The following is a 57,671-nucleotide window of genomic DNA, read 5'->3' as shown; positions in this document are numbered from 1 at the left end:
CCACTTCCTCGAGCGTCAGGCCCGTTTCGGCTGGCATCGCGGGATGCTGATCGACAACGCCACCATGCAGGTCTCCTTCCTCAAGGACCTGGCGACGATGCGGAACCCGACGAGTTCGTTCAGCTTCCTGTCGTATCTGCACAGCAAGGACCGGCTGGTCGATTTCATCAACCACAAGAACCTGTTCCCGTTGCGGATCGAGTTCCACGACTACTTCGAATGGGCGGCGGAAAAGGTCGACGACCTGGTTTCCTATGGCACGGAAGTACTTTCCGTGACGCCGGTCTTCGACGGCGACGAGATCGTGTTCTTCGACGTCCACGCCCGCGCCGACGGGGAACTGGTGAACCTGCGCGCCCGCAACCTGGTGATGAGCACCGGGTTGCGGCCGAACCTCCCCGAAGGTGTGACGCCGGGCACGCGGATCTGGCACAACAGCGAACTGCTTCACCGTGTCGAGGGCATGGTCGCCGAGGAGCCGCGCCGGTTCGTCGTCGTCGGCGCCGGCCAGAGCGCGGCCGAGGTCAGCGCGCTGCTGCACGACCGCTTCCCCCAAGCCGAGGTGTGCGCGGTGTTCGCGCGCTACGGCTACAGCCCGGCCGACGACAGCGCGTTCGCCAACCGGATCTTCGACCCCGAGGCGGTCGGGCGGTTCTACGAGGCGCCGGAAGCGGTCAAGGAGCGCCTGATGCGCTACCACGGCGCGACCAACTATTCGGCCGTGGACATCGACCTGATCGACGAGTTGTACCGCCGTGTCTACCGCGAGAAGGTGCAGGGGATCGAGCGGCTGAAGCTGATCAACGTCTCCCGTCCCACCGAAGTCGTCGACACCGGCTCCGAAGTACGGGTCACCCTCGAGGCGTTGGAGACAGGTGAGAAGACCCGGCTCGACGCCGACTTCGTCGTGTACGCCACCGGGTACAGCCCGGCGGACCCGACGCCGTTGCTCGGTGAACTCGCCTCCGCGTGCCTGCGTGACGACGAGGGCAGGCTGCGCGTCGAACGCGACTACCGGATCGTCACCGCGCCGCCGCTGGACGGCGGGATCTACCTCCAGGGCGGCACGGAGCACACCCACGGCATCACGTCGTCGCTGCTGTCCAACACCGCCGTCCGGGTCGGCGAGATCCTGCAGTCCATTGTGGACCGACGGAGTGTCGACGCGACCCGGCCCGAGTACGCGGTGAGCGGCACCGGATCGGCCTGACCCGCAGACGACGCTCTTGAACGGTGGAGGCAGAACCCGATGAACCGCGGCTTTCCCCTGACCCCGGCGCAGCAGGGGATCTGGCTCGCTCAGCAGCTCGACCCGGCCGATCCGGTCTACACGATCGGCTGGGTCGCGGAGCTTCACGGCGACATCGACATCGCCCGCCTGGGTGCGGCCGTCCGGCGGGCGGTCGCGGAGGCCGAGTGCCTGCACGTCACGGTCGAACTGGACGGCAGTACGCCGGTCCAGCGCCCTGTGACCCCTGGTGAGGTCGCCGTCCTCGACTTCACCGCCGAGCCGGATCCGGAGCGGGCGGCCGACGAGTGGGCGCGGGCGGAACTGGCCGTGGCCGCCGATCTCGGCCGCGGTCCGCTCACCGGGCATACGCTGCTGATCCTGGGCGAAGACCGGGTCCGCTGGTTCCAGCGCTACCACCATCTGGTGATGGACGCGCACGGGCAAGCCGTCTTGACCCGCCGCGCGGCCGCCCTCTATTCGGGCACCGCCGACGAGGTCGCCTGGCCGCTCGCGGGTCTGGTCGAGGACGCCTATGACGACAAGGCCGACCACGCCTACTGGCTCCGCGAACTCGCGGGCAGGCCGAATCCGGTGCGGCTGCTCGAACGCGCGTCGTCCGGCCCGGTCCGGCTGCGGCGGCACTCGTGGGAGCTGCCCGCGGCGAAGACCGACCGCCTCCGGAAGTTCGCGCTCGACGAGGGAACGAGGCTGTCGCGTGTCGCGATCGCCGCCGTGGCGGCCTATGCCCACCGTGTGACCGGCGCCGAAGACCTCGTCCTCGGCCTGCCGGTCACCGCGCGCACCACCCGCACGCTGCGCGAGCAGCCGGGCATGATGTCCAACGTCCTGCCGTTGCGGCTTTCCGTGCGGCCGGAGACGACTCCGGCGCGGCTGGTCGCCCAGGTCGCGGAGAAGGTCTCCGCGCTGCTGGAGCACAGCCGGTACCGCGGCGAGGACCTCGCCCGTGAACTCGGCGCGAGCGGCGGGGTCCACGAACTCGTCGGGCTGAGCGTGAACTTCATGGCCGTGGACGGCGAACTCGCGTTCGGTGACGCGAGTGCCACGGTGCACAACCTCGAACTCGGGCCGGTCAGCGACGTCGCCATCGCCGTCTACGACGCCGGTGAAGGCCGGGGCCTCCGCTTCGACTTCGACGCCGACGCGGCCGTCTCTTCGGACGACGAACTCGCCGAGCACCGTCGCCGGTTCGCTGTGGTGCTGGACGCGCTGGTGGAGCGGCCCGAGTTGCCGCTGGCCGCGATCGACCTGCTCTCGGCCGAAGAACGGGCCCAGGTGCTGGAGTTCGGGACCGCCGTGGCTGATTCGCCGGAGGTGTCCTGGCCCGAAGCGTTCGGCCGAGTGGTGGCGCGGCGGCCGGATGCCGAGGCCGTCATCTGCGAGGATGTCCGGCTGACCTACGCCGAGGTCGACGCCGCCGCCAACCGCCTCGCCCGCCTGCTGCGGAATCGCGGTGTCGGCGACGAGGACGTCGTCGCCGTGGCGATGCCGCGTTCGGCCTATCTCGTCGTCGCGCTCCTCGCCGTAATGAAAGCCGGTGCGGCGTATCTCCCGCTCGACCTCGACCACCCCGAGGACCGCGTCGCGTACATGCTGTCGCACGCCGGTGCGAGGATCGTGGTGTCCACAAAGGACGAGGCCGCCCAGCTGCCGTCCAGTGTGGACGCCGTCCTTCTCGACGATCCGGCGATCGCCGCCGAGCTCTCGGCGCTTGACGCGTCCACTGTGGACGTGAGCGGGATCGCCCTGAGCCAGGCCGCATACGTCATCTACACCTCGGGTTCGACCGGGAAGCCGAAGGGCGTGGTCCTGTCCCACGACGGGATCGGCAGCCTGATCAGCACGGCGACCGAACGGATCGGCATCGGCGAGGACAGCCGGGTCGTGCAGTTCGCCTCGACCGGCTTCGACGTGACGGTCTGGGATCTGGTCATGTCCCTGTGCGTCGGCGGGACGCTGATCGTGGTGCCGTCGCATCGCCGGGTCGCGGGTGTCGAGCTGACCGGCTACATCGCCGCCAACGCGGCGACGCATATGATCCTGCCGCCGTCGCTGGTCGCGGCCCTGCCCTCGGACTGCGAGCTGCCGAAGGGCGCGGTGCTGATCGTCGGCACCGAGACCGTCCCGCCGGAACTGATCGCGCGCTGGGCCGAGGACCTCAAGGTCGTCGCCGCGTACGGGCTGACCGAGGCGACGGTGAACTCGACGTTGTGGCCTGCTGAGCCGGGCTGGACCGGTCCCATCCCGATCGGCGGACCGGATCCGAACACCCGCTGCTACGTCCTCGACACCGCCCTGCGGCCGGTCCCGGTCGGCGTCGAGGGGGAGCTGTACGTCGGCGGCCGCGGGCTCGCGCGGGGCTACGCCGGACGTCCGGGGCTGTCGGCGGAACGCTTCGTCGCCGATCCTTTCGCGGGTGGCGGAGAGCGTATGTACCGCACCGGCGACCGGGTCCGCTGGCGCGCGGACGGGAACCTCGACTTCCTCGGCCGCACCGATCACCAGGTCAAGATCCGCGGGTTCCGGATCGAACCAGGGGAGATCGAATCCGCGCTCGCCGGGTATGCCGGGGTCGAGCGGATCGCCGTCGTGCCGCGCGACCGGCGCCTGGTGGCCTACGTCGTTCCGCGAGTGGGCGGCTCACCGTCACTGCTGAAGGAGCTGCGCGCCCACGCCGAGTCGGTGCTGCCGCACTACATGGTGCCGTCGGCATTCGTGGAACTCGACCGGCTCCCGATCATGCCGAACGGCAAACTGGACCGCACTTCACTGCCCCTGCCCGATTTCGGTGCCTCGGCCACCGGCCGTGCGCCACGTACCGAGCGGGAACGGATCCTGTGCGACGTCGTCGCGCGGGTCCTCGGGCTGGCTTCGGCCGGCGCGGACGACGACTTCTTCTCCCTCGGCGGAGACAGCATCCTGTCCATCCGGCTGGTGCTGGGCGCGGCGGAACACGGTCTCGCGATCACGCCGCGTCAGGTGTTCCAGCACCGGACTCCCGAGGCGCTCGCCGCCTGCGCGGAAGCCGTGTCCGTCGAGTCCACTGTGGACGAGCGGCCGCTGCTGGAGCTGACCGATGCCGAACGCGCGGCGCTCGCCGAGTACGCCGACGTCCTGCCCGTGACGCCGTTGCAGGAAGGGTTCTTCTTCCACGCGGAGTTCGAAGGCGGCCCGGCAGCTGACATCTACACGGTCCAGGAGGTGCTCGACCTCGAAGGAGATGTCGACGCCGACACGCTGCGCCGGTCGGCGCAGGCGCTGCTGGACCGGTATTCTTCGCTGCGGTCCGGTTTTCGACAGCTCGACGGCGGCCAGGTCGTCCAGCTGGTGACCCGGCACGCCGAACTTCCCTGGCGTGAGGTGACCGCCGATGAGGCCGCGGAAGCCTTCGAAGCCGACCGTGCACGCCGGTTCGACTTCGCACGGCCGCCTTTGATGCGAGCGACCTTCGCCAGGACCGGCGAAGACCGGGCCAAGCTGGCGCTGACGTTCCATCACATCATCGCCGACGGCTGGTCGGTCGTGGTGCTGCTCCGCGAACTGCTGGCGGGTCACGCGGGCACTCCGCTCCCGGAACCCGGCACCCGCACGGACCACCTGCGACGGCTCGCGGCGCGTGATCACGAGGCTTCGAGGGAAGCCTGGCGGACGGCGTTGTCCGAAGTGGACGAACCCACCCGGCTGGTCGAAGGGCGACCTGGAGCCGAGCGGCGGCCGTCACGGGTACATCTGAACCTCGGCGAGCAGGCGACGGCGGGACTGTCGGCCATGGCACGCGAGCACGGCCTCACCCTCGGCACCGTCCTGCACGGTGCGTGGGGGCTCCTGCTCGGCGGGCTCACCGGCCGGGACGACGTGCTGTTCGGCAGCACGGTCTCCGGTCGTGAGACCGGCGCCGCCGGCCTCGAATCGGCGGTCGGCCTGTACATCAACACGGTGCCGGTGCGGTTGCGCTGGTCCGGGTCCGACACCGTCGTCGCCGTGCTGCGGCGGTTGCAGGACGAGCAGTCGGCGTTGCTGGACCACCAGCATCTCGGCCTAGGCGAACTGCAACGGATCGCCGGAGCGGGACAGGAAGAACTGTTCGACACCCTTGTCGTCGTCGAGAACTTCCCGCGTGACGACGAGCGCGCGTCCGGAACCGTGCGCCTCATCGGCGTCGAGGTCACCGACGCGGTGCACTTCCCGGTCGCGGTGATCGTGACTCCGGGCGAAGACCTGGGCTTCAGCCTCAAATTCGACGCCGCCCGGATCGACGCGGTCGCGGCCGGGCAGCTCGCGGAACGGTTCGCCAGGCTGCTGGAGACGCTGACCGCGAACCCCGGCCTGCCGGTCGCCGCGCTGGACCTGCTGTCGCCCGCCGAACGCGGCCGCCTCGCCGAACTCAACGCGACCTCGCATCCGGTGCCGGAGCGCACGCTGGCCGAGGCCATCGCCGAGCAGGTCGCCAAGACGCCGTCCGCGACGGCCGTGGTGTTCAAGGACACCGAACTGTCCTATGCGGACCTTGACGCCCGCGCGGAGGAATTGGCCCGCAGGCTGCGTTCGCTGGGCACCGGTCCCGACGAGGTCGTGGCCGTCGCCGTGCCGAGGTCGGCCGAGCTGATGGTCGCACTCCTGGGCGTCCTCAAGGCCGGAGCCGCCTACCTGCCGATCGACCTCGACTACCCGGCCGACCGGTTGGAGTACATGCTGGCCGATTCCGGCGCTCGGCTCGTGGTCTCCGAACCCGGGACGGCCTCGCGGATCCCCGTCGTCACCGGACTGACGCCGGTCTCCGTGATCGGCGAGCCTGCCGACGACGTCCCGGGCGTCGCCGCCGGACCGGACAACGTCGCGTACCTGATCTACACCTCCGGCTCGACGGGGCGGCCGAAGGGTGTGGCCGTCACGCATCGCGCGATCGTCAACCGGCTCGCGTGGATGCAGCACGAGTACCGGCTCACGGCCTCGGACCGGGTGCTGCAGAAGACCCCGTCGAGTTTCGACGTCTCCGTATGGGAGTTCTTCTGGGCGCTCTGCGAAGGCGCCGCGGTGGTGCTGGCCGAACCGGACGGCCACCGCGACCCGGCGTATCTCGCGCGGGTGATCCGGGAGCGGGAGATCACCACCCTGCACTTCGTCCCGTCCATGCTCACCGCTTTCCTGGCCAGCGACGAGGTCACCCGCGACCTGGGCTCCTTGCGTCAAGTGTTCTCCAGTGGCGAGGCGCTGACCGGCGAAATCGCCACCCGCTGGCGCTCGCTTACCGGTGTCCCGCTGCACAACCTCTACGGCCCGACCGAGGCCGCCGTGGACGTGACCTTCTTCGACACCCGCGGTTCCGAAGGCGCGTCCGTCCCCATCGGACGTCCGGTGTGGAACACGCGGCTGCACGTCCTCGACGGATGCCTTCGCCCGGTGCCCGACGGCGTCGCGGGTGAGCTGTATCTCGCCGGTGTCCAGCTGGCCCGCGGCTATCACGGACGGCCCGGCCTGACCGCCGAACGGTTCGTCGCCGACCAGTTCGGCGAACCGGGCCAGCGGCTGTACCGGACCGGGGACCTGGTCCGCCGCCGTGCCGACGGCGAACTCGAGTACCTCGGCCGCACCGACCGGCAGGTGAAGATCCGCGGCAACCGGATCGAACTCGGCGAGATCGAGGCCGTTCTCGCCGCGCAGCCGGACGTCACGGCCGCCACGGTCGTGGCGAAGGACGGCGCGCTCGTCGGCTATGTCGCCGGTGGCGCGGATCCGGAGCGCCTGCGTGCCGCGGTGAGCGAGGCGCTGCCCGCCCCGATGGTCCCGAACTCGTTTGTGGTCCTCGACGAGTTCCCGTTGACCCCCAGCGGAAAGCTCGACGTCCGCGCGTTGCCCGCGCCCGAGATCGGCCTGCCCGCGACCGCACCCGAGAACGACCGGGAACGCGCCCTGGCGCGGATCTTCGCCGACGTCCTCGGCCTGGACACCGTCGGCGCCGACGGGGACTTCTTCCTGCTGGGCGGCGACAGCATCTCGTCGATCGCCGTGTCGAGCCGCGCCCGGCGGGCAGGGTTCGACTTGAGCCCCAAGGACGTTTTCGAACTCCGGACCCCGGCCGCGCTCGCCGCTTCCGCCACGCCGGTCGAGCCGGTGGCCGACACCGACGGCATCGGCGCACTCCCACTCCTGCCCGAAATGCTTCGGCTGCGGGAGCTGGGTGACGCGGTCCAGCCGGAGTCCGTGCTACTGACCCTTCCGACCGGGGCCGACGTCGAGACACTCGCCGCGGCCCTGCAGCTCGTGCTCGACCACCACGACGGTCTGCGGCTCGAACTGTCGAGGGTCGCTTCGGTGCTGTGGTCGCTCGAAATCCGTCCACAAGGGACAGCTCAGGCGGCCGATCTGCTTCGTCATGGGACCGGGTCCGTCGAGGCCGAGTATCGGGACGCCGTGGACAGGCTCACGGACAACCTGCTGCAGGCCGTCTGGTTCGACGAGCCGGGCAGGTTGCTCCTGGTGGCGCATCCCGCGCTGCTGGACGCCCGGAGCTGGACAACGCTGGCAGCCGATCTCGCGATCGCCTGGCAAGCCGTGACCGGCGGTCATCCACCGGTGTTCACACCGGTGAGGAATTCGCTGCGGACCATCGCCCGCCGGATCACCGAGAGCGCACAGGCCCCCGCGCTCCTCGACGAAATCGAGCACTGGGCCGAGACCTTGGCGTCCGGCTCCGTCGAGATTCCCGGCGACGCCGCCGAACGTCGCGTCACCCTGTCCATCGAGGACACGCGGACGCTCGTCGACTCGCTGCCGTCCACGGGGCACGGCGACGTGACCGACGTTCTCCTGACCGCGCTGAAGGCCGCCGTTGACGGCGATCTCCTCGTCGATCTTCACGGACCCGTGGACGCGGCGGACACCGTCGGCGCGTTGACGTCGGTCCGTCCGGTCCGGATCACCGCGTCCGGCGAACCGCTCGCGATGCTCAAGGCCGTCAAGGAAACCGTTCGGAAGACGCCCGAAGGCTACGGTCCGCTGCGCTATCTCAACGCCCAGACCGGGCCGCTGGTCGCCGGGCTCGCGAAGCCGCGGATCGCCCTGCGTTACGACGGCCGAATCCCGGCCGGATCGGGGGAGTGGCAGGTCGCCGGGTACGCGGCGGTGCCTCCGGCGGGCGACCACGTCCTGCGGATCGGCGTCGCGTGCGAGGAGACCGAGGACGGGCCGAGGTTGACGGCGACGTTCGCCGGCCCGGCCGGAACGCTCGCGGACCGCTGGGTCGCCGCTTTGCGCGACCTCGCGGCGGCGGACCTCGACGTGCCCGTGGGGCTCACGCCGTCCGACCTCGAACTGGTGTCGCTGACCCAGGAGGAGATCGTCCGCGTCGAGCGGTTCAGCCCGGTCCCGGTCGCCGACGTCTGGCCGTTGTCCCCGCTCCAGGAAGGCCTGTTCTTCCACTCCAGCTACAACTCCGACCGGGTCGACATCTACACGATCCAGGAGGCGATCGACTTCGATCACCGCCTGGACGCCGGACGGTTGCGGTCGGCGGTGTCCGCGCTGCTCCGCCGGATCCCGAGTCTCGGAGCCGGTTTCACCAGCGAGGGGCTGCGAGGTCCGGTTCAGTTCGTGGCGGCCGCCGTCGAACCACCGGTGTCCGAAGTGGACCTTTCGGCACTGTCCGAAGAGGACCGGCGGGCACGGCTCGACGAACTGATGGCGGAGGACCGCGCGACACGGTTCGACCTCGGTGCCCCGCCGCTGTTCCGCTTGAAACTGGTGCGGCTCGGGGGCGGGCGTGACCGGGTGGTGCTGAACCGGCACCTGCTGCTCTGGGACGGCTGGTCCGCCTGGCTGTTCATCGAGCAGCTGTTCGCGCTGTACGACCTCGGCGGCGACGACCGGACGCTCCCCGCCGCCGGGTCCTATGTGGACTTCCTGCGCTGGCTGGACCGGCAGGACATCGAGACCGCCACGAGCGCGTGGCGCGAGGCCCTGTCCGGGCTCGCGGAGCCGACCGTCATCGGGCCGGAAGGCCGGGACCTGGCCCCCGCCACGCCGGTCAACCTGGACACCGTCCTGCCCGGCGACCTGGGCCGCAGGCTCCGGGAACAGGCCCGGCGGCACGGCCTGACCGTCAACTCCGTACTCAACGCAGCCTGGGGACTTGTCCTCTCGACCATGACCGGGCGGCACGACGTCGTATTCGGTGCCGCCGTCGCGGGCAGGCCCGCCGCCGTGCCCGAGATCGAGAACACCATCGGCCTGTTCCTCAACACCGTGCCCACCCGGGTGCGGCTCGACGCCGGCGAATCCGTGCTGGACCTGGTGCGGCGCTTGCAGTCCGAGCGGATGGACCTGACTCCCTACGAGTTCATGAGTCTCGGCGTCCTGCAACGGGAGGCCGGGCACCGCGTCCTGTTCGACACGCTCTTCGTACTCCGCAACGCCGATGGTGAGGAACGGCGCGACGGCCTCCGCCACCGGCACGGCATCACCGACCTGCTCAACATCGACGCGACGCACTACCCGCTGACGCTGGTGGTGACGCCGGGCGAGGAAATCCGGGTCACGCTGTCCTACCGGGACGACGTGATCGACTCGGCCGAGGCCGCGTCGGTCTTGGGCCGGTTCACCTCACTGGTCGAGCAGATCGTCGAAGACCCGGCGAAACCCGTCGCCGCACTCGTGGCGGTGTCCACTGAGGACCGCGCCGCGCTGGAAGCCGGCTGGGCCGAGGCCGAGCACCCGGTGATCGAGGACACGATCGCGGACCTGCTGGCCGTCCAGGCCGAGCGGACACCCGACGCGATCGCTTTGGTGTTCGGTGAAGAACAACTGACCTACGCGGAGCTCGACGCGCGGATCAACCGGATGGCCAGGCTGCTACTGGCGAAGGGCGCCGCGCCGGAACAGGTGATCGCACTCGGCCTGCCGCGGTCGATCGACATGGTCGTCGCGCTGTTCGCCGTGCTGCGGACCGGCGCGGCCTACCTGCCGCTGGAACTCGACTACCCGGCCGACCGGCTCGCGGTGATGCTGGAGGACGCCGGACCACTGTGTCTCGTGTCCACAAAGGACGTTTCGGCGACCCTTCCCGACACCACGCCGCGGGTGCTCGTCGACGACCACGAGGACAGGGCGTTCGGCGAAGGCCCGATCTCCGACGTCGAACGCCCGCTGTTCGCGCGCGGCCGGGCGGATCGCCTGGAGCATCCGGCGTACGTCATCTACACGTCGGGCTCGACGGGCAAACCCAAGGGCGTCGTGACGCCGTACCGCGGCCTGACGAACATGCAGCTCAACCACCAGGGCGCGATTTTCGCCCCGGCCATCGCGTCGGCGGGCGGACGGCGGCTGCGGATCGCGCACACCGTGTCGTTCGCCTTCGACATGTCCTGGGAAGAGCTGCTGTGGCTCGTCGAAGGGCACGAGGTCCACGTCTGTGACGAAGAACTGCGGCGCGACGCGCGGGCGCTCGTGGCGTACTGCGACGAGCACGAGGTCGACGTCGTCAACGTGACGCCGACGTACGCCCACCTGCTGATCGAGGAAGGGCTGCTGGAGGGGCACCGGCCCGCGCTCGTCCTGCTCGGCGGCGAGGCGGTCTCGGAGTCGGTGTGGAACCGGCTGCGTGACACCGACGGGACTTACGGCTACAACCTGTACGGCCCCACCGAGTACACGATCAACACACTCGGCGGCGGCACGACCGACAGCGACACCCCGACCGTCGGCAAGCCGATCTGGAACACCCGCGCCTACATCGTGGACGCCTGGCTCCGGCCTGTCCGGGACGGTGTCGCGGGTGAGCTCTACATCGCCGGAGAGGGTCTGGCCCGTGGCTACCTCGGGCGTCCCGGCCTGACGGCCGAACGGTTCGTCGCCGACCCGTTCGTCACGGGTGGCGGGCGCATGTATCGCACCGGCGACCTGGTGCGCCGCCGCCCGGACGGCAATCTCGACTTCCTCGGCCGGTCCGACGACCAGGTCAAGATCCGCGGCTACCGGGTCGAACTCGGCGAGATCGAGACCGCGCTCAGCCGGTATCCGGAGGTCGCGCAGGCGGCCGTCATCGCGTGGCCCGATCCGTCCGCGCCGGGTTTGCAGCGGCTCATCGGGTACGTCGTCCCGGCCGAACTGAGCGGGGACGCGCGAGCCGAGGCGGAGGCCGACCAGGTCGGCGAATGGCGGCAGATCTACTCCGACGAGTACACCGAGATCCCGACCGCCCTGTTCACCGAGGACTTCGCGGGCTGGGATTCCAGCTACGACGGCGATCCGATCCCGCTGGAACACATGCGGGAATGGCGGCAGGCGACCGTGGACCGGATCGCCGAACTGAAACCGGAGCGGGTGCTGGAGATCGGGGTCGGCACCGGTCTGCTGATGGGGCAGATCGCGCCGCTCGCCCGGGAGTACTGGGGCACCGACCTCGCCGCGCCGGTGATCGCGAAACTGAACCGGGAGCTGGAACAGGACCCGGAGCTGGCGGCCAAGGTGAACCTGCGCGCCCAGCCGGCGCACGTGTTCGACGGCCTGCCCGCCGGACGGTTCGACACGATCGTGATCAACTCCGTCGTCCAGTACTTCCCGAGCATCGACTACTTGACCGACGTCGTCACCCAGGCGATCGGCCTGCTCGCACCCGGCGGCGCGCTGTTCGTCGGCGACGTCCGGAACCTGCGGCTCGCCCGTGCCTTCCACACCGCCATCCAGCTGACCCGCGCCGACGCCACGTCCGACGTCGCCCAGGTGCGGCGGGCGATCGAACGCGGGGCGGCGCTGGAGAAGGAACTGCTGATCGACCCGGACTACTTCACCGCGCTCGCGCGGCGGCTTCCGGGTGTGGCGGCGCAGGTCCGGATCAAACGGGCCCGGCTGCACAACGAACTGAGCCGGTACCGCTACGACGCGGTGCTCGTGAAGGCACCCGCCGAGACCTTGTCGGTGGCGCGGGCGCCGCGGCTGTCCTGGGACGAGGTGGGCTCGCTCACCGCGTTGGAAGAGCGGCTCACCGACGCGGAAACGCTGCGGGTGAGCCGGATCCCGGACGCCCGGCAGGCGCCGGAAGTCGAGGCGACCCGCGCGTTGGACGCCGGTGCGCCGCTCATCGACGTCCTGGAGTTGTTCCGTGCCCGAGGCGGGGTCGAGCCCGAGGACGTGCACGAACTCGGTGACCGGCTCGGCTTCCGGGTGCACTGCACCTGGTCGTCCGACGGTGCCTTCGACGCGGTGTTCGTCCACAAGGGACAGACGAACGCGCTGGTCACCGATGTGCACGTGCCGGTTTCGGCCGGCACCAACCTGGCCAAGTACGCCACGAGCCCGACCGCGGCCCGCGGTGGCGGCGAACTGGTGCAACGCCTGCGGGACAGGCTCAAGACGGAACTGCCGGACTACATGGTCCCGGCGGCGTTCGTCACGCTCGGCGCGTTGCCGCTGACCGACAACGGCAAGCTCAACGTGCGGGCGCTGCCGGAGGCCGATCAGGCGGTGCGGCTCGCCGAGAGCCGCCCGGCCGAGACGGTCGCGGAGGAGACGCTGTGTGCGCTCTTCGCCGAGGTGCTCGGGCTGGACGGGGTCGGCGTCGAGGACAGCTTCTTCGACCTCGGCGGCCATTCGCTGCTCGCCACCCGGCTCATCAGCCGGGCCCGGACCGAACTCCGCGCCGAACTGGCCATCCGTGACCTGTTCGAGGCGCCGACGGTCGCCGAACTGGCCGCTCGCGCGGGCGGTGGCGAACCGGCGCGGCCGGCGGTGGTCCGTGCCGGGCGTCCCGAACGTGTCCCGCTGTCGTCCGCCCAGCGAAGCCTCTGGCTGGTCGACCGGATGGAAGCGAACGCGGTCGCCTACAACTTCCCGCTGACCTTCCGGTTGCGCGGAGGACTCGATTTCGAATCCCTGCGCGCCGCACTGGGCGACGTTCTCGGCAGGCATGAAGTACTGCGGACCGTCTTCGCCGAGCACGATGGAGAGCCCTACCAGCGCGTCCTCGACGCGCCAGAGATCCCGTTCGCTGTCGAGGACTGTGACGAGGCCGGGCTGGACGCCCGCGTCGCCGAGCTTTCGCGGACGCCGTTCGACCTGGCGCGGGAGATCCCGGTCCGGCTGCGGGTGCTGCGGCTCGGCGCCGAAGACCAGGTGATCTCGCTGGTCCTGCACCACAGCGCGACCGACGAATGGTCCGACCGCCCGTTCCTGGCCGACCTGACCTCGGCTTATCGAGCCCGTCTCGACGGCGAGAGTCCGGTGTGGACGGACCTCCCGGTGCAGTACGCCGACTTCGCGTTGTGGCAGCAAGACTTCCTCGACCAGCGCGGCGCCGATCAGGTCGCCTTCTGGACGGAGTCCCTGCGTGGTGCGCCGGACGAGCTGACCCTGCCGCTGGACCGCCCACGTCCGCTGCGGCCGACCGGCCGCGGCGGGAAGGTGAATTCCCGGCTGTCCGAAGAACTGTCGGCCGCCGTGCGCGATCTGGCGGCGAAGGCGGGAGCGAGCCCGTTCATGGTGCTCCAGGCGGCGGTGGCCGCGTTGCTGCACCGGACCGGCGCGGGCGACGACATCCCGCTGGGCGCCCCGATCGCGGGGCGGACCGACGCGGCGCTCGACGATCTCGTCGGGTTCTTCGTGAACACCCTGGTGCTGCGGACCGATCTCTCCGGTGAGCCGACGTTCGCCGCGCTGCTCGACCGGGTACGCGAGGCGGATCTCACCGCGTTCTCCCACGGTGACCTGCCGTTCGAGCGCGTGGTCGAGGAGCTGAACCCGCCCCGGTTGCCGGGACGCAACCCGCTGTTCCAGGTGATGGTGGGCTATCACCGGCAGAGCGGCGCCCACGACGTGCTCGGCCTGCCCGCCGAGTGGTTCGAGATGGACACCGGCATGGCGAAGTTCGACCTGCACTTCACGATGGTCGACGCCGGGAACACCGCCACGCTGATGCTGGAGTACGCGGAAGACCTCGCCGACGAGGCCACAGCCAGGTGGCTGCTCGACCGGCTCGCGTCCCTGCTGGAGCAGGTCACCGCCGAACCGAGCCGTCCGGTCGCCACGCTCGACGTCCTCGTCGGCGACGAACTCGCGCGGATGACCGAGTGGAACCGCACGGCTCATGAGGTCCCGGTCGCGACGCTGCCGGAGTTGTTCGAGGCGCAGGTGGTGCGGACGCCGGATGCGCCCGCTGTGGTGTTCGGGGACGTCGTGGTGTCCTATGTGGAGCTGAATGCTCGGGCGAATCGTCTGGCGCGGTGGTTGGTCGGGCAGGGTGTGGGTGTTGAGTCGGTGGTGGCGGTGTCGCTGCCGCGGTCGATCGATCTGGTGGTCGCGTTGTACGCGGTGCACAAGGCGGGCGGGGCTTACCTGCCGGTCGACCGCGACTACCCGGCGGATCGCATCGCCTTCATGCTCGAAGACGCCGCTCCCGCGGTCGTTCTCGACGGACTGCCCATTTTGGACAGTTATCCCGACGTGAACCTGGGCCGGGTTGTTGACCCGTCGTCTCCGGCGTACGTGATCTACACATCGGGTTCGACTGGGCGCCCGAAGGGTGTTGTGGTGCCTCACCAGGGGATCGTCAACCGTCTACTGTGGATGCAGGGCGAGTACGGTCTCACGGCCGAAGATCGAGTGTTGCAGAAGACGCCGTCGAGTTTCGACGTGTCGGTGTGGGAGTTTTTCTGGCCACTGATCACCGGTGCCACGCTGGTGGTCGCGAAGCCCGAGGGACACAAGGACCCGGCGTACCTCGCGGAGCTGATCCGCACCGCCGGGATCACGACCGTCCACTTCGTCCCGTCGATGCTCGCACTGTTCCTGGAGACGGCGGACTGCACAGGGTTGCGGCGCGTCATCTGCAGTGGTGAGGCGCTGCCGTCGGAACTGGCCGCCCGCGTGGACGTCCCGCTGTACAACCTCTACGGGCCGACCGAAGCTTCGGTCGACGTCACCGCTTGGCCCGCCGGTGCCGAGACGACTCCGTCGGTCCCGATCGGACGTCCGGTGTGGAACACGCGGACGTACGTGCTGGACGCCCGGCTCAACCCGGTCCCGCCGGGTGTCCCCGGTGAGCTTTACCTGGCCGGTGCGCAGCTCGCACGCGGATACCTGGCCCGGCCCGGGCTGACCGCCGAGCGCTTCGTGGCGGACCCGTTCACGGTGGGGGAGCGCATGTATCGCACCGGCGACCTCGCGCGCTGGTCCGCCGACGGTGTCCTGGAGTTCCTGGGCCGGGTTGACGACCAGGTCAAGATCCGCGGCTTCCGGGTCGAACTCGGTGAGGTCGAGGTGGCCCTGACCGCTACTGGGTCTGTCACGCGCGCTATGGTCGTCGCTCGTGAAGACCGGTTGGTGGCCTACGTGGTCGGGTCCGACACCGGATTGCGGGACGCGGTCGCGGCGAAACTGCCCGAGCACATGGTGCCGTCGGCGTTCGTCGTGCTTGACGAGATCCCGCTGACCCCGAACGGCAAACTCGACCGCAAGGCGCTCCCATTACCCGAGTTCGTGACCAACGAAGGCCGCGAACCGCGGAATGTGCGGGAAGAGGCGTTGTGCGCGTTGTTCGCCGACGTGCTCGGCGTCGAGCGGGTCGGGATCGATGACGACTTCTTCACGCTCGGCGGGCATTCGCTGCTGGTGATGCGCCTGGTCAGCCGGATCTCGGCGAGCCTGGACGCGACGGTCTCAGTCCGTGACGTGTTCGACGCCCCCACCGTCTCGGCGCTGGCCGAACGGCTAACGGGACCGTCGGCCCAGCCGGTCTTGAGCGCCGGTACCCGTCCGGACCTCCTACCGCTTTCACCCGCGCAGCAACGGTTGTGGTTCCTCTACCAGCTCGAAGGGGTCACGCCCACCTACAACATCCCACTCGCCTGGCGTCTGCACGGCGAGCTGGACGCGGACGCGTTACAGGCGGCCATCGGCGACGTCGTAGAGCGGCACGAAACGCTCCGGACCGTGTTCGTAGAGGAGGACGGCGCTGTCACGCAGCGGATCCTCACGGACGCGCGACCTGAAGTCGTGTTCACCGAAGCTGGGGATCTGTCCGCTGAGGTCGCTCGCGGATTCGCCCTCGACGAGGAACTCCCGATCCGGGCGACGGTCTTCGCCGTGTCGGAGCGGGAATACGTTCTGCTGCTGGTGCTGCACCACGTGGCGACGGACGAGTGGTCGCAAGGGCCGCTGATGGCCGACCTCGCCACGGCGTACGAGGCCCGGCTCGCCGAGAACGCTCCACAGTGGACGGAACTGCCGGTCCAGTACGCGGACTACGCCTTATGGCAACGGGAATTGCTGGAATCGACGGCCTCCGGGCATCTGGAGTTCTGGCGAGACGAGCTGGCGGGACTGCCGGACGAGCTGGTCCTGCCGTCGGACCGGCCGCGTCCGGCCGAGTCGAGCCACCGCGGTGGCCTCGTCACCTTCCCGATCGGCACCGCCCTCACCGGCCGCCTGCGCGAGGTCGCACGGCGGCACGACGTCAGCATGTTCATGTTGGCGCAGGCCGCGGTCGCGGTGCTGTTGCACCGGCTCGGCGCCGGCGACGACATCCCACTCGGCGCACCGAGTTCCGGCCGTACCGACGAACGGCTGGAGCCGCTGGTCGGTTTCTTCGTGAACTCGCTCGTGCTGCGCACCGACCTGTCCGGCGACCCGGCGTTCGGTGACCTGCTTTCACGGGTGCGTGCGGCGGACCTGGCCGCGTTCGAGCACCAGGATCTGCCGTTCGAGCGTCTGGTCGACGCGGTCAACCCGGAACGCTCGCTGGCCCGCCACCCGTTGTTCCAGGCGATGGTGGTCTACCTGCCCGAATCAGGGGAGGGCCTGCGGCTGTCCGGCCTTCGCGCGGAGCAGGAGGCCTTCGCGCAGGGTGTCGCCAAGTTCGACCTCGAATTCGGCTTCCTGGAGAACCCCGATGGGATCTCGGGCGCGATCGAATACAGCGCCGACCTGTTCGACCACGCCACGGCCGAGGGATTCGCGCGGCGGCTGGTCGCCGTGCTGGAGCAGGTGGCCGCGGATCCCGCGATCCCGGTCGGCGCGCTCGACGTCATCGACCAGGACGAACGCGCTCTGCTCGGGCGTTGGAACCGCACGGCTCATGAGGTCCCGGTGGTGACGTTGCCGGAGTTGTTCGAGGCGCAGGTGGTGCGGACGCCGGATGCCTCCGCTGTGGTGTTCGGGGACGTCGTGGTGTCCTATGTGGAGCTGAATGCTCGGGCGAATCGTCTGGCGCGGTGGTTGGTCGGGCAGGGTGTGGGTGTTGAGTCGGTGGTGGCGGTGTCGCTGCCGCGGTCGATCGATCTGGTGGTCGCGTTGTACGCGGTGCACAAGGCCGGTGCGGCCTACTTGCCGCTCGACACGGAATATCCGGCCGATCGACTGGCCTTCATGCTCGAAGACGCCGGTCCTGCGGTCGTTCTCGACACCTTGCCTGACCTCGACGGCTACTCCGGAGAGAACCTGGGCCGGGTTGTTGACCCGTCGTCTCCGGCGTACGTGATCTACACGTCGGGCTCGACGGGGCGTCCCAAGGGTGTTGTGGTGCCTCATGAAGGCATCGTGAACCGTCTACTGTGGATGCAGGACGAGTACGGTCTCACGGCTGATGATCGGGTGTTGCAGAAGACGCCGTCGAGTTTCGACGTGTCGGTGTGGGAGTTCTTCTGGCCGCTGATCACCGGCGCGACCCTGGTGGTCGCCAAACCGGACGGCCATCGGGATCCGCGGTACCTTCAGGCGCTGATCCGAGACCAGGGGATCACGACGCTGCATTTCGTCCCGTCGATGCTGGAAGCGTTCCTGGCCGAGGATCCTCACTGGCACGGCGTCCGCCGGGTCCTGTGCAGTGGCGAGTCACTACCGCCGGAACTCGCCGCACGAGTGGACGTCCCGCTGCACAACCTCTACGGGCCCACCGAAGCCTCGGTGGACGTGACCTCGTGGGAGATCGTCGACGGCACCGTCCCTATTGGACGTCCGGTGTGGAACACGCAGGTCCACGTTCTAGACGCCCGGCTCCAGCCGGTTCCGCCGCGTGTCCCCGGTGAGCTTTACCTCGCCGGTGCGCAACTCGCCCGCGGTTACCTCGGCCGGGCGGGACTGACCTCGGAACGATTCGTGGCCAACCCCTTTGTGGCGGGCGAGCGGATGTATCGCACGGGTGACCTCGCGCGATGGCGTCCCGATGGCGCGCTCGAGTACCTCGGCCGCATCGACGACCAGGTCAAGCTGCGCGGGTTCCGGATCGAACTGGGCGAGATCGAGTCCGTGTTGTCGCAGCGGGTTCCGGCACGGGTGGTCCTGCGGGACGGCAGGCTCGTCGCCTACCTGGCCGGATCGGCCGACGTCGAAGACACCCTGCGGCTGGCGGAGGCCGCACTGCCGGAGTACATGGTGCCGTCGGCGTTCGTGGTGCTGGACGAGTTCCCGTTGACACCCAACGGGAAGCTCGACCGCAAGGCGCTGCCCGCCCCGGACTTCGCCGAGGCCGTGTCCGACGACACTCCTCGTACTCCACGGGAAGAACTGCTCGCGTCGCTGGTCGCTGGTGTGCTCGGTCTGGAGAAGGTCGGTATCCACGACGACTTCTTCCGTCTCGGCGGCGACAGCATCGTCGCGATGCAACTGGTCGGCCGCGTGCGGAGTGCCGGGCTGCTGCTTAGTCCGCGCGACGTCTTCCGGCAACGGACCGTCGCGGCACTGGCCGAGGTCAGTTCGGTGCGGCTCGACGCCCCCGCCGCGGTGAGCGGGAAGCCGTTGGTGGACCTCGATTCCGCCGAGCGCACCGAGATCCTCGAAGCCGCACCGGACACGGCCGAGGTGTGGCCGCTGACGCCGTTGCAGGCCGGGTTGCTGTTCCACGCGACGATGGATGGCGACGGACCCGACGTCTACACCGTCCAAGTCTCGTTTGACCTCGACGGACCACTTGATCCGGCGCGATTGCGTGACGCCGCGCAGGCACTCGTCGACCGCCACTCCGTCTTACGCACCGGATACCGCTACCTGGCCTCCGGCCGTCCGGTCGCGCTGGTGGCGCGGTCGGTCACGGTTCCCTGGCGTTTCGTGGACTCGGCTGACGCCGTCGAAGCGGAAATGGCCGGTGACCGGCGCCGGTTCGATCCGGCGTCCGCTCCTCTGCTGCGTTTCCTGCTGCTGGCGCTGCCGCAGGGGCGGCACCGGCTGGTGTTTACCCATCAGCACGTGCTGCTCGACGGCTGGTCGGTGCCGCAGTTGTTCGCGGAGCTGTCCCAGCTGTACGCGGGCGCGGACCTGGCACCCGCCCGGCAGTATCGCGACCATCTCGGCTGGCTCGGAGACCAGGATCGCGAGGCTGCTGGAGCCGCTTGGCGGCAGGCGCTCGACGGGCTGGCCGAGCCGACCCACATCGTTCCGCACGACCCTCAGCGGATCCCAGCGCTGCCGGAGCGCCGTTCGCTGGAACTGTCGGAGCAGGCGACCAGCGCGCTGGCCGAACTCGCCCGCTCGCGAGGGCTGACGCTGAACACGCTGGTCCAGACCGCGTGGAGCATCGTGCTCGGCAGGCTGACCGGCCGGTCGGATGTCGTGTTCGGCGCGACGGTCGCCGGGCGTCCGCCCGAACTGGCCGGGGTCGAGCGGATGATCGGCCTGTTCATCAACACGCTCCCGGTCCGGATCGTGTTCGACCCGGCCGAAAAGCTGGGTGCGCTGCTCGGCCGGGTCCAGGACGAGCAGTCCGGCCTGATCGCGCACCAGCACCTCGGTCTCGCCGACATCCAGCGAGATGCCGGGCTGGGGGAGCTGTTCGACACGCTGATGGTGTTCGAGAGCTACCCGGGCGCGGAAGACGACGAGACCGGAATGGGGCTGCGCGGGGAGATCGTGCGGCACGACGACTCCACGCACTATCCGCTCACCTGGGCGGTGGAACCCGGCACCCGGTTGAAACTTACCGCCGAGTACCGCGCCGACCTGTTCGAGGCCGCTTTGCCGGAACGGCTTCCGGTCGCGATGGAGCGGGTCCTCGCCGCGATGGTGTCCGATATGGACGTTCCCGTCGGCAGGGTCGACATCCTGGCCGAGGCCGACCTTCACCGGGTCGTCCGCGAGTGGAACGGTCCGGCGCTCGACGTCGCACCGTCCACTGTGGCCGGTTTGTTCGAGGTGCAGGTCCGGCGTTCGCCCGAAGCGACGGCGGTGGTGTCCGGCGAGGTCGCCTTGACCTTCACCGAGCTGAACGAGCGCGCCAACCGGCTCGCCCGGGCGTTGGTCGCCCACGGGGTGGGTCCCGAAGACTTCGTCGCCTTGGCGCTGCCGCGTTCGGCGGACGTGCTGCTGGCGATCCTCGCAGTCCACAAGGCGGGGGCGGCGTATCTGCCCCTCGACCCGGACTACCCGGCCGAACGGCTCGTCGCGATGCTGACCGACGCGCGGCCCAAGCTGATCCTGACCGAGCCCGAGCTGCTGGAGTCATTGCCCCGGAACGAGATCGAGACGCTGGTGCTGTGCGCGCTCGTCACCGAAGACCGCCTGGCACACGACCTGACCGATCGGGACCGCGTCCGCCCGCTCAGCCCGGACCATCCGGCGTACGTGATCTACACGTCGGGTTCGACAGGGACGCCCAAGGGGGTCGTCGTCCCGCATCGCGGTGTGGTGAACCTGTTCCACAGTCATCGCGCCACCCTGCACCGGCCCGCGGTCGAGGCGACCGGCAAGCCGCATCTGCGGGTGGGGCACGCCTGGTCGTTCTCCTTCGACGCCTCCTGGCAACCGCAGCTGTGGCTGCTCGACGGGCACGCCGTGCACATCGTGGACGAGGAGACCCGTCGCGATCCCGAACTACTGGCCGCGATGATCGAACGGGACAGCTTCGACTTCATCGAGGTCACACCGTCGTTCTTCGCGCAGATGGCGGACGCCGGTCTGCTCGACGGCGACCGGTGCCCGCTGGCCGTGATCGGCGTCGGCGGCGAGGCGGTGCCCGAGAGCCTGTGGCGCCGTCTGGCCACTCTGGACGGAACCGAGGCCTTCAACCTGTACGGGCCGACGGAGTCCACAGTGGACGCACTGGTCGCGCGGATCGGTGACAGCGAAAAACCACTGGTCGGCCGTCCGATCGCGAACACCCGTGCCTACGTGCTGGACGCGGCGCTACGGCCGGTGCCGCCCGGCGTCACCGGTGAGTTGTACCTCGCCGGTTCCGGTCTCGCCCGGGGCTACCTCGGGCGGGCCGCGCTGACGTCGGAACGGTTCGTGGCGGATCCGTTCGGCCCTGCGGGCGCGCGGATGTACCGCACCGGCGACCTCGCCCGGTGGACCGCGGACGGGCGGCTGGACTTCGGCGGGCGCGCCGACGACCAGGCGAAGATCCGCGGCTTCCGAGTCGAACCGGGCGAGGTCGAAGCCGTACTCGAGCGACACGACGAGGTCACACAGGCTGTCGTCCTGGTGCGCGAGGACCGCCCGCGGGTCAAGCAGCTGGTGGCTTACGTGGTGTCCACTGTGGACCTCACGGAACTTCGGCGTTTCGCTGCCGAGACCTTGCCGGACTACCTGGTCCCGGCGGCGTTCGTAGCACTCGACGCGCTTCCGGTGCTGTCCAACGGGAAGCTGGACCGTAAAGCGCTTCCCGCGCCGGACTACACGGAGCTGGCCGGTGGCCGGACGCCTGAGACCGCGCGGGAGAAGACGCTGTGCGCGCTGTTCGCGGAAGTGCTCGGCGTGCCGGAACTCGGTGCCGACGACGATTTCTTCGCCCTCGGCGGGGACAGTATCGTCGCAATGCGGCTGGTCAGCCGGGCGCGTGCGGCCGGACTGAAGATCACGCCGCACGAGGTGTTCGCACGGCGGACGGTCGCGGCGCTGGCCGAGATCGCCGAGAACCTGGAGGTCGACGACTCGGTACCGCTGACGCCGATCATGCACGCATTGCGCGAACTCGGCGGTCCGATCGCCGGATACCACCAGGCGGCCCTGCTGAGGACGCCGTCGGGGATGACCGGCGACCAGTTGGCGACCGTGCTCGGCGCTGTCGTCGCCCGGCACGACATGCTGCGCGCACGGCTCGACCGATCGGTGAACGGCTGGGCACTCCGGGTGTCCGAGTCTGTCGACGTCCTCATCGAGCGTGTCGACGTCGAAGGCGCCGACCTGTTCGCGGTGATCGAGCGGCACGCGGAGCCGACCCGGGCCCGGCTCGACCCGGACTCCGGCGTGATGATGGGCGCGACGTGGTTCGACGCGGGACCGTCCGAGCCCGGACGGTTACTGCTGATGATCCATCACCTGGCCGTCGACGGTGTCTCGTGGCGGATCCTGCTGCCGGACCTCGCTTCCGCGTGGGAGGCGGTCGTTCTCGGCCGGGCGCCTGAGCTGTCCTCTGTGGACACGCCGTTCCGGCGGTGGTCGGAGGCGCTGTCCACCCAGAAGCGCGAAGGCGAGATGGACCGGTGGAAGTCGGTGCTGGGCGGCGGGGATCCGCTCCCGCTGGACCGGCCGCTCGACCCCGCTCGTGACGTGCTGGGAACCGTGAAGAAGGTGTCGCTGACACTGCCCGCCGAACGCACGGCCCCGCTGCTGTCCCACGTGCCGTCGGCGTTCGGCGCGACGGTCAACGACGTCCTGCTCACGGGCCTCGCGCTCGCCGTCGCCCGGTGGCGCCGGGACGAGGGCAGGGCGATCCTGGTCGACGTCGAAGGGCATGGTCGCGAGGAGGAACTGGCCGGTGGCGCGGATCTTTCGCGGACCGTCGGCTGGTTCACCAGCGTCGTCCCGGTGTGCCTCGACCTCGGCGACCTCGACCTGGAGGACGCGTTCGCGGGTGGTGCCGCGGCCGGTGTCGCGCTCGATCGGGTGCGGGCGCACCTCGACGGCCTGCCGGACGCGGGGATCGGGCACGGCGTGCTCCGGTATCTCGACCCGCGCACCGGTCCCGAACTCGCGGAGTTCGCGAAACCGCAGATCGAGTTCAACTACCTCGGCCGCATCGGCGTCCCCGAGGCGACCGACTGGTCGTACGCGGCGGAGGCTGAAGCGGCCGAAGTCGGCGCGGACGACGGGATGCCGGTCTCGCACGCGCTCACGATCAACGCACTGACCGAGGACCGCCCCGGTGGTCCCGAATTGGGCGCACACTGGTCATGGCCGGAGGCCGTGCTGACCGAGGGGTCGGTACGGGCGCTGGCGGAGGACTGGTTCGCCGCACTGGACGCGCTCAGCCGCCGGGCGGATACAGCGGATACACAGAAGGAGAACAAGGCATGACGAACCCGTTCGAGAACCCCGACGGCACGTACCTGGTGCTGGTCAACGACGAGGGACAGCACAGCCTCTGGCCCGAGTTCGTCGAGGTCCCGGCGGGCTGGACCACGAAGTTCGGCCCGGCTTCGCGCCCGGAGTGCCTCGAGTACGTCGAGACCAACTGGACCGACCTGCGGCCCGCTTCGCTCATCAAGGCCATGGAGTCCTGACCACGTACCTCACGTGATCAGACACGTAACTCGCGTGTCTGGACGGACAACTCGCGTGATCAGACGGAGAACACGCGTGATTGAACGGATGACACGACCTCGGCCGAGCCGATCGTCGTGTTCTCCGTCTGATCACGCGAGTTCGCCGTTCAATCACGAGAGTTCGCCGCCCACGCACGGAAACAGGGCCGCGAGCGGAAAGCTCGCGGCCCTGTTCTTCGCTGCGCCCGGTCAGGACGCGGGCTTGACCTCGGTCTTCGGGTCGCCGTCGACCGCGGCGCTGAGCTGCGGGACGATCCGGTCGATCACGTACGGCAGGCTCAGCACGGTCACGAACGAGACCGCGCTGCCATAGGTGCCTTCGTTCTCGATGAAGACCTCACGCTTTTCCTTCGCCACCTTCAGGCCGGTGTAGAGCGCGTCCTTGCCGAGGATCTCCTGCGCCTTGGCCGGGGTGTCGATGAGCCACACGAGCGCGTCGCGGTCGAGCAGGTCGGTCCGTTCGGCGCTGAGGCTCTTGCCGAACTTGTCACCGATGACGGCGTCGAGGTCGGCGGGCAGCTTGAAGCCGAGCGATTCGAGGATGTGCGAGCGCCCGTCCTGGCTGCCGTAGACGAAGTAACCCTCGTAGGTCGACGCCATCAGCGCCGACTTGCCGGCGAACTCCGGGTGGTCCTTGCGGACCTGGGCGAACTTGTCCTCGACGCCCTTGACCAGTTCGTTCGCCTTGGTGGCGCGCCCGACGGCCTGGCCGACCTTCTTTGTCGCCTCGTTCCAGGGGATGCCGTAGTCGTTGTACTCCTTGGGCTGCGCGACGACCGGGACGCCGATCTGGCTCAGTTTGTCGTACTGCTCCTTGGTGAGCCCGGAGTACAGCGCGATGATCAGGTCCGGCTTGAGCGCGGCGATCTTCTCGTATTGCGGCCCGTCGACGTCCTTGAGGACCTCGGGCAGCGCGGCGCCGCCGAGTTTGTCGGTCGCCCACGGGGCGATGGTGCCGGGGAACTTGCCGAGCCAGTCGGTGACCCCGACCGGGACGACGCCGAGGGCGAGCAGCGCGTCCTGTTCGGTCAGCCCGACCGTGACGACGCGTTTGGGCTCCTGGGTGATGGTGGTGCTGCCGTACTTGTGCTCGATCGTCGTCGGGAACGCGTTCGCGTCGACCGGCGAGCCGGCGGAGTTCTGCGCGGCCGGGGTGGCCGACTCACCGCCGCCTCCGCACGCGGTGAGCGAGGCGGCCAGCACCAGGGTGGACGCCAGCAGGCCGGCGGTCTTCAGGCGCCCGCGCACGGCGGAGAGGGTGGGAATTCGGGCCATCATCCGTCCTTCATGATCGGCGGTCCGACAAAATGCCGGATTCAGGTTTGCCTAACCTAAGACGCCGAACGGTCGAATGCAACCGGCGACGCTGCGTCCCGGGTCACGTCCGTGAACGGTTGTCCGACCAGGCCGCCCAAAGCGTTGCGTACCGACCACCGGAGGCCACGAGTTCGTCGTGCGTCCCGCTTTCGACGACCACACCCGCGTCGAGCACGACGACCCGGTCCGAAGCCGCCGCCTGGGTCAACCGGTGCGCGACGACGAGACCGGTCCGGCCCTCGAGAGCGGCCGCGGCGGCGGCTTCGAGGGTCTTCGCACCCGCGCTCCCGGCTTCGGCGGTGGCCTCGTCGAGGATCGCGATCGGCGGGTCCGCGAGGACCAGCCTGGCCAGCGCCAGCTGCTGGGATTGGGTGACCGTCAGCTGGTGACCACCTTCGCCGACCACGGTCGCGAGAGCTTCGCCCAGCGCCTCCGCCCAGCCTCGCGCGCCGACTTTTTCCAGCGCCGCCAGCAGTTCCACGTCGGACGCGCCGGGCCGCGCGAGCCGGAGATCGTCCGCCAGCGAACCGGCGAAGACGTGCACCTCCTGGCTGATCAGCGCGACAGCCTGCCGGGTGGCGGATGGCCCGAGTTCGCCGAGCGGCACCCCGCCGACGGAGACCGCGCCGGAGCCCGGGGTGTGGATCCCGGCGATCAGCTTGGCCAGCGTCGTCTTCCCGGCGCCGCTCGCCCCGACCAGCGCGACCCGCTCGCCGGGGGAGAGGCTCAGGTCGACGTCGCGCAGTACCGGGTGTCCGTCCACATAGGAGTGCGAAATCCCGGCCGCCTTCACCGAGGCGTCAACGGGTTTCGCGGGCCGCTGGGGTTCCTGCGGCGCGGGCAGATCGGCGACACCGACGAGCCGGGCCAGGCTCGCCGCGGCCGCCTGCGCGTCGTCGACCAGCGCCAGCGCGGTGTTGATCGGACCGAACAGGCTGTGGAAGTACAGTGCCGCCGCGGTCGCCGCGCCGACCGTCACCGCGTTGGCGCCCACCAGCAGGAAACCGGCCGCGAGCACGGCGGAGAGACCGACGAACTCGGCGAGGTTGAGCCGGGCGAAGAACTTCGTCATCAGCCGGACACCGCGCAGCATCAGGTCCATCGCGCCCTCGGACCGCTGCCGGACGCGCTCCACGTGGGCGTCGGCGAGGCGGAACGCGCGGACGGTCTTCGCGCCGCCGATCGTGTCGAGCAGTTGCTGCTGCTGCGAACCCGTCGCGATCCGCTGCTTCGCGTAGAGCGGGACGGCGTTGCGGACGTACCAGCGGACGGTGTGCAGCTGGATCGGCGTCGCCAGCAGCGCGGCCAGGAGGAACCGCCAGTCGAGGACGGCGAGCGCGCCGAGGGTCAGCACGATCGTCAGCACGGAGCGGCCGAGTTCGGGCAGCGCGTCACGGACCGCCCTCGCGACCACCGTGACGTCGTTGGTGACGCGGGCGGTCAGGTCACCGGAGCCCGCGCGTTCGACCTGTTCCAGCGGGAGGCTCAGCGCTCGGTCGACGAACCGTTCGCGCAGTTCCGCCAGCAGCGTTTCGCCGAGCTTCGCGGTCAGCGAGACACCCAGCGCCGTCGCGATCGCCTGCGCGACCGCGACCAGGACCAGCCCCACCACGGGGGTGGTCAGTTCGGTCGCGGGGCGGTTCTCGACGACGAGATCGACGATGTGGCCTAGCAGGCGAACGGTGAGCAACCCGATCGCGGTCGCGCCGACGAGCATCGCGAGCGCGCCGGCGGCACGGCCCTTCGAGGTGCGGAGAAGTTCACCGAGGACGGCGCGGATCCGCTTGCCGTCGGCGGTGGGGAGGAGTTCGCGGGTCATGACAGCACCGCCGCGCGGTAGTCGGCGCGTTCATGCGCGAGTTCGGCGTGGACGCCCTCTGCCGAGACCCGGCCGCCGTCGAGGACGACGACGCGGTCGGTGACGGCGAGCAGGGCGGGACTGGTGGTCACCAGGATCGTGGTCCGTCCTTGTCGTAGCCGGGCGAGCCCGGAGGCGATCTTCGCTTCGGTCACCGTGTCCACCGCCGTCGTAGGGTCGTGGACGACGAGCACCGGGGCCTCCGCGGCGAGGGCGCGGGCGAGCGCGACGCGTTGCCGCTGGCCGCCGGAAAGGGAACGCCCGCGTTCGGTCACCGCGGTCGAGGTCCCGTCGGGCAGGGCCGACGCGACCTCGTCCGCCGCCGACGCGGCCAAGGCCTCGTCGTGCGCGGGGCCACCGGCGTTGACGTTCTCCGCCAGCGTTCCTTCGAAGAGATCCGCGTCGTGCGCGGCGACCAGGACGACTTCCCGTACCCGCTCGGGGTCCACAGTGGACAGATCGACGCCGTCGACGCGGACCTCGCCTTCGGCCGGATCGCCCGCGCGGCCGAGACAGTCGAGCAGGTCGGTCGCGGTGGCGGGATCGGTGGCGACGACGCCGACCAGCTGCCCGGCCGGGATGTCGAGGTCGACACCGCGGAGGCTGCCGTACGAGACGTCGGTGAATCGGACGTTCCCGGTGGCGGGCAGCGGAAGTTCGCCGTCGCCCGCCTCGACCTTCGGCGGGGTGGTCAACAGGTCGGCCACCCGGGACGCCGACGCGCGGCCCTGCGCCAGTTCGCCGTTGACCCACGAGAAGATCAGGAACGGCGTGAGCAGGAACTGGGCGAGACCGACCGCCGCGACGAGGTCGCCGACGCTGATCGCTCCCGACGACGCGAGGTGTCCGCCGACGAGGGCGACGATCGCGATGAAGATCCCGGTCAGCGCGAGGACCGCGCCGTCGTGCCAAGCCTTGGCCCGCGCGGCGCGCAAGGTCGCGGCGAGGGAGTTCTGGCTCGTGTCGCGATAGCGGGCGACGGCGGCCGGTTCGGCGCCGATGCCCTTGAGCACCCGCAGGCCTGAGACCAGATCGGTGGCGACGCCCGAAGCGTGCGCGGAACGCTCCTGTTCGGCCTCACTGCGACGCTCCAGCGGCTTGCCGATGAGATGCGCGAGGTACAGCAGCGGCGGCGTGCCCAAAAGGACCAGCAAGCCGAGCGGAACGGACATGCGCAGCAGAGCGACGGCGCTGACCAGCACTCCGGCGAGTGCGGCGATCCCGAACGGCAGCGCCGCGTTCACCACCCCGACCCGCTGCGCGTCGCTGGTCCCGATGTTGACCAGTTCGCCTGCCAGCTTGCCGTTTTCGGCGCCGCCACCGGGATGCAGGACCCGCCTGCTGATCGCGATGCGGATGTCGTGCGCCGCCCGCAGCGAGGCACCTTCGGCCGCGCGCGCGGCGAACCGGTAGCTGTAGGACAGTCCCGCGAAGACCACGCCGAGCACGGCGAGCCAGAACAGGAGCGTGCCCACCGAGCCGCCGGCGACCGCCTGGTCGATCACCACACCGATGATCACCGGGACGAGGGCTTCACCGCCTTGATGCCCGGCGGCGAGCACGGACGCGAGGGTGACCTGCCGTCGCTGGCCGGAGATCGCCTGGCGCAGGACACTCCGGCTGGTGGTGGCCGTTGCGGACACCGGCGCCTCCGATCTTCTGGATAGGTAAGGCTAGTCTAAGTAGGTAGCTCGTTGAGGTGAACTCCGGCGTTCGGTTAGCCTCGCCTCATTTCGTAGGAGGTTCCGTGGCCGTCACCGAACGCCCGTCCGTCGCGGCGTCCCCGCCGAGCGCCGCGGCGCGGACATTCCGCGTCGGCGGTCTGGTGCTCGGACTCGCCCTGCTGGCGCTGGTGTTCCTGCTCAGCATCTGGGTGGGGTCGAAGAGCATCCCGTTCACCTCCACCTGGTCGGTGCTGTGGCACAACGACGGCTCGACCGACGCGGTGATCATCCACGACCTCCGTATCCCGCGGACCCTGCTGGGAGTGGTCGTCGGTGTGGCACTCGGCCTGGCGGGCGCGGTGATGCAGGCACTCACCCGGAACCCGCTCGCCGACCCCGGCCTGCTCGGGGTCAACACCGGCGCCTCGGCCGCGGTCGTGTCGGGCATCGCGTTCGTCGGGGTCTCCGGTGTGCTGGGCTACATCTGGTTCGCCTTCGCCGGGGCGGCGATCGCCTCGGTCGTGGTCTATCTCCTCGGCTCGGCGGGCCGCAGCGCCACGCCGGACCGCCTCGTCCTCGCCGGTTCGGCCGTCATGGCGGTGCTCCAGGCCTACATCGTCGGGATCCTGCTGCTGATGCCCGAGACGTTCAACCAGTTCCGCTTTTGGAACGTCGGTTCGCTCAGCGGCCGCAAATGGGATGTGTTCTGGCAGATCTCGCCGTTCGTGGTGGTCGGCGTGATCATCGCGCTGTTGCTCGCCCGGCCGCTCAACGTGCTCGCGCTCGGCGACCAGACCGGGAAGGCGCTCGGTGCCCACGTCGGCCGCACCCGGGTAATGGGCGCGATCGTGATCACCCTGCTCTGCGGCGCGGGCACCGCGGCGGTCGGGCCGGTCCTGTTCCTCGGGCTCGCCGTGCCGCACGCCGCGAGGCTGCTGGCCGGCCCCGACCAGCGCTGGGTGCTGCCGTATTCGATGCTGCTCGCGCCGATCGCGCTGATCGGCGCCGACGTCGTCGGCCGCGTGCTGAACCCGCCGGAGGAACTGCAGGCGGGCATCGTCGTCGCGTTCATCGGAGCACCCGTGTTCATCGCGCTGTGCCGCCGTCGGAAGCTGGCCAGGCTGTGACCGCGATGAAGGAGCGACCCCCGATGACCACCCGCGTCCTGCGCACCCCTGGCGGGGGCGTGTCCCTGCGCGTCACGCCGAGGGCGACGATCGTCGTCGTGCTGCTGGCCGTCGCCGTGTTCTTCGTCGGCGCGGTGAGCATGACCACCGGCGACTATCCGCTGTCGGTCGGCGAGGTCATCCAGACGTTGTTCGGCTTCGGCGACCGGAGCACCGAGTTCATCGTGACGACGCTGCGCCTGCCGCGGCTGCTGACCGCGCTGCTGGTCGGCGGCGCGCTCGCGGTCAGTGGCGCGATCCTGCAGAGCCTCTCCGGGAATCCCTTGGGCAGCCCCGATTTCATCGGGTTCACCCAAGGCGCGTCGGCGGGTGCCTTGCTGATGATCGTGGTGATCCACGGCGGAATGCTCGCGGTCTCGCTCGGCGCGCTGATCGGCGGCATCGTGACCGCGGTGCTCATCACGCTGCTCGCGTTCAAAGGCGGCGTGCACGCCTTCCGCCTGATCCTCGTCGGGATCGGGGTGAACGCGATGCTCCTCGCGTTCAACTCGTACCTGATCACCCGTGCCTCCTGGCAGGACGGCCTCGCCGCGCAGGCCTGGCTGGTCGGCGGGCTGAACGGACGCGGCTGGGAACACGTCGTCCCGGTCGCGATCGCGGTCGCCGTACTGCTGCCGCCCGCCTTGGTCTACGGCAGAAGGCTTTCCCTGCTGGAGATGGGCGATGACTCGGCCAAGGGGCTCGGCGTGCCGGTCCAGCGGAGCCGGATGGTGCTCCTCGGCGTGAGCGTCGGGCTGTGTTCGATCGCGACGGCGGCCGCCGGTCCGATCGCGTTCCTGGCACTCGCCGCGCCTCAGCTGGCGAAGCGGCTCACGCGGTCTTCGGGACCCGGGCTCGCCGCGGCGGCGCTGATGGGCATGCTCCTGCTGGTGACGAGCGATCTGATCACCCAGCAGGTGCTCGCCGGTCTGCCCGTCGGGCTCGTGACCGGCGCCATCGGCGGGCTGTATCTGGCCTGGCTGCTGGTGTCCCGGCGCGGGGTCAACCGAGCGGCGCGCTGACCGGTTCGATCGGGGCGGGCTCGCCGAAGCGGGCCAGCGCCAGCGCCGCCGAAACCGCGAGCGCGAACCCGACCACCGCCACCGCCGCGAACCCGGGGCGCGTGGTGTCGCCCAGCACGAGAACACCGATCAGGGAAGGGAAGACGGTCTCGCCGATCACCATCATCGCGGTCGAAGTGGTGACACTGCCGCGTTGCAGCGCGGTGGCGTAGAACAACATCGCCAGCGCGCCCGCCACGGCCAGTGTGTAGGTGGCCGGGTCGGTCAGCAGGTCCAGTGGGGCGAGGCTGGTGAGCACGCGGCCGGACAGGGCGACCACGCCGAAGCACAGTCCGGCGATCAGGCCCAGCGCCGGTGTCCGGATCCGCCGTGGTGCGCGGCCGGCGAGCATCCCGGCCGTACCGAGCACGACCACCGCGCCGATCAGCACGAGCCGGAAACCCAGCCCGGTCGTCGACGAGCCTTCGCTCTCCGCCGACATCCCGAGCAGCGCGAGCCCGGCGCAGACGACCGCGACCGCCGTCCATTCGCGACGTCCCAATCGGACACCGAGCGTCCGCGCGGCGACCGCTGTCACGGCGAGGCTTCCCGCCAGCGCCGCCTGGACCACGAACAGCGGCAGCACCCGCAGGGCGACGAGCTGGGCGACGAACCCGACGACGTCCAGTGCGAGGCCCGCGACGAACTTCCACTGCCGCAGCACCCGCACGAGAAGTTTGGGGTCGACCCGGTCTTCGGTACCCGAGGTCGCCTTCGCGGCGATCGCTTGCATCACCGAAGCGACGCCGTACGCGCAGGCCGCGAAGAACGCACAGGCCAATCCCCACCACATGACGCGTCAGCCTAGACGGTTGATTCCGTGAAAATCACGTGAAGCTCAGTGGGGCGCTGTGACTGTCAAGGTCGTGAAGGCCTCCTTGCTTACCCTCAAGGTAGGCAAGGAGGCCTTCACGACCTTGGTTCGCGCCGAAGGGGCGTCCGCGACCGAGACGGCCGCGGCCACCCGGGCATGTCGAGTCCTTGACTCATCTAGTGTCCTGCCGTGTCCACACGGCGATCTCGCGTGCTTGAGCGCCGATCTCACGAGATCCGCGCCCAAGCACGCGAGTTCGCCGTCTGATCACGCGAGTTCGCCGATGTGTAAGGTGGCCACATGTCGAACACGAGTTCGAGTGGTGCCGAGCCGGTGGACCGGACCTGGCCGGACGGGATCGCCGAGGACGAAGCCGGGATCCAGTGGGACTTCCTGCGCTTCCTCCGTGCCACCGCGGTGAACAAGGTCGCCGGGCTGACCAGGGAACAGGCGGCCGCGACACCGCTGCCGTCGTCCCCGCGGATGAGTGCGCTGGGGGTGCTCAAGCATCTGACCGCGGTCGAGCGCTGGTGGCTCTCGATCGAGGCGGGCGGCGCCGATCTGCCGTCGCTGTGGGAAGGCTCACCGGATCCCAGCTGGGATCTGACCGAGGACGACGACCCGCGCTCGGTCGTCGAGGCGTACCGCGCGGAGTGGACGCTTTCGGAGTCGTCGCTGGCCGGGGTGTCACCGGGCGAGCGGGCACGCCGGTCGGGGAACTTCACCGTCCGCTGGGTGCTGGCGCACGTGCTCCAGGAGACCGCGCGGCACACCGGGCACCTGGACGTGCTGCGAGAGCTGGCCGACGGCACCGTGGGGGAGTAGCGCACCGTAAGGTGTGCGCCATGGCTGACAGGCTGTACTTCCGGCAGTTGCTCGCGGGCCGTGACTTCGCGGTGGGGGATCCGGTCGCGACGCAGATGGTCAACTTCGCCTATCTGATCGGCGACCGGGAGACGAACGAGGCCGTCATCGTCGACCCGGCGTACGCAGTCGGTGATCTGCTCGACCTGCTGGAAGCCGACGGCATGCGGCTGACCGGCGTCCTCGCCACGCATCACCACCCCGATCACGTCGGCGGCGAGATGATGGGCTTCTCGCTACCGGGGATCGCACAGCTGCTGGAACGCGTCCAGGTCCCGATCCACGTCAACGGCGCGGAAGCCGAGTGGGTCCGCCGGATCACCGGGGTCTCGGAGACCGACCTGCGCTCGCACGACCACGACGACGTCCTCGAGGTCGGCGCGGTCCCGATCCGCCTCCTGCACACGCCGGGGCACACCCCGGGCAGCCAGTGTTTTCTCGTCGACGGACGACTCGTCTCGGGGGACACGCTGTTCCTCGAAGGCTGTGGCCGCACCGATTTCCCCGGCGGTGACGCGGAAGCGATCTACCGGAGCCTCCAGTGGCTGGCCGGGCTGGACGGGGATCCGGTCGTCTACCCGGGACACCAGTACTCGGCCGAGCCGTCGGCGAACCTTTCGCACGTAAAGGACACGAACTTCGTGTTCCAGCCGAAGTCCCTGGGCGAATGGCGGCTGATGTTCGGCGGCTGAGCGGGTGAGGAGGCGTCCAGATCGCGGGACGCGAGGCGCACTGATTGACCCGGGTCGTCCCGGACGCCGAAGCTCGGAAGCGTGACGCTCAAGCTGCATTGGTTCCTGCCCACCACCGGGGACGGCCGGACGATCGTGGAGCACTTCCACGCCAGTCGCGCCGCCGGCGCGACCGCCGCCCGCGAGCCGAGCCTCGACTACCTCGCCCAGGTCGCCCGTGCCGCCGAGGCCAACGGTTTCGAAGGGGTCCTGACCCCGACCGGGACCTGGTGCGAGGACGCCTGGCTGACGACGGCCGCGCTGATCCGCGAGACGAGAACCCTCAAGTTCCTGGTCGCCTTCCGGCCGGGCACCGTCTCGCCGACACTCGCCGCGCAGATGGCGGGCACCTTCCAGCGGATTTCGCAGGGACGCGTGCTGCTCAACGTCGTCACCGGCGGCGACGCGGTCGAGCAACGCCGGTTCGGCGACTGGCACGACCACGACCAGCGCTACGCCCGCACCGGCGAGTTCCTCGAGATCGTGCGCGGAGTGTGGAGCGGCAAGCCGTTCGACTTCGACGGCGAGCATCTCAAGGTCGAGGGCGCGACCACGCGGGCGGTGCCGGATCCGGTGCCGTCGATCTACTTCGGCGGTTCTTCCGCGGCCGCGTTTCCGATCGCCGCACGGCACGCCGACGTCTATCTGACCTGGGGCGAGCCGCCCGCGCAGGTCGCCGAAAAGATCGCCAAGGTACGGGAACTCGCCGAGGAGCAGGGCCGGAAACCCCGGTTCGGCATCCGGCTGCACACCCTGTCGCGCGACACGGCCGCCGAAGCGTGGGCCGAGGCGGGCAAGCTGCTGGAGGCGATCGACCCCGATCGGATCGCGCACACGCAGAAGCAGTTGTCCGGCAGCGAATCCGTCGGCCAGCAGCGGATGGCGGCACTGCACGGCGGCAAGACCGACGGCGGCGTCCGCGGTCTGGAGATCCATCCCAACCTGTGGGCGGGCATCGGACTGGTGCGCGGCGGGGCGGGTACGGCGCTCGTCGGCAGTCACCGCGAGGTCGCCGATCTCATCGAGGAGTACCACGCGCACGGCATCGAGGAATTCGTCCTCTCCGGATACCCGCATCTGGAGGAGGCGTACTGGTTCGGGGAAGGTGTCCGGCCCGAACTGGTCCGGCGAGGGCTCGTCGCGTAGATCTCACAACATGCGGGACAACGCCAAAGCGGCCGTCCGTACCGCGGGCGCGACGCGGTTGGTGTGCATGCGATTCGCCCAGCCGGAGATCGACAACGCCGCCACCGCAACGCCTTTCGCGTCGAGCAGCGGGCTCGCGGCGCAGACGACGCCGACGCCGGACTCCTCCCGTTCGAGCGCGATCCCGTCGCTGCGGACCTTCGCGAGCTGACGGCGCAGCAATCCGGCGACGGTGATCGTCCGGACACTGACCCGGGGCAACCCGGCGTCGATCACCTGTGTCACCACGGATTCCGGGGAAAACGCGAGGATCGCTTTTCCGACACCGGTGGCGTGCGCGGGAAAACGGCCGCCGATCCGGGACGGCAGCGACGGCGCGTCGGGGCCGCGCAGGATGTCGAGATAGACGACTTCGGTGCCTTCCAGCACCGCGAGGTGCACGGTGTTGCGGGTCGCCTCGCGGAGATCGGCGAGGTACGGACGCGCCGCCTCGACCAATCCACGGCGCCGTACCGCCAGTTGGCCGATCTCGAACAGCTTCAGCCCGAGCCGCAGCGCCACGCCTTCGCGTTCGAGCAGTCCGGTCGCGACCAGGTGACCGGTGAGCCGGTGAACGGTCGACTTCGCCAGTCCGGTCCGCCGCGCCAGTTCGGAAACGCCGAGCGCGTCGTCGCCGGGCCGGAACGCCGAGAGCAGCGCGGTGACCCGGGCGGCGACGAGGCCGTCCGCTCCGGTTCGTTCCGGGTCGTCGTTCCGCCCAGCGGCACGCATGGGTTGAGTGTGCCCTATCCGCTCGGGGAGCGTCACCTGACATGGCGCAACGGAAAGCGGTGGCCGCGATCGTCGGTCCCGGCAACATCGGCACCGACCTGCTCGCGAAGCTGAGGCGCAGCGAACACGTCGAGGTGCGGTACATGGTCGGCGTGGACCCGGACTCGGATGGGCTGGCCAAGGCCGCCGAGCTGGGACTGGAGACGTCCGCGGGTGGTGTCGACTGGCTCCTGTCCCGTGACGAACTGCCGGACCTGGTGTTCGAGGCGACATCGGCGAAGGCGCATTTGGCGAACGCGCCGCGCTACGCCGCCGCCGGGATCCGCGCGATCGACCTGACCCCGGCCGCGGTCGGCCCGTTCACCTGCCCCGCGGTGGGCCTGCCCGAGCGGCTGGACGTGCCGAACGTCAACCTCATCACCTGCGGTGGCCAGGCCACGATCCCGATCGTGCACGCGGTGTCCCGGGTGACGCCGGTGCCCTACGCCGAGATCGTCGCCTCCGTCTCGTCACGTTCGGCGGGGCCCGGGACCCGGGCGAACATCGATGAGTTCACCGCGACGACGGCACGCGGGATCGAACTCGTCGGGGGAGCGAGCCGCGGCAAGGCGATCATCATCATCAACCCCGTCGAGCCGCCGATGATCATGCGCGACACGGTGTTCTGCGCGATCGACCCGGAGGCGGACTTCGACGCGGTCACCGAATCCATCCACCGGATGGTCGAGACCGTCCAGGCCTACGTGCCGGGTTACACGCTCAAGGCGGATCCGCAATACGACCCGCCCCGGCCGGGCTGGAGCGGGCAGGCGCGGGTCGCGGTATTCCTGGAAGTCGCCGGGAACGGGGACTTCCTGCCGAAATACGCCGGGAACCTCGACATCATGACGGCAGCGGCCGCCCGTGTCGGCGATCTACTGGCGACTCAGGAGGTGGCGGCGTGAAGTGGGACGAGATCGACCGTGAGGTCCGGCTGGTCGACACGAGCCTGCGCGACGGCAGTCACGCGATGGCGCACCAGTTCACCGAGAAGAACGTGCGTGACACGGTCCGGGCCCTGGACGATGCCGGGGTCTCGCTGATCGAGGTCAGCCACGGCGACGGGCTCGGCGGCTCGACGTTCAACTACGGCTTTTCCCTTGTCGACGAACGGAAACTGATCGCCGCGGCGGTCAACGAGGCACGCCACGCGAAGATCGCGGTGCTGCTCCTGCCGGGGCTCGGCACGGTCGGCGACCTGCGGGTGGCGGCCGATCTCGGCGCGGGCGCCGTCCGGATCGCGACCCATTGCACCGAGGCCGACGTTTCCGTCCAGCACTTCGGCGCGGCGAGGGACCTCGGGCTGGAGACGGTCGGTTTCCTGATGCTGTCCCATATGTCCACGCCCGAGGACTTGGCGAAACAGGGCCGGATCATGGTCGACGCCGGGTGTCAGTGCGTGTACGTCGTCGACTCCGCCGGGGCCTTGATCCTGGAGGACGCGGGTGAACGGGTCGCCGCGCTGGTGGCGGAGTTCGGGGACCAGGCGCAGGTCGGCTACCACGGGCACCAGAACCTGAGCTTCGGCGTCGCGAACTCGGTGCTCGCCTATCGCGCGGGCGCCCGGCAGATCGACGGTTCGCTGGTGGCGCTCGGCGCCGGCGCGGGCAACTCGCCGACCGAGGTCCTCGCGGCGACGTTCGAACGGCTCGGGATCCGTACCGGCGTCGACAAGGACGTGCTGATGGACGCGGCCGAGAACGTCGTGAAGCCCTACATCACGCGGCTTCCGGTGATGGACCGGTCGTCGATCGTGCAGGGTTTCGCCGGGGTGTACTCGAGTTTCCTCCTGCACGCGGAGCGCGCGGCCGAACGCTACGACGTCCCTGCGCACGAAATTCTGTACCGCGTCGGCGCCGCGAAATACGTGGGCGGGCAGGAGGACATGATCATCGACATCGCCCTGCAACTGGTCGCTGAACGGGGTCAAGGCTGAGTGTCTGAAGGTGAACCCGCGACCGCGATCGACGTCGGCAGGGCGCCGGCCGGGCAGGTCGGGTCACGTCGGGCGGGGAAGGCGCCCTGCCACCGCGATAGCGGGGCCTTCGGCCGGGGCGGGTTCACGCGTTGGGCCGCTTTCGTGGAGGCATCTCGGCTCCGCCGTCGGGTTCGCGGTCGGCGCCGAGCACGAGGCGAACGCAATGATCGATCAGGCGTTCGCGGCTCACCTTGAGCGAGCCGTCGAGGTAGGCGATGAACACGTTCCCCAACGCGCCGACCAGGCCGATCGAGATCATCTGCCGTTCGGCCGCGTCTCCGTGGGACAACTGCCCGCTGACCAGTTCGGCGAACGAGGGGAGGAGTGCGATCCCGCGTGTGGTCAGCGCGGGATCGGTGATCGGCGCGAGCAGGAGCACGCGACCCTTGCGCGGGTCGTCGAGCATCAATTCGACGAAGGCGCGGACGGCGGCCTTCGCCCGTTCGGCGGGGTCTGGTGTGTCGCTGACCGCGTCGACCAGGGCTTGCCGCGCTTGTTCGGCGATGTGCTCGTAGACCGCGACGACCAGTTCCTCGCGGTCGGTGAAGCTCTCGTAGAAGTACCGCTCCGTCAGCTTGGCGTGGCGGCATACCGCGCGGACGCTCACCCCGGCGCTGCCCTGGGTGCCGAGCAGGTCGAGACCCGCGTCGACGAGCTGTTCCCGCCGCGCGGCCTTGCGGTCGTCCAGGGTCGTGCCTGCCCAGCTCCGGCCGGCCATGATCGGCTCCTCTTGTTGACTACGTCCGTTGTCAACCTTAACCTGACAACAGTTGTGGTCAATTTAACCAGCTCATTGAGGAGACCGGGGATGACACAGCCGCGACCGCTGGGACCGGATTCGCTGACCTGGAAGTACTTCGGCGACTGGCGTGGACTTCTCATCGCGCTCTGGGCCGGATCCATGCAGAACATGCACCCCGAGCTGGGTGCGGGTGTCGAGGAACATTCGCGGTTCTTCGAGGAGCGCTGGCAGCGGCTGTTCCGCTCGTTGTACCCGATCGGGGGAGTGATCTACGACGGGCCGCGCGCCCAGCAGACCGCGCTGGAAGTGCGCGGTTACCACGATCGGATCAAAGGCGTCGACAAGCACGGGCGCCGCTACCACGCGCTCAACCCGGACACCTTCTACTGGGCGCACTCGACGTTCTTCATGAGCGCGATCCTCATCGCCGACAACTTCTGCGGCGGCATCGGCGAGGCCGAGAAGCGGAAGCTGTTCGACGAGCACGTCCAGTGGTACGAGATGTACGGCATGAGCATGCGCCCGGTGCCGGAGTCGTGGGAGGACTTCCAGCTGTACTGGAAGCGCATGTGTGAGGACGTCCTGGAGGACAACAAGGCCACGCGCGACGTCCTCGGCATCAAAGACCTCGCGAAGCCGCATTTCCTGCCCTGGCTGCCGGAATTCGCCTGGAACCTCGTCCGCGGGCAGGTCGCGCGGAACTTCGTTTGGCTGACCGTCGGCCTGTACGACCCGCCGATCCGGGAGCGGCTCGGGTACACCTGGACCGACCGTGACGAGCGACGGCACCGGCGTGCGGGGAAGCTGATCAACGCGGCGTTCAAGCTGGTCCCGCGAGACCGTCGCTACCACCCTCGCGCCCGTGCGGGCTGGCGCCGGGAGCGTGGCGAACTGGCCCCGGACGTCCCGTTGGTCGAGACTCCCGCGAGGAACCTTCCGCCGCTTTCGGAACGGGGCAAACCCGAGCACTACTCACCGAACGTCTGACTAGGAGCCTCGATGAAGCTTGGTTACCACCTCGGTTACTGGTCCTCCGGTCCGCCAGAGGGCGCGCTGGACGCGGTCTTGAAGGCCGAAGAGCTCGGCTTCGATTCCGTGTGGACCGCCGAGGGCTACGGCTCGGACGCGTTCACCCCGCTCGCCTGGTGGGGCGCGTCGACCAGCCGGATCAAGCTCGGCACCAACATCGTCCAGATGTCGGCGCGCACCCCGACCGCCACGGCCATGCACGCGCTGACCCTGGATCACCTGTCCGGCGGCCGGTTCGTGCTCGGTCTCGGCGCGTCCGGACCGCAGGTGGTCGAGGGCTGGTACGGGCAGCCGTATCCGAAGCCGCTGGCCCGCACGCGCGAGTACGTCGACATCGTGCGGCAGGTCGTCGCGCGCGAGGCGCCGGTGACCCACGACGGTCAGCACTTCCAGTTGCCGCTGAAGGGCGGGACCGGGCTCGGGAAGGCGCTCAAGTCCACAGTGCACCCGTTCCGCAAGGAGATCCCGATCTTCCTCGCCGCTGAGGGACCGAAGAACGTGGCGCTGTCGGCGGAGATCTGCGACGGCTGGCTCCCGCTGTTCTTCTCGCCCAAGAGCGACGCCTTCTACCGGACCGCGCTGCAAGAAGGCTTCTCGCGCCCCGGCGCCAGGCGCAGCTTCGACGATTTCGAGGTCGCCGCGTCCGTCCCGGTGCTGGTCCACGACGACGTCGAGGAGGCCGCGAGCTGGATCAAACCGTCGCTGGCGCTCTACATCGGCGGCATGGGCGCGAAATCGGTCAACTTCCACCACGACGTCTTCGCCCGGATGGGGTACGAGGACGTCGCGGACAAGGTCCAGGAGCTGTACCTGGCCGGCCGCAAGGACGAGGCGACCGCGGCCATTCCGACGTCGCTGGTCGAAGACACTTCGCTGATCGGACCCGCGGAGAAGATCCGTGACGAACTCGCCGCGTGGGAGAAGACCGTGGTGACCACGTTGCTCCTGCGGGGTGACGCGGCGACGCTCGCGAAGGTCGCGGCGACCCTTTCGTAGGTGGCTCCCCACGCAAGTAGTCGCCTACTTGCGTGGGGAGCCAGGCTCCGGTGCACCCAATGTGGCGTTGGGTGCGTTGGGTGCACCCAACGCCACATTGGGTGCACCCAGCCTCGCTCTCGCGGGTTGCGACGGTGAGCCTCATCACGTAGCGTCCCCGCAACGAACATGAAGTCCGTTCATGTTCGCGGCCGGGAGGTGCTACTCATGGCGGTGAGCCGGAGGCGGGTTCTTGCGGGTGCGGCGGCGTTGCCGGTCGCGGCGGGCGTGCTCGGCGCGCCGAGCGCTCAGGGCGCGCAGGCACAAACGTCCCAGCAGCAAGGTTTCCGTGTCGGTGTAGGCATCTCCGACGTCACCGGTCCGGCGGCCGAGAACGGCATGATGGGCTACTCGATGCCGCAGCAGCAGACCGCGGGCATCCACCTCCGCACCCGGGCGCGAGCCTTCGTGGTCGACGACGGCGCCAAGCGGATCGCGTTCGTGACGGCCGACCTCGGCGCGCTGTTCCAGTCCGTCCATCAGGGCGTGATGCGCAAGCTCAAGGCCGCGTACGGCGACCTCTACACCGAGCAGAACGTGCTCCTCAACGCCACGCACACCCATTCCGCGTGCGGCGGCGATTCCCATTACGCCGCCTACGATCTGGCGATCCTCGGCTTCCAGCAGCAGGTGTACGACGCGCACGTCGACGGGATCTTCGAGGCCATCAGCCGGGCGCACGCGAACCTCGCGCCCGGGTCGATCCGGCTCGGCCGTGCCGAACTGACCAAGGCGAGCGTCAACCGCTCTCGCAAGGCGTTCGACCTGAACCCGCAGGCGGACAAGGACCACTTCCCGCAGGCGATCGACCCGGTCGTCACCGTGCTGCGGTTCAGCCAGAACGGCGTCGACGTCGGCGCGATCAGCTGGTTCGCCACGCACGGAACGTCGATGAGCAACGGCAACCACCTGATCAGCGGCGACAACAAGGGGTACGCCGCCTACGAGTGGGAGCACGACCACGCCGGCGTGCGCTACCTCGACGGGAACCCGCGGTTCGTCGCTGCTTTCCCCCAGACCAACACCGGCGACATGAGCCCGAACCTCAACCTCTCACCGGGGACACCGGAGACGGAGTTCGAGAACACGCGCACCATCGGCGACCTCCAGTTCCGCGCGGCGAAGAGCGCCTTCGACGCGGCCGCCGAAGCCGTGACGGGCGGCGTCGACCACCGGATGTGTTACGTGGACATGTCCGATGTGGCGGTCGACGCGAAGTACACGCCGAACGGGCGGCCGCAGCGCACCTGCACGGCCGCGATCGGGGTGTCGATGCTGGCGGGCAGCCGCGAGGACGGCCCGGGCCTGCCGCTGCCGGAAGGCGTGAAGAACCCGTTCATCGACTGGCTCGGCGGCATCGACGCGCCGATCCCGCAGGCGCTCGCCGACGCGCACGCGCCGAAGGTGATCGCCGTCCCGTTCGGCGCCATGAAGCCGTACCCGTGGACGCCGGAGGTCCTGCCTCTGCAGATCGTCCGGATCGGACAGCTGCACCTCGTGGCCGTGCCCGCCGAACTGACCATCGTCTCCGGACTGCGGCTGCGCCGGACCGTCGCCGCGGAACTGGGCGTCCCACTGGAGAACGTGCTCGTCCAGGGCTACTCCAACGCCTACAGCCAGTACGTCACCACGCCCGAGGAGTACGACTCGCAGCAGTACGAAGGCGCGTCCACCCTCTACGGCCGGTACACACTTCCGGCGTACCAGCAGGAATTCGCCAAGCTCGCCGCCGCGATGAAAGCAGGGAAGGCCGTGCCGCACGGGCCGACGCCACGGGACCTGCGCGGCAAGCTGATCAACTTCCAGCCCGGCGTCGTCTTCGACAGCGCGCCCGCGTTCAAGGCCTTCGGTGACGTCCTGGTCGACGCCAAGAGCACCTACGGCCGTGGCGAGCAGGTCGCCGTCGAGTTCGTCACCGGGCATCCGAAGAACGACCTCCGGCGCGGCGGCACGTTCCTGGAGATCCAGCGGCTGGTGGACGGCAAGTGGGTCCGGCACGCCGACGACGGTGACTGGGACACGGAATACCACTGGGCACGGACTTTCGTCGCCGAATCGAAAGCCGTCGTCCACTGGAAGATCCCCCCGAACGCCCCGATCGGCAAATACCGCGTGGTCCACTTCGGCAACTGGAAGAACGGCTGGAACGGGGCGATCTCCGGGTTCAGCGGGACTTCGCGGACATTCGTCGTCTCCTGACACCGGAAGGGTCTTTCGTGCGGAAGCTCGCCGTACTCGCCATCGCCGCCGCCATGTTCGCCGGAACCGCCGTCCCCGCCCAAGCCGCGGTTTCGGTGAAGGTCATGGCGTTCAACATCTGGCAACTGCCGTGGATCGCCAGCCCGAACACCTCGGACAAGCAGGCGAGGGCTCGCGCGGCGGAGAACGTCATCCGCGCGAACGACGCCGACGTCGTCGTCCTGGACGAGGCGTTCAGCGCCCAGGCGGAGGAAATGCGGAACCGGCTGAAGGACGTCTGGCCGTATCAGACGCCGCTCGTCGGCCAGTACTGCAAGACCTCCGCGGGCTGGAACTCGGTGAACGGGAACTGCTCGAATTCCCCCATCGTGGTCAACGGCGGGGTCACCGTGCTGAGCAAGGCGCCGGTGACCGAACAGCATCAGCTGGTCTTCCGCAATTCCTACTCGGGCACGGCCGATTACCTGTCCAACAAGGGCGCCGCGCTCGCCCGGCTGGTCGTCAACGGGAAACCGCTCTGGATCGCGGGCACCCACATGCAGGCCGACGAAGAGCCGGAGACCCTGCCGAAGGCGCACGAGATCCGGATGGCGCAGCTCGGCGAGATCCGGGACCTGGTCACGAAATACGCGCCCGCGGGCGAGCCGGTCGTCATCGCCGGGGACCTGAACATCGAGTACTGGGCGGGACAGGCGCGCAAGGACGCTCAAGGCCGGACCCAGGTCCAGCAGGGAGAAGCCGCTCTCGGCGGCGTCCTCCGCACGACGGGCGAAGGCGCGTACACCTTCGACGCGGCGACGAACCCGAACGCCGCGAAGTCCGTTCCGGCGACCTACCGTGACTCGCTCGACTACGTCGGAGCCGTGCGTGCGGGCGGCCGCCCACACGCCGCTGTCGGCCCGGTACAACTCGTGCATTACGACGGTGGCACGATTCCCTCCGACCACTACCCGGTGGTGGCCAAGATCCAATACTGAGGCCTTCATCGGGAGAATCGCCTCGAGGAGGATCATGGCAGCCCTGCCAGCACGGACGAGGTATCGCTACTCGCTCGGCTCGTTCGTCACCGGCGCCTTCGGCACGGTTCCCGGCCTGCTCCTCCTGAAGTACCTCACCGACACGATGGGCGTCGCGGCGGGCGTGGCCGGCTTGATCGTCTTCGTTCCCAAAGCGTGGGACGTGCTCTTCAACCCGATCGCGGGCAGGCTGTCGGACGCGGACATGGTCCGCACCGGCAGCCGCCGCCGGTTCCTGCTCTACGGCGGCATCGGCGTCTCGATCCTCTTCGCGGCCCTGTTCGCGCACCCGGGCTTCGGGGCTCCGGTGCCGGACGCGATCTACGTCGTCGTCGTGTTCCTGTTGTGCGCCACCGCGTACGCGTTCTTCCAGGTGCCGTTCAACGCGCTGCCGGCCGAACTGACCGACTCGGCCGAAGAACGCACGAAGCTGACCAGTGTCCGGATCGGTTTCCTCGCGGTCGCCATCCTGATCGCCGGCGGCGGCGCGCCCGCGATCACCGATCTCATCGGCGGCATCGCCGGTTATCGGGTCATGGGCGTGTTCATCGCCGTGATCATCCTGCTGGCGACCCTCGGCGTGTACTTCGGGCTGAAGGACGCTCCCGTCGGCGCGCTGAGGCCGAACACGGTGAGCCCGCGCGAACTGCTCCGGACACTCGCGGGGTGGCGGCCGTTCCGCTGGTTGCTCGGGGTCTACTTCATCCAGGCGCTCGGCATCGGCACGGTGCTGGCCGCGATCCCGTTCTTCGCCGAGCGGATCCTCGGCAGTTCCGGCTACTCGACGGTCCTGTTCGTCGGTTTCGTCGGCCCGGCGCTGCTGACCATGCCGCTGTGGCCGAAACTCGGGGCGAGCCTGGGGAAGCTGGCCGGTTTCCGCATCGCCACCGCCGCGTTCGGCGTCGGCCTGCTGGGCCTTCTCGGTGCCCAGGTGTTCCCGTTCGCGGTCACGATGGTGTTCGTCGCCTTCTGCGGGGTCGGATACGCGGGGATCTCGGTGTTCCCGCTGGCGATCCTGCCGGACCTGATCAGCGATGAGGAGGAGCGGACCGGTGAGACCAGGGCCGGGGTCGCCGCCGGTGTTTGGACGGCGTCGGAGACGCTCGGACTCGCGCTCGGGCCGGGGCTCTGGGGACTGGTGCTCCAGTTCGGCGGCTACCAGTCCAGCCTCGACGCCAACGCCGCGCAGCCGGACAGCGCGCTCACGGCGATCCTGCTCGGCGCGTCGATCCTCCCGGCCGTGCTGATCGTGCTGGGCATCCCGCTGCTGCGGAAGTCCGTGTTGGAGCGCCGGTCGTGACCGCCGAAGACGTCCTGAAGGAGCTGCGGGAACTGCGCGCGGGGGACCTGCCGACGCACGGCGGCCGGACGCTCGCCTATGTCTACGACAGCGGTCTGTCCGAAGTGGACGAACTCGGCGCGGCGGCGCACGCGCTGGCGTCGTCGGCCAACGGCCTGGACCCGACCGCGTTCCCCAGCCTGCTGCGGATGGAGAACGACCTCGTCGGCACCGCCGCGCGGTTGCTCGGGGGCACGGCCGAGACGGTCGGTTCGGTGACTTCGGGCGGCACGGAGTCGTGCCTGCTCGCCGTCCTGGCCGCCCGCGACGCGCATCCCGAAGTGACGTCGCCGAGCATCGTGCTGCCCACGACCGCGCACGCCGCGTTCCACAAAGCGGCGCATTTCTTCGGCGTCCGCGTGGTTTCGGTGCCGGTCGACCCGGTGACCTTCCGCGCCGTTCCCGAGGCGATGGCCGCCGCGGTCGACGACACCACGGTCTTGGTCGTCGCGAGCGCGCCGTCGTACGCGCACGGCGTCCTCGACCCGATCCCGGAGATCGCGGCGCTGCTGGACGGCGTCCGGTTCCATGTGGACGCCTGCATCGGCGGCTGGGTGCTGCCGTACCTGGATCTCGGTCCGTTCGGCTTCGACGTCCCCGGTGTCACCAGCGTCTCGGTGGACCTGCACAAATACGCCTACTGCCCGAAAGGCGTGTCGGTTCTCCTGCACGCCAACGCGGGACTGCGCCGGACGCACTACTTCGCCAGTGCCGACTGGCCCGGCTACACGATGCTGAACACCACGGTGCAGAGCACGCGGTCCGGCGGTCCGCTCGCCGCCGCGTGGGCGGTCGTGCGTCACGTCGGCGACGAGGGTTACGCGAAGCTGGCTTCGGCCGCACGTGAAGCGGCCGTGGAGATCCGCGCCGGAGTCGAGGCGCTGGACGGACTGCGTGTCCTCGGCGACCCGATCTCGACGCTGCTCGCTTTCACCGTGGACACCGGCGCGGGATTCGACCTGTTCACCGTCGCGGATGAGATGCGTGAGCGTGGCTGGTACGTCCAGCCACAGTTCGCCCACGAGTCCTCGCCCGCGAACCTGCACCTGACCGTGACGGCCGCGAACCGGGGCAGTGAAAAGGAATTCCTCGCCGACCTTGCCGCGTCGGTCGAGGCCGCACGGGAGTCCGGGCCCGTCGTCGTCGACCCGCAGGTGGCGGAGTTCGTGGCCGCGCTGGACCCCGCGACGCTGACATCGGAGCAGTTCGCCGGGCTGCTGGCGGCGGCGGGCCTCGGCGGCGGTGCGGGTCTGCCGACCCGGATGGCTGAGATCAACGCACTGTTGGCCACCGCACCCGGCCTGCTGCGCGAACGGCTGTTGCTGGAGTTCCTCGGCGCGCTGTACACGGCTTCCTGAGCCGCCCTTGACGCAATCGGTCGGTTGCTATACAAAGATATGGCAACCGATTGATTGCTACTTGAGGAGGTCGTCGTGGGATTCCCCGACCGCATCGAACGCACTGTCGAGATCGCCCATCCGCCCGCGAAGGTCTGGGCCGCGCTGACCACGGCCGAGGGGCTGGGCACCTGGTTCGGAAACCAGGCGAGTATCGACCTGAGGCCCGGTGGTGACGCCGAGATGAAATGGGACGAGGGGCACAAGGCGACCATGCGCGTCGAGCGCGTCGAGGAGCCGGAGATCTTCGGCTTCACCTGGAACATCTATGGCCTGCCCGACGACGATCCTCGTCGCACCTATGTCGAGTTCACCCTCGAACCGGTCGGCGCGGGCACGCGGCTCACCGTCGTCGAGACCGGCTTCTCCCAGCTTCCGGACGACGCTCACAGCGTCGCGTTCGAAGGGAACACGAAGGGGTGGGCGGCCGAGTTGGGCGAACTGATCGAATACCTCGATGCCGTCTGACATCGAAGCGATCGCCGAACAGGTCTTCGTCGCGCTGGCCGACCCGAGCAGGCGGAGCATCCTCGCCACCCTCGCGTCGACCGGCCCCGCCACGGCGACCGATCTGGCCGAGCGGCTGCCCATCACCCGGCAGGCCATCGCCAAGCACCTCGCCGTGCTCACCGATGCCGGCCTGGTGACCCCGGAACAGGGGGAGCGGCGGCGCGTGCGTTACCTGCTGCGCTCGGCCCCGATGCAGGTCGCCCAGCAGTTCCTCGCCGCGCTCGCCCGCGATTGGGACGGGCCGCTCGCGGCTCTGAAAGACCATCTGGAGAGATCATGAAGATCACCACAGTGTCCCCGGCCGAATGGGAAGAAGCGCGGCTTCGGCTGCTGGTCAAGGAAAAGGAGCTGACCCGCGCCCGTGACGCGCTCGCGGCCGAACGGCGGCGGATGCCGTGGGTCGCGGTCGAGAAGCCGTACGAGTTCGAGGGACCGAACGGGAAAGCGACCCTGCTCGACCTGTTCGAGGGGCGCCGCCAGCTGATCGTCTACCGGGCGTTCTTCGATCCCGGAGTGGAAGGCTTCCCCGACCACGCCTGCCAAGGCTGCTCGCTGGTCGCCGACCAGGTCGCGCACGTCGCGCACTTGAACGCCCGCGACACCACGCTGGCCTTCGTCTCACGCGGATCGCAGCCGGACCTCGCGCGGATGAAGGCCCGGATGGGCTGGACGATGCCCTGGTACACGATCGCCAGTGACTTCGACTTCGACTTCGGGGTCGACGAATGGCACGGCACCAACGCCTTCATCCGCGAAGGCGACCAGGTCTTCCGGACGTACTTCGTCAACAATCGCGGCGATGAGGCGATGGGGAGCACGTGGAGCTACCTCGACATCACCGCACTGGGGCGGCAGGAGGAGTGGGAGGACTCGCCGGAAGGGTATCCGCAGACGCCGCCGTACGAATGGTGGAACTGGCACGATGCCTACTGATTAACTTGTGGCGACAGGAGATTCGGATGGGTTCGTTCGATGTGCCGTTGGACGACGAACGCACACAGCTCGACACGTTCATCGAGGAACATCGCGGCGCCATCGAGATGACTCTCGACGGTCTCACCGAAGAACAGGCCCGCCGACAGCTCGTCACGTCGGCGACGACGTTGCTCGGGCTGCTCAAACATGTGACATGGATGCAGCGGGTGTGGTTCGAGGAGGCCGTCGGCGGCAAGTCCCGCCAGGAGCTCGGCCTGGCCCAGAACCCGGACGAATCGTTCCGGCTCGCCGACGACGACACCGTCGCCTCGATCACGGCCGCCCATCGGGAAGCCTGTGCCACGGCGCGTGCGGTGGTCGCGGACCTGCCACTGGACACGGTCGTGACCGGGCACCGGATGGGGCCGAGGACGCTTCGCTGGGTGTACCTGCAAGTCCTGCGGGAGCTGACCCAGCATTGCGGACACGCCGATATCCTGCGCGAACAGGTCCTCTCCGACCATCCGCAAGTAGTCCTCTAGTTGCGGTAGTTGCACACGCAAGGATCGCAACTAGAGGACTACTTGCGGTCGGGTAGCGACCAACGTCAGTGAGCGTGCACCGCTTCCCAGGCAGGAAAAGGATCCGTCCCACCCGACTCCACAGTGCACAAACAGCCCTCGAGCGAGTCCAGCAGGGCGTCCTTCTCCAGTCCCACCCCGATGAACACGAGTTCCTGGCGCGGCGCGTCCTCGACACCCTGCGGCTCGAACCGGGCGACCGACCCGGCCTGCGACCACAGCCCGGTCACCCCGGGCCGTGAAGCCAGCGAGAAGAACCCCTTCGAGCGCAGGACCGTCCCGAACTCCCCGGAATCGATCCTGCCGACGAAGTCCCACAACCGTTCGGCGTCGAATGCCCGCCCGGAGCGGAAGACCACGCTGGAGATCCCGTACTCCTCGGTCTCCGGGACGTGATCGCCGTTGAGTTCCGCCACCCAGCCGGGTGCTTCCTGCGCCCGCTCGACGTCGTAGCGCCCGGTGCCGAGCAACCGGTCGAGCGGAACCCGGCCGTGCGTCGAGACGACCACCTCCGCCGCCGGATTCAACCGCCGCAGAACCGCCGTCAGCCGTTCGAGGGACGAGGCCGGCACGAGATCCGCCTTGTTGAGCAGGAGGACGTCCGCGAATTCGATCTGGTCCATCAGCAGGTCGCTGACCGTCCGCTCGTCCCCGTCGTACTGGTCCAGCCCGCGTTCGGTCAGCGCGTCCCCGGTCGAGAGTTCCCGCTCGAAGTTCACCGCGTCGACCACGGTCACCATCGTGTCCAGGCGCGCGGAGTCCAGGAAGGAGAACGTCGCCGCCACGGGCATCGGCTCCGAGATCCCGCTGGATTCGATGAGCAGGTAGTCGAACCGGCCGTCCGCGCAGAGTCGCGAGACCTCTTCCAGCAGGTCGTCGCGCAGGGTGCAGCAGATGCACCCGTTGGTCATCTCGACCAGCCGTTCCTCGGTGCGGGACAGGCTGTTCCCGTCCCGAACCAGCGCGGCGTCGATGTTGACCTCGCTCATGTCGTTGACGATCACCGCCACCCGCAGACCCTCGCGGTTGGCGAGGACGTGGTTGAGCACGGTCGTCTTGCCCGCACCGAGGAAGCCGGACAGCACCGTGACCGGCGTCGTCACTCTCCACCCTGATGGAAGTGCTTCATGAGCTTGCGCGGCACCAGTTTCGTCTCGCCGTTCACCTTGATCGGCACCAGATCCGGCACGGCCGCCTTCCACTGCGAACGCCGGGACCGGGTGTTGCTGCGCGACATCTTCCGCTTCGGGACGGCCATTACTTCGCACCTCCGCGACGCCCGTAGCGGCGGTGGAACTTCTCGACCTGACCGGCGCTGTCCATGATCCGCTGGTTGCCGGTCCAGAACGGATGCGACCACGAGCTGATCTCGACGTTCACCACCGGATAGGTGTTGCCGTCGCTCCACTCGATGGTCTGCTCGGACGTGGCTGTCGACCGCGTCAGGAAGGCGTCCCCGGTGGAGAGGTCCTTGAACACCACGGGGTGGTAGTCGGGGTGGATGCCGGGTTTCACTGCGTTTCGTCCTTTCGGTTCGACACGTTCGCGTCGTGTTTCTCGGGGTCGATTTCCGTGTCCTCGCACGGTTCTTCGTGCCATTCGCCGAACGGATCCGGGTAGCGGAGCCATTCCCGCTCCCCGGCGGCGAGTTCCTCGTTGGTCAGCAGTGCCCCGTTCAGGGTGGCTTCGACCTCGTCGGGTGTGGCCTGATCGGTGACGACGACCAGTTCCTGCGCGCGGTCGCCGTACCGCGGGTCCCAGCGCAGGGAGGCGAGCGTGCGGCGTTCGGGGGAGACGTCGGCCCAGTCCGGCCCGCCGGGGGCGGCGAGCCACGGCCCGGCGTGCCCGATGCCGAGCCCGCCGCCCGCGGACTCGATCCACAGCGCCATGTCCGGCTGGCTCGCCACCCAGAGCCGCCCCCGGCTCCGGACGACGCCGTCGAGCAGGACGTCGATCGCGTCGTGGAGGCGCTCCGGGTGGAACGGGCGCTGCGAGGTGAAGGTGAGCAGCCCGATCCCGCAGTCGGAGTGCAACGGCGGTTCGCCGCGCAGCAGCGGCCCGTGCATGTCGGTGACCTCGCCGCGCCGGGCGCCGGCGGGGACGGCGTCGAGCACGGTCTTCCCGTCCACAGCGGACAATTCGACGCGGGGGATCGACGGCGCCACCCGGTCGAGCACCGCCGACGCCTTCGCCGCCGACCAGGCGTCGGCCGCCGCTCCGGCGAGGACGACCAGGTCGGCGAATTCGACCTGTGCCAGCGCGACCTGGGCGACGGTGCGTTCGTCCTCGGGACTGGCTTGCAGGTTCCGTTCGGCCAGGGTGTCGTCGCCGGTGGTGTCGGCCAGCCACTCCGCGCACTCGACGACGGCCAGCACGGCCTTGAGGTCGACGTCCTCGATCACCGGCAGGTCGCCGACCAGGACGTTGTGCAGTGCCCAGCTGACCGGCTCGGGTTCCATGGCCTCGTCGAGCCGGACCACGATCCGCCGGACCCGCGGCATCTGCGAGAGCTTGCGCAGGAGCGGCAGCAGGTCTTCGCGCAGGGTGCACGAGACGCAGCCGTGCGCCAGTTCGAGGACGGTCAGCTGGTCGCGGTCGCCGAGCTGGATCCGCCGTTTGACCACTCCGGAGTGAATCTGCCTCAGGTCGTGGTGCACGACGGCGGTGCCGGGTTCGGCGAGGCGCAGCCGCTCGGCGAGGTCGGCGTTCGGTCCCGGTGCGAGGCCACTGATCAGGACGAGGGGCACGCGCGGGTTTTCGGTCACTGAAGCTCCGGGGCGTCGATTGCGGGCTGGTTCGACTGTGTACAGTAAATGAAAACGACAACCGATATCAACTTGGGAGGGTGTATGTCAGCCGTGTGCCAGGTCACCGGCCGCAAACCGGGCTACGGGAAGCAGGTGTCGCATTCACATCGGCGCACGTCCCGGCGCTGGGAGCCGAACCTCCAGGCCAAGCGGTACTTCGTGCCGAGCGAAGGGCGCTGGGTCCGGCTGCGGGTATCGGTGAAGGGCATGAAGACCATTGACAAGCGGGGGATCGAGGCCGTCGTGGCCGAACTCCGTGCGAAAGGGGTGAAGCTCTGATGGCCAAGAGCACCGACATCCGGCCGATCATCAAGCTCCGCTCGACCGCCGGCACCGGCTACACGTACGTCACGAAGAAGAACCGCCGGAACGACCCGGACCGCATGGTGCTGCGCAAGTACGACCCGGTCGCGCGCAAGCACGTCGAGTTCAAGGAGGAACGCTGATGGCCAAGAAGTCCAAGATCGCCAAGAACGAGCAGCGCAAGGTCGTCGCCGCGCGCTACGTCCAGCGCCGCCGTGAGCTGAAGGCCACCATCGCCTCGCCGTCCACGTCGCCGGAAGAGAAGGCGGCCGCGGTGTCGGCCCTGCAAGCGATGCCCCGGGACGCCAGCGCGACCCGGATCCGCAATCGTGACACCGCCGACGGCCGCCCGCGCGGTTACCTGCGGAAGTTCGGGCTCTCGCGGGTCCGGATGCGGCAGATGGCGCACAACGGCGAACTCCCCGGCGTCACGAAGTCGAGCTGGTGAAGCCGAACCGGGACCGCCCCGTCAAGCGTAAGACGAACCTGTTGCACGCCAACAAGATCACCGAGGTCGATTGGAAGGACGCCGACCTGCTGCGGAAGTTCATCTCCGACCGCGGCAAGATCCGCGCCCGCCGGGTCACCGGTCTGACGCCCCAGCAGCAGAAACAGGTCGCCACGGCGATCAAGAACGCCCGTGAGATGGCCTTGCTGCCCTATCCGAACGCGGGCCGCTAGCCCGCCGGTCCGGGCGGTGCGACACGCCGCCCGGACCGGGGTTCCTGTGGAAGAATCGGCCGCATGACAGAGAACCCCGGACAGACCGAGGAATTCGATCCCGAACTGCTGGCGCTGTGGGCGAAGGTGTTCGGCTTCGCCAGGGCGGGCGCGACGGCCGATCTCGCCGCGTACGTCGACGCGGGCGTCTCGGCGAACCTGACCAACGACCGGGGCGACACGCTGGTCATGCTCGCCGCCTACCACGGTCACGCGGAAACCGTCGCTGCGCTGATCGAGCGTGGCGCCGACCCGAACCGCGAGAACGACAAGGGACAGAGCCCACTGGCCGGCGCGGTGTTCAAGAACGTGCCCGAGGTGGTGAAGGCGCTCCTCGATGGCGGTGCGGACCCGAGGGCGGGGGAGCCGTCGGCGATCGACGCGGCCAGGATGTTCGGCAACACCGAACTGCTGGCGCTGCTGGAGCGCTGAGGCGGTTCTCACTCGGATCGCGGTCCGGGCGGATGGATCCTTACACTGCCCCGCATGGATGACCCGCATTACCTCTCCGGCCTCGACCTGGCAGGCCGTCGTGTCGTGATGATCGGCGGCGGGACGGTCGCCCAGCGCCGTCTGCCCCGGTTGATCGGCGCCGGCGCGCGGGTCGAGCTGGTCTCGCCGCATACGACGCCGTCGGTGAGCGCCATGGCCGACGCCGGGGAGATCGTCTGGCACGAACGCCGCTACGCCGAGGGCGACCTCGCCGACGCCTGGTACGCGCTGGCGTGCACGAACGATCCCGAGGTCAACGCCGCCGTCTGCGCCGAGGCCGAACGCGTGCGGGTGTTCTGCGTCCGCGCCGACGACGGTGACCTCGGCAGCGCGGTCACCCCGGCCTCGGGCAGGCACGGCGGACTGCTGGTCGGTGTCCTCTCCGGTGGCGAGCCGCTGCGGTCGGCCACGGTCCGGGACAGCGTCCTCGACGGTCTCCGCGCCGGCACCGTCGCCGACGGCCGCGTGCCGGACGCGCACGACGAACTTCCCGGTGTCGCACTGGTGGGCGGTGGCCCCGGCGATCCGGAACTGATCACCGTCCGCGGCCGCCGTCTCCTCGCCAGGGCCGACGTCGTCGTCGCCGACCGGCTGGCCCCGCGCGAACTGCTCGACGAACTCGCGCCCCACGTCGAGATCGTCGACGCCGCCAAGATCCCGTACGGCCGCGCCGCCAGCCAGGAAGTGATCAACTCCACCCTGATCGACCGGGCCAAGGCAGGCAAGTTCGTCGTCCGGCTCAAGGGCGGCGACCCGTACCTGTTCGGTCGCGGCTTCGAGGAAGTCCTCGCCTGCGCCGAAGCGGGCATCCCGGTGACGATGGTCCCGGGGATCACCAGCGCGTTCTCCGTACCCGCCGCCGCGGACGTCCCGGTGACCCACCGCGGCGTCGCCCACGAGGTCGTGGTGGTGTCCGGTCACGTCGCGCCGGGTGACGAGAAGTCGCTGGTGGACTGGGATCTACTGGCGAAAATGCGCGGGACGATCGTGCTGATGATGGGCGTCGAACGCCTTCCGCTGTTCACGAAGGCGCTCCTGGAGGGGCGGCCGGGGGACACGCCGGTGGCGATCGTCGAGGACGGCACGATGCGCACGCAGCGGGTTCTCCGCTCCACTTTGGACAGTGTGGTCGAGGACGCCGCGGCGGCCGGGGTGCGGCCGCCCGCGGTGATCGTCTTCGGGCCGGTGGCGGGGCTGGCTCAGCCCGCCGAGATATAGAACCAGTCGGCTCCGTCGTCGCCGGGGGTGTCGAAGTCGCTTGCCCTGATCAGCCCGGCCCGCAGCGCCACCCGCTGCGAGGCGACGTTCTCCGGCCGGACGCGGGCGATCACGACGTCGTCCGGCCGGTGGACGCGCGTCCAGTCCACCGCCGCGGTGGCGGCCTCACTCGCGTATCCGACGCCCCAGGCGGACGGGAAGAAGCGGTAGAAGAGGTTCAACACCGCGTTCCGCCGGAAGCCGACGATCTTCACCCCGCAGAACCCCAGCGGCTCCGGTGCGTCCTGCCGCCGGACCGTCCAGTATCCGAAGCCGTACCGGTCCCACTGGTGCGACCAGCGGAGCAGCAGCAGTTCCGCTTCCTTGCGTGTCTCCACCAGGTCCGACGGGTTGTGCTCGCAGGCCACCGGATCTGTGTGGAGGGCGAAGATCGCGTCGAGGTCTTCGGGCGCGGGACGGCACAGGAGCAGCCGTTCCGTCCGCAGTTCCTCCGCGCCCGAGTCCCGGGTCGGCGTCGGCTCAACGGTCATGGCAGCGCGCGGAGAAGTCGGCGATGGCTTCGGTCAGGCGGCTCGGGTCGAGACGCAGTTCGACCGGGCTGCGGGCCTGGACGAACTCGGCCGCCGGCATGTCCGCGGCCAGCGTGTCGGCGTCACCGAAGGGATGGATCGGGTCGCGTTCGTGCCCGATGACCAGCGCCGGGGTCTCGATCTTCCGCCGGATCGACTTGGGTGGCGCGATCCGGCCGAAGAGCACGCCGTGCAGGAGCGCGGCCATCGGCGCGGGCCGCTGCGAAAGCGTGTCGGTGACGACGTCGACCCACTGGTTGCCGTGCGGGACGAGTTTCGCCGCCAGCGCCACCCCCTGCACCGTCACCGGCAGGAACCGGGCGGCCATCAGCAGCGGCGCGAACGTGATCAGCCCGGAGACGATCGCGTTGTCCAGCACGGGCATCTCGACGATCAGCCCGAGCGCGCGGTCCGGGGCGGCGACGCCGACCTCGAGGGCGACGTTGGCGCCCAGTGACGTCCCGCCGATGACGGCGGAGCCGATGTCCAGGTGGTCGAGGAGCGCGATTGTCTGCTCCGCGAACGCGGGCATCGAGTACAGCCACGACTCGGTGGGCCGGTCCGAGTCACCGTGACCGAGCAGGTCGAGGGTCACGGCCCGGAAACCCGCTCGCGCCAGCTTGCGGGCGAGCGGGGCGTGCATCCGCCGGGTCAGCATGATGCCGTGGGTCAGGACGACCACCCGGTCGCCGGAGCCGAACTCGGTGTAGGCGAGCCGGTGCCCCTCATGGGTGAAGGACCCCGACAGCTCGATCGGCCGGGAGGATCGTTCCCGTCGTCGTCCGGGGGTCGGTACGGGCAGGTCGGCGACCGCGGTGGCGCTGCTGGCCGGGCTCATCTCCCACCGTCCTTCGTCGATCGTCGGTACTCGCCGGTATTACCAGGAAAGCATCTCAGGGGCGGCCGGGCACAGTGGCCATTGGCAGCCTGTCAATCACATGAGTCAAGATGACCTCATGACCGCTACAGCTGACAGTCTTCCCGATCTCGTTTCGCTCAAGGTGGACCTCGACGGGCACGTCGCCGAAGTGACGCTGCTCGGTCCGTCCAAGGGCAACGCGATGGGCCCCGATTTCTGGCGTGAGCTGCCGATCGTCTTCCGCGCGCTCGACGCGGACCCGCAGGTCAGGGCGGTCGTGCTGACCGGCAGCGGCAAGCACTTCTCCTACGGGCTCGATCTTCCCGCGATGATGCCCAGCTGGGGCGAAATGCTCGGCGGGGACGCGCTCGCGGGCCCGCGGTCGAAGTTCCTCGACGAGGTCAAGACCCTCCAGGCGAGCGTGTCCTCGATCGCCGAATGCCGCAAACCGGTCATCGCGGCCATTTCCGGCTGGTGCATCGGCGGCGGTGTCGACGTGATCGCGGCCGCCGACATCCGCCTGGCGAGCGCGGACGCCAAGTTCAGCGTGCGCGAGGTCAAGGTCGCGATCGTGGCCGACCTCGGCAGCCTGCAGCGGCTCGCGCCGATCATCGGCGAGGGACACCTGCGCGAACTCGCCCTCACCGGCAAGGACATCGACGCCGCCCGCGCGGAGAAGATCGGCCTGGTCAACGACGTCTACGCGGATCAGGAGACGCTGCTGGCCGAGGCCCGCAAGATGGCGCTGGAGATCGCGGCCAACCCGCCGCTGGTCGTGCACGGCACCAAGAACGTCCTCTCGGCCAACACCGAACGCCAGGTGGCCGAAGGTCTGCGCTACGTCTCGGCCTGGAACGCCGCGTTCCTGCCGAGCAAGGACCTCGCCGAGGCCGTGCAGGCCTTCCTTGAGCGGCGCGCGCCCGAGTTCAAGGGAGAGTAGAAAGAACCGGCGGCCACCCAGCGGACCAGGAGGACGATAGTGAGCGCTTCGGAGGCACATCGCACGTTCCGCGAGGCGCGGGACTATTTGCAGACCCATCGCGAGGACTACGAGACCGCGTATCGCGACTTCACCTGGCCCCGGCCCGCCGAGTTCAACTGGGCGCTGGACTGGTTCGACGTCGTCGCGGCCGATCCGGCCAATCAGGACCGGTACGCGCTGTGGATCGTCGAAGAGACCGGCATCGAGAACCGCTGGACCTACCCGGAGATGGCGCGCCGGTCCAATCAGGTCGCGAACTGGCTGCGCTCGCTCGGTGTCGCCAGGGGCGACCGGCTGATCCTGATGCTGGGCAACCAGGGCGAGCTGTGGCAGACCATCCTCGCCGCGATCAAACTGGGCGCCGTCATCATCCCGGCCTCGACCCTGCTCGGCCCGGCGGATCTCACCGACCGGGTCGAGCGGGGCGCGGCGAAACACGTGGTGATCCGCTCCGTCGACGCGTACAAGTTCGAGAACGTCGGCGGCGACTACACCCGGATCGCGGTGGGTGAACCGGTCGAGGGCTGGCAGTCCTTCGTGGACGCCTACGAGGAAGCGGACGACTTCACCCCCGACGGCCCGACGGCGGCGGACGACCCGCTCCTGCTGTACTTCACCTCCGGCACGACAGCGAAGCCGAAACTGGTGCAGCACACGCAGGTCTCGTATCCGGTCGGCCATCTGTCCACAATGTACTGGATCGGCCTCGAACCGGGCGACGTCCATCTCAACATCTCCTCGCCAGGCTGGGCGAAGCACGCGTGGAGCAACGTTTTCGCGCCATGGAACGCCGAGGCGACGGTGTTCCTCTACAACTACGCGCGGTTCGACGCGGCTTCCCTGATGGCGCAGATGGAACGCTGCGGCATCACCAGTTTCTGCGCCCCGCCGACGGTGTGGCGGATGCTCATCCAGGCGGACCTGACCGTACTGAAGACGCCGCCGAGCAAGGTCGTCGGCGCGGGCGAACCACTCAATCCCGAAGTGATCGACCAGGTCGAGAAGGCTTGGGGTGTCACGATTCGCGACGGTTTCGGCCAGACGGAGAGCAGCGTCCAGATCGCCAACACCCCCGGACAGGACGTCGTGCCGGGGTCGATGGGCCGCCCGCTGCCCGGCTTCACCGTCGCGCTCGTGGATCCCGTCACCGGTGAACGCGCGCAGGAGGGCGAGATCTGCCTCGACCTCGACAAACGGCCGGTCGGACTGATGACCGGATACGCGGACGACGACGAACGCTCCGCCGCGGCCTTCGCGAACGGCTTCTATCACACCGGGGACGTCGGCTCGGTCGACGAACGCGGCTACATCACCTACGTGGGCCGGACGGACGACGTCTTCAAGGCGTCGGACTACCGGATCTCGCCGTTCGAACTGGAAAGCGTCCTGCTGGAACACGACGCGGTCGCCGAAGCGGCCGTGGTCCCCGCGCCCGACCCCATCCGGCTCGCGGTGCCGAAGGCATACGTCGTCCTCACGAACGGGCACGAGCCCACCGCCGACACCGCGGTGTCCATCCTGGCCTTCTGCCGCGAGCATCTGGCGCCGTACAAACGGATCCGGCGGCTGGAATTCGCGGAGCTGCCCAAGACGATCTCCGGCAAGATCCGCCGGGTCGAGTTGCGAGGACGCGAGAACGACGCGGATGAGCGGCCGGCGGGGGAGTTCCGCGAGGAGGACTTCCCGCAGCTGAAGGGCTGAGGTGTCAACGATGGCGCGTGAAGGCCCCCTTCCCTCGGCTCAGCCGAGGGGTGGATTTCAGGGGTCGTTGCAACACGGGTGATCAACTGGTTTTGGTGAGGAGTTTAGCGAGGCGCTCGGCTGGGGTGTCCCAGTCGAG

General features: G+C 69.3%; 40 protein-coding genes (1 of these 40 running past the window's edge). 28 read left to right on the top strand and 12 right to left on the bottom strand.

Features of this window, described 5'->3' with window-relative positions:
- The 3 genes in view from ACLARN_RS33355 to ACLARN_RS33345 are tightly spaced (at most 39 nt apart) and all read left to right on the top strand, a layout consistent with a single transcriptional unit that may run on beyond the window.
- Window positions 1-1,210, top strand: the 3' portion of a protein-coding gene (locus ACLARN_RS33355; protein ID WP_409495450.1) for a lysine N(6)-hydroxylase/L-ornithine N(5)-oxygenase family protein. 134 nt of this gene lie to the left of the window's left edge; 1,210 of the gene's 1,344 nt are visible here — the last part of the coding sequence; the start codon falls outside the window, past its left edge; its stop codon occupies window positions 1,208-1,210.
- 39 nt (window positions 1,211-1,249) lie between these two features.
- Window positions 1,250-23,461, top strand: coding sequence for a non-ribosomal peptide synthase/polyketide synthase (locus ACLARN_RS33350; protein WP_409495449.1), 22,212 nt, complete (start codon window positions 1,250-1,252; stop codon window positions 23,459-23,461).
- Complete coding sequence (locus ACLARN_RS33345; RefSeq protein ID WP_409495448.1) at window positions 23,458-23,667, top strand: MbtH family protein; 210 nt, start codon at window positions 23,458-23,460, stop codon at window positions 23,665-23,667. Before ACLARN_RS33350 ends, ACLARN_RS33345 begins: the two co-directional genes overlap by 4 nt.
- A 231-nt stretch (window positions 23,668-23,898) precedes the next feature.
- Here ACLARN_RS33345 and ACLARN_RS33340 read toward each other — a convergent pair whose 3' ends face one another.
- From ACLARN_RS33340 to ACLARN_RS33330, 3 genes are all read right to left on the bottom strand, one after another.
- Entirely contained in the window at window positions 23,899-24,984 is a 1,086-nt protein-coding gene (locus tag ACLARN_RS33340; RefSeq protein ID WP_409495447.1) for an ABC transporter substrate-binding protein, read from the bottom strand.
- 103 nt (window positions 24,985-25,087) lie between these two features.
- Window positions 25,088-26,845, bottom strand: a complete 1,758-nt coding sequence (locus tag ACLARN_RS33335) for an ABC transporter ATP-binding protein (RefSeq protein WP_409495446.1) — start codon at window positions 26,843-26,845, stop codon at window positions 25,088-25,090.
- Window positions 26,842-28,527, bottom strand: a complete 1,686-nt coding sequence (locus ACLARN_RS33330) for an ABC transporter ATP-binding protein (protein WP_409495445.1) — start codon at window positions 28,525-28,527, stop codon at window positions 26,842-26,844. The genes ACLARN_RS33335 and ACLARN_RS33330 overlap by 4 nt, the downstream gene beginning before the upstream one ends.
- 104 nt (window positions 28,528-28,631) lie before the next feature.
- Between ACLARN_RS33330 and ACLARN_RS33325 the strand changes: the two genes are divergently transcribed.
- Window positions 28,632-29,675 (top strand): FecCD family ABC transporter permease, encoded by a 1,044-nt coding sequence (locus ACLARN_RS33325; RefSeq protein ID WP_409495444.1) that lies wholly within the window; start codon window positions 28,632-28,634, stop codon window positions 29,673-29,675.
- A 23-nt stretch (window positions 29,676-29,698) separates the two neighbouring features.
- Window positions 29,699-30,736 carry a FecCD family ABC transporter permease gene (locus ACLARN_RS33320; protein WP_409495443.1) on the top strand — a complete coding sequence of 346 codons (1,038 nt, stop codon included), beginning with the start codon at window positions 29,699-29,701 and terminating at the stop codon, window positions 30,734-30,736.
- Here ACLARN_RS33320 and ACLARN_RS33315 read toward each other — a convergent pair.
- The gene (locus ACLARN_RS33315) at window positions 30,717-31,568 is read right to left on the bottom strand and encodes a DMT family transporter (RefSeq protein WP_409495442.1); all 852 of its coding nucleotides are present in this window, start codon (window positions 31,566-31,568) and stop codon (window positions 30,717-30,719) included. The genes ACLARN_RS33320 and ACLARN_RS33315 overlap by 20 nt on opposite strands.
- Before the next feature lie 321 nt (window positions 31,569-31,889).
- On the opposite strand from ACLARN_RS33315, the gene ACLARN_RS33310 reads away from it, so the two are divergent.
- From ACLARN_RS33310 to ACLARN_RS33300, 3 genes are all read left to right on the top strand, one after another.
- Entirely contained in the window at window positions 31,890-32,414 is a 525-nt protein-coding gene (locus ACLARN_RS33310) for a DinB family protein (protein WP_409495441.1), read from the top strand.
- A 20-nt stretch (window positions 32,415-32,434) separates the two neighbouring features.
- On the top strand, window positions 32,435-33,145 hold the full coding sequence (locus tag ACLARN_RS33305; RefSeq protein WP_409495440.1) for an MBL fold metallo-hydrolase: 711 nt from the start codon (window positions 32,435-32,437) through the stop codon (window positions 33,143-33,145).
- 81 nt (window positions 33,146-33,226) lie between these two features.
- A complete protein-coding gene (locus ACLARN_RS33300) occupies window positions 33,227-34,330 on the top strand; it encodes an LLM class flavin-dependent oxidoreductase (RefSeq protein WP_409495439.1) in 1,104 nt (367 codons plus the stop codon).
- Between the two features lie 3 nt (window positions 34,331-34,333).
- Here the strand turns inward: ACLARN_RS33300 and ACLARN_RS33295 are convergent, their stop codons facing one another.
- On the bottom strand, window positions 34,334-35,101 hold the full coding sequence (locus ACLARN_RS33295) for an IclR family transcriptional regulator (protein WP_409495438.1): 768 nt from the start codon (window positions 35,099-35,101) through the stop codon (window positions 34,334-34,336).
- Window positions 35,102-35,142: 41 nt separating this feature from the next.
- Between ACLARN_RS33295 and ACLARN_RS33290 the strand changes: the two genes are divergently transcribed.
- Together ACLARN_RS33290 and dmpG are read left to right on the top strand one after the other, a co-directional pair.
- Entirely contained in the window at window positions 35,143-36,045 is a 903-nt protein-coding gene (locus tag ACLARN_RS33290; protein ID WP_409495437.1) for an acetaldehyde dehydrogenase (acetylating), read from the top strand.
- Complete coding sequence (gene dmpG / locus ACLARN_RS33285; RefSeq protein ID WP_409495436.1) at window positions 36,042-37,076, top strand: 4-hydroxy-2-oxovalerate aldolase; 1,035 nt, start codon at window positions 36,042-36,044, stop codon at window positions 37,074-37,076. The genes ACLARN_RS33290 and dmpG overlap by 4 nt, the downstream gene beginning before the upstream one ends.
- A 124-nt stretch (window positions 37,077-37,200) precedes the next feature.
- Here dmpG and ACLARN_RS33280 read toward each other — a convergent pair whose 3' ends face one another.
- On the bottom strand, window positions 37,201-37,836 hold the full coding sequence (locus ACLARN_RS33280) for a TetR/AcrR family transcriptional regulator (RefSeq protein WP_409495435.1): 636 nt from the start codon (window positions 37,834-37,836) through the stop codon (window positions 37,201-37,203).
- A gap of 90 nt (window positions 37,837-37,926) precedes the next feature.
- Here ACLARN_RS33280 and ACLARN_RS33275 point away from each other — a divergent pair, with 90 nt between their 5' ends.
- The 10 genes from ACLARN_RS33275 (at window position 37,927) to ACLARN_RS33230 (ending at window position 47,842) form a co-directional block, all read left to right on the top strand.
- On the top strand, window positions 37,927-38,847 hold the full coding sequence (locus ACLARN_RS33275) for an oxygenase MpaB family protein (protein WP_409495434.1): 921 nt from the start codon (window positions 37,927-37,929) through the stop codon (window positions 38,845-38,847).
- 12 nt (window positions 38,848-38,859) lie between these two features.
- Entirely contained in the window at window positions 38,860-39,885 is a 1,026-nt protein-coding gene (locus ACLARN_RS33270; protein WP_409495433.1) for an LLM class F420-dependent oxidoreductase, read from the top strand.
- Between the two features lie 207 nt (window positions 39,886-40,092).
- On the top strand, window positions 40,093-42,123 hold the full coding sequence (locus ACLARN_RS33265; protein ID WP_409495432.1) for a neutral/alkaline ceramidase: 2,031 nt from the start codon (window positions 40,093-40,095) through the stop codon (window positions 42,121-42,123).
- 17 nt (window positions 42,124-42,140) lie between these two features.
- Window positions 42,141-43,100, top strand: a complete 960-nt coding sequence (locus ACLARN_RS33260) for a sphingomyelin phosphodiesterase (protein WP_409495431.1) — start codon at window positions 42,141-42,143, stop codon at window positions 43,098-43,100.
- Window positions 43,101-43,134: 34 nt separating this feature from the next.
- The gene (locus ACLARN_RS33255) at window positions 43,135-44,439 is read left to right on the top strand and encodes an MFS transporter (RefSeq protein ID WP_409495430.1); all 1,305 of its coding nucleotides are present in this window, start codon (window positions 43,135-43,137) and stop codon (window positions 44,437-44,439) included.
- A complete protein-coding gene (locus ACLARN_RS33250) occupies window positions 44,436-45,836 on the top strand; it encodes a pyridoxal phosphate-dependent decarboxylase family protein (protein ID WP_409495429.1) in 1,401 nt (466 codons plus the stop codon). Before ACLARN_RS33255 ends, ACLARN_RS33250 begins: the two co-directional genes overlap by 4 nt.
- A gap of 75 nt (window positions 45,837-45,911) precedes the next feature.
- Window positions 45,912-46,343 (top strand): SRPBCC domain-containing protein, encoded by a 432-nt coding sequence (locus ACLARN_RS33245; protein WP_409495428.1) that lies wholly within the window; start codon window positions 45,912-45,914, stop codon window positions 46,341-46,343.
- Entirely contained in the window at window positions 46,333-46,665 is a 333-nt protein-coding gene (locus ACLARN_RS33240; protein WP_409495427.1) for an ArsR/SmtB family transcription factor, read from the top strand. The genes ACLARN_RS33245 and ACLARN_RS33240 overlap by 11 nt, the downstream gene beginning before the upstream one ends.
- Window positions 46,662-47,318, top strand: a complete 657-nt coding sequence (locus ACLARN_RS33235) for a DUF899 domain-containing protein (RefSeq protein WP_409495426.1) — start codon at window positions 46,662-46,664, stop codon at window positions 47,316-47,318. The genes ACLARN_RS33240 and ACLARN_RS33235 overlap by 4 nt, the downstream gene beginning before the upstream one ends.
- A 26-nt stretch (window positions 47,319-47,344) precedes the next feature.
- On the top strand, window positions 47,345-47,842 hold the full coding sequence (locus tag ACLARN_RS33230; protein ID WP_409495425.1) for a DinB family protein: 498 nt from the start codon (window positions 47,345-47,347) through the stop codon (window positions 47,840-47,842).
- Between the two features lie 65 nt (window positions 47,843-47,907).
- On the opposite strand, the gene ACLARN_RS33225 is transcribed toward ACLARN_RS33230, so the two are convergent.
- The 4 genes from ACLARN_RS33225 to mrf are packed head-to-tail and all read right to left on the bottom strand — an operon-like array spanning window position 47,908 to window position 50,646.
- Window positions 47,908-48,984 (bottom strand): GTP-binding protein, encoded by a 1,077-nt coding sequence (locus ACLARN_RS33225; protein WP_409495424.1) that lies wholly within the window; start codon window positions 48,982-48,984, stop codon window positions 47,908-47,910.
- Entirely contained in the window at window positions 48,981-49,139 is a 159-nt protein-coding gene (gene rpmF, locus ACLARN_RS33220) for a 50S ribosomal protein L32 (protein WP_005149940.1), read from the bottom strand. The genes ACLARN_RS33225 and rpmF overlap by 4 nt, the downstream gene beginning before the upstream one ends.
- Complete coding sequence (locus tag ACLARN_RS33215) at window positions 49,139-49,396, bottom strand: type B 50S ribosomal protein L31 (RefSeq protein ID WP_101607577.1); 258 nt, start codon at window positions 49,394-49,396, stop codon at window positions 49,139-49,141. The genes rpmF and ACLARN_RS33215 overlap by 1 nt, the downstream gene beginning before the upstream one ends.
- The gene (gene mrf / locus ACLARN_RS33210) at window positions 49,393-50,646 is read right to left on the bottom strand and encodes a ribosome hibernation factor-recruiting GTPase MRF (protein WP_409495423.1); all 1,254 of its coding nucleotides are present in this window, start codon (window positions 50,644-50,646) and stop codon (window positions 49,393-49,395) included. Before mrf ends, ACLARN_RS33215 begins: the two co-directional genes overlap by 4 nt.
- Before the next feature lie 84 nt (window positions 50,647-50,730).
- Between mrf and rpmB the strand changes: the two genes are divergently transcribed.
- The 6 genes from rpmB to cobA all read left to right on the top strand — a co-directional run bounded on the left by rpmB (window position 50,731) and on the right by cobA (window position 53,421).
- On the top strand, window positions 50,731-50,967 hold the full coding sequence (gene rpmB / locus ACLARN_RS33205; protein WP_005149951.1) for a 50S ribosomal protein L28: 237 nt from the start codon (window positions 50,731-50,733) through the stop codon (window positions 50,965-50,967).
- A complete protein-coding gene (gene rpmG, locus ACLARN_RS33200; protein ID WP_005149953.1) occupies window positions 50,967-51,134 on the top strand; it encodes a 50S ribosomal protein L33 in 168 nt (55 codons plus the stop codon). Before rpmB ends, rpmG begins: the two co-directional genes overlap by 1 nt.
- A complete protein-coding gene (gene rpsN / locus ACLARN_RS33195; protein ID WP_409495422.1) occupies window positions 51,134-51,439 on the top strand; it encodes a 30S ribosomal protein S14 in 306 nt (101 codons plus the stop codon). The genes rpmG and rpsN overlap by 1 nt, the downstream gene beginning before the upstream one ends.
- Window positions 51,433-51,672 (top strand): 30S ribosomal protein S18, encoded by a 240-nt coding sequence (rpsR, locus tag ACLARN_RS33190; protein WP_101607580.1) that lies wholly within the window; start codon window positions 51,433-51,435, stop codon window positions 51,670-51,672. Before rpsN ends, rpsR begins: the two co-directional genes overlap by 7 nt.
- A gap of 63 nt (window positions 51,673-51,735) precedes the next feature.
- The gene (locus ACLARN_RS33185) at window positions 51,736-52,143 is read left to right on the top strand and encodes an ankyrin repeat domain-containing protein (protein ID WP_409495421.1); all 408 of its coding nucleotides are present in this window, start codon (window positions 51,736-51,738) and stop codon (window positions 52,141-52,143) included.
- 54 nt (window positions 52,144-52,197) lie between these two features.
- Complete coding sequence (gene cobA, locus ACLARN_RS33180; protein WP_409495420.1) at window positions 52,198-53,421, top strand: uroporphyrinogen-III C-methyltransferase; 1,224 nt, start codon at window positions 52,198-52,200, stop codon at window positions 53,419-53,421.
- On the opposite strand, the gene ACLARN_RS33175 is transcribed toward cobA, so the two are convergent.
- A complete protein-coding gene (locus tag ACLARN_RS33175) occupies window positions 53,403-53,951 on the bottom strand; it encodes a GNAT family N-acetyltransferase (RefSeq protein ID WP_409495419.1) in 549 nt (182 codons plus the stop codon). The two genes, cobA and ACLARN_RS33175, sit on opposite strands and share 19 nt — an antisense overlap.
- Entirely contained in the window at window positions 53,941-54,828 is an 888-nt protein-coding gene (locus ACLARN_RS33170) for an alpha/beta fold hydrolase (protein WP_409495418.1), read from the bottom strand. Before ACLARN_RS33170 ends, ACLARN_RS33175 begins: the two co-directional genes overlap by 11 nt.
- Before the next feature lie 118 nt (window positions 54,829-54,946).
- Here ACLARN_RS33170 and ACLARN_RS33165 point away from each other — a divergent pair, with 118 nt between their 5' ends.
- Window positions 54,947-55,789, top strand: coding sequence for a crotonase/enoyl-CoA hydratase family protein (locus ACLARN_RS33165; protein WP_409495417.1), 843 nt, complete (start codon window positions 54,947-54,949; stop codon window positions 55,787-55,789).
- Window positions 55,790-55,828: 39 nt separating this feature from the next.
- Window positions 55,829-57,532 carry an AMP-binding protein gene (locus ACLARN_RS33160; RefSeq protein WP_409495416.1) on the top strand — a complete coding sequence of 568 codons (1,704 nt, stop codon included), beginning with the start codon at window positions 55,829-55,831 and terminating at the stop codon, window positions 57,530-57,532.
- Window positions 57,533-57,671 lie beyond the last annotated feature (139 nt).

It is taken from the genome of Amycolatopsis sp. cmx-11-12 (assembly GCF_046269425.1).
Classification (GTDB): Bacteria; Actinomycetota; Actinomycetes; order Mycobacteriales; family Pseudonocardiaceae; genus Amycolatopsis.
This window is presented reverse-complemented; position numbering and strand designations above follow the sequence as displayed.

Excerpts from the sequence above, each read along its gene's own strand:
- ACLARN_RS33350 (WP_409495449.1), top strand. The coding sequence starts at position 1,250 with ATGAACCGCGGCTTTCCCCTGACCCCGGCGCAGCAGGGGATCTGGCTC.
- ACLARN_RS33345 (WP_409495448.1), top strand. The coding sequence starts at position 23,458 with ATGACGAACCCGTTCGAGAACCCCGACGGCACGTACCTGGTGCTGGTC.
- ACLARN_RS33340 (WP_409495447.1), bottom strand. The coding sequence starts at position 24,984 with ATGGCCCGAATTCCCACCCTCTCCGCCGTGCGCGGGCGCCTGAAGACC.
- ACLARN_RS33335 (WP_409495446.1), bottom strand. The coding sequence starts at position 26,845 with ATGACCCGCGAACTCCTCCCCACCGCCGACGGCAAGCGGATCCGCGCC.
- ACLARN_RS33320 (WP_409495443.1), top strand. The coding sequence starts at position 29,699 with ATGACCACCCGCGTCCTGCGCACCCCTGGCGGGGGCGTGTCCCTGCGC.
- ACLARN_RS33315 (WP_409495442.1), bottom strand. The coding sequence starts at position 31,568 with ATGTGGTGGGGATTGGCCTGTGCGTTCTTCGCGGCCTGCGCGTACGGC.
- ACLARN_RS33310 (WP_409495441.1), top strand. The coding sequence starts at position 31,890 with ATGTCGAACACGAGTTCGAGTGGTGCCGAGCCGGTGGACCGGACCTGG.
- ACLARN_RS33305 (WP_409495440.1), top strand. The coding sequence starts at position 32,435 with ATGGCTGACAGGCTGTACTTCCGGCAGTTGCTCGCGGGCCGTGACTTC.
- ACLARN_RS33295 (WP_409495438.1), bottom strand. The coding sequence starts at position 35,101 with ATGCGTGCCGCTGGGCGGAACGACGACCCGGAACGAACCGGAGCGGAC.
- ACLARN_RS33290 (WP_409495437.1), top strand. The coding sequence starts at position 35,143 with ATGGCGCAACGGAAAGCGGTGGCCGCGATCGTCGGTCCCGGCAACATC.
- ACLARN_RS33280 (WP_409495435.1), bottom strand. The coding sequence starts at position 37,836 with ATGGCCGGCCGGAGCTGGGCAGGCACGACCCTGGACGACCGCAAGGCC.
- ACLARN_RS33275 (WP_409495434.1), top strand. The coding sequence starts at position 37,927 with ATGACACAGCCGCGACCGCTGGGACCGGATTCGCTGACCTGGAAGTAC.
- ACLARN_RS33270 (WP_409495433.1), top strand. The coding sequence starts at position 38,860 with ATGAAGCTTGGTTACCACCTCGGTTACTGGTCCTCCGGTCCGCCAGAG.
- ACLARN_RS33265 (WP_409495432.1), top strand. The coding sequence starts at position 40,093 with ATGGCGGTGAGCCGGAGGCGGGTTCTTGCGGGTGCGGCGGCGTTGCCG.
- ACLARN_RS33255 (WP_409495430.1), top strand. The coding sequence starts at position 43,135 with ATGGCAGCCCTGCCAGCACGGACGAGGTATCGCTACTCGCTCGGCTCG.
- ACLARN_RS33240 (WP_409495427.1), top strand. The coding sequence starts at position 46,333 with ATGCCGTCTGACATCGAAGCGATCGCCGAACAGGTCTTCGTCGCGCTG.
- ACLARN_RS33235 (WP_409495426.1), top strand. The coding sequence starts at position 46,662 with ATGAAGATCACCACAGTGTCCCCGGCCGAATGGGAAGAAGCGCGGCTT.
- ACLARN_RS33230 (WP_409495425.1), top strand. The coding sequence starts at position 47,345 with ATGGGTTCGTTCGATGTGCCGTTGGACGACGAACGCACACAGCTCGAC.
- rpmF (WP_005149940.1), bottom strand. The coding sequence starts at position 49,139 with ATGGCCGTCCCGAAGCGGAAGATGTCGCGCAGCAACACCCGGTCCCGG.
- rpmB (WP_005149951.1), top strand. The coding sequence starts at position 50,731 with ATGTCAGCCGTGTGCCAGGTCACCGGCCGCAAACCGGGCTACGGGAAG.
- rpmG (WP_005149953.1), top strand. The coding sequence starts at position 50,967 with ATGGCCAAGAGCACCGACATCCGGCCGATCATCAAGCTCCGCTCGACC.
- rpsN (WP_409495422.1), top strand. The coding sequence starts at position 51,134 with ATGGCCAAGAAGTCCAAGATCGCCAAGAACGAGCAGCGCAAGGTCGTC.
- ACLARN_RS33185 (WP_409495421.1), top strand. The coding sequence starts at position 51,736 with ATGACAGAGAACCCCGGACAGACCGAGGAATTCGATCCCGAACTGCTG.
- cobA (WP_409495420.1), top strand. The coding sequence starts at position 52,198 with ATGGATGACCCGCATTACCTCTCCGGCCTCGACCTGGCAGGCCGTCGT.
- ACLARN_RS33175 (WP_409495419.1), bottom strand. The coding sequence starts at position 53,951 with ATGACCGTTGAGCCGACGCCGACCCGGGACTCGGGCGCGGAGGAACTG.
- ACLARN_RS33170 (WP_409495418.1), bottom strand. The coding sequence starts at position 54,828 with ATGAGCCCGGCCAGCAGCGCCACCGCGGTCGCCGACCTGCCCGTACCG.
- ACLARN_RS33165 (WP_409495417.1), top strand. The coding sequence starts at position 54,947 with ATGACCGCTACAGCTGACAGTCTTCCCGATCTCGTTTCGCTCAAGGTG.